The organism is Cupriavidus sp. GW822-FHT03E04 (genome assembly GCF_058801495.1).
On the sequence record NZ_JBXANI010000018.1, the window covers coordinates 1 to 56,309 of the forward strand.

Genomic DNA, 56,309 nt, shown 5'->3' on the forward strand with positions numbered 1-56,309 from the left:
TCTTCCGCATCCGCTATCAAGCGCCCACACTTATCGGTTGTTTGTTTGTTAAAGAACTGGCCGCGGTTCGCTTTGCTCACCGCGTCGCTGCGTTTTCTGCAGCAGAGAAACGAGATTATGAAGCGTGATCATCGTTTCGTCAACAGGTTTTTTTCCTTCAGCTCGCTGCGCCGTGCGCGCCGCCAACCACCCCTGCCAACCCCGCAACCCTTGTCCCGTCTGCTTTGCAGCGGTGTTTCGTGTTGCGAGGGGGCGAATCATAGGGGACCCCCTCGGCCTTGGCAAGCGTTTTCTGAAATGATTCTGGCACCAACAGAAAAGTGCTGCAAAAGACTAATGAAGGCCCGTTGGCATCGCCGAGCCACGGCGCTAGCCGGCGGCCACCTGGCTGCGGCAAACTATGGCCGCAGGACAGGCCCGGGCGGCACACGACGAAGTCCGCTACACCCGCGGGGCACTCTATATAGAAGGAGGAACTTGCATGACCATTCGCATCGTGAAGCTCGGCTCGCCCCGACAGCCCGACGAGGGAATCCGCATCGGCACCGTACGCAGGCCGCCCCGGGGCGTGCCGAAAGCCGAGTTCGCCAAGCGGGACTACTACGATGTGTGGTTTCCGAACCTGTCGCCCTCCGCCGAACTGGTTGCACAAGCCTTGGACATACAGAGCGGAGCGGATGAAAAGGCATGGCGGGCATTCGAGCGGCATTTTCGTGCGGAAATGGCGCGCCCGGAAGCCAGCAGGACATTGGATCTGCTGGCCGCGATGTCACAGCAAACGAACTTCTCGATTGGCTGTTATTGCGAACACGAGGAAAGATGCCACCGTTCCATATTGCGCGCCCTGCTGGCGGCGCGCGGGGCCGCGCTATCTTAGGCGGTGCGCTCAAACCGCCTTTTGGTCGCGCACGCACTGGCGGCGGAACAAGGGACGCAGGCTTGGCCAGCGGATAGGCAGGAGCGGGGTGCGATGGCGCACAGCGTTGCGCTCGGCATAGTGGGCCAGCAGTTGCTCGCCAACCGACTGCCGGAAATAGGCGGGCGTCGGGTAGTCCATGGTCAATCCCTATTGTGGTTCATCAGGATTGACAGTATACCGATTTTTGGTGCACTGCGTCATGCTGAGGCTTGCAAACGCCCCATTCCGGGGCATTGGGTTGCCGCCGGAACGCCCAGAAATACCAATGAAATCAACGAAAAGCAGCGCCCTGGTGGCGGCGGGTGCTGACTTGACCTGGTGCGGGATCTCTTCCGTATATCGAATACTATCTACCAGCGCTCAGGAACCTGTGGCGGCGGCCTCGGCCACATCTTCGGCTGCCTTGGCGGCGCTATAGACGTGCCGCGTCGCCAACAGCGCCGCCAGATCCGCATCGCCGGCGATGACGGCCTGCAGGATCTGCGCATGCTCTTCCCAGTTCTGCCGGGCACGCGTCACGTTGGCCGGTGCGAACAGCAGGCCTGTGCGCTCCCTGAGCGTACGCACCATATCCTGCAGCACGCTATTGGCCGCGATATTGCCCAGCACCTCATGGAAGCGGGTGTTCAATTCGATGAAACGCTCCGAGCGTCCGCTCGCGGCGGCCTCGGTGCCCTGGCGCAGCACTTCGCTGAGTTCGGCGATCAGGGCAGGATCACGGCGCTGGGCAGCCAGCTTGGCGTTAAGCCCCTCCAGGGTGGCCCGCACTTCAACCATTTCCTTGGCGATGTTCGGCGACAGCGTCGCCACCGAGGCGCCCCGCCGGGGCTCGATGCGCACCAGGCCTTCGGCGGCAAGCGCGCGCAGCGCTTCCCGCACGGGGATGCGCGACACGCCAAGTTCAGTGGAAAGCTTGTTCTCGACCAGGCGCTCGCCTTGGTTGTACTGCCCGCCGAGGATGCGCTCACGCAACGTATCGGTCACCAGGGCAAACAATGGGGAGTGCTGGGCGCCAAGACTGGCGCCGGCGGAATCCGAACCAGGAAGTGCGTGTTCGGTACCATGGGCGTCGGACATAGATTCTGGCTTGGGTCGGCGAGACACTGTCCTCGGGTGTGGCGCACGGGCGAGCCATCGCGAACGAGTGTCAAAGGGATCAGGGACCGCGGCGCTGGCCCGGAAGGCTGAGGGACAATGCGACCGCGGCGGCATTGTCCGCATTGTATACCGGCGCACTACGGTTTTTGCGCAACACACATTGCCAATGCCAAGGCTCACATCAGGGCGCGCCGCGCCCTGGCACAACGCGCCGCCCATGTGCCGTGGGCACGGGTCCGGCAGGCTATGATGCGTAGCCTCTCCCAAACCCCGCCCGCGATTCGCCGATGGCTCTTAACCTGGTCTGGCTCTCCTTCTTCCTGCTCGCCTTCATCGTCGCCTGCATTCGTGTGGCGACAGGCGATACCGCGGTGTTTCCGGCGATGCTCGCGAGCCTGTTCGACAACGCACGCACCGCGTTCGAGATTTCGCTTGGCCTGGCGGGCGTCATGAGCTTGTGGCTGGGCATCATGCGCATTGGCGAACGCGCCGGCGTAGTCGACGTCTTTGCGCGGGCGGTCAATCCGCTTTTGCGCCACTTCTTCCCCGGCGTTCCGCAGGGCCACCCGGCCCAGGGCGCGATGATGATGAATGTGTCGGCCAATATGCTGGGGCTCGACAATGCGGCGACGCCGCTCGGCCTCAATGCCATGCGGGAGCTGCAGTCGCTCAATCCGCGCGCTGACACAGCCAGCAACGCGCAGATCATGTTCATCGTGCTGAACACGGCTGGCTTGACGCTGATCCCGACTTCGGTGATCGCCATGCGGCAAGCGATCGCGGTCAAGCAAGGCCTGGTCGGGTTCAATGCCGCAGATATCTTCCTTCCGACCCTGCTTGCCACCTGCGTGTCCTGCGTTGCCGGCTTGCTGGCAGTGGCTTGGGCGCAGCGGCTCAACGTGCTCAAGCCAGCCGTGCTGGCCGCCTTCGGGCTGCTGGCGGCGGCTGTCGGCGGAGTCTTCCTCTGGCTGCGGCACGCGCCCCCGGAACAGGTGAGCACCGCCACCGCCCTGGCTGGCAGCGGCTTCATCCTGACGTTGATCGTGGTCTTCCTGATTTGCGGCGCCGTACGCGGCATAAACGTCTACGAGGCCTTCATCGACGGCGCCAAGGAAGGCTTCGGCGTCGCTGTGCAGATCATCCCCTATCTAGTGGCAATCCTGGTGGCGATCGGGCTGTTTCGGGTGACCGGCTGCATGGATGTCCTGATGCGGGGCCTGAGCGCCGCTTTTGCTTGGCTGGGCCTGGACACCGCCTTCGTCCCCGCGCTGCCGGTCGGGTTGATGAAAATCCTGTCTGGCGCGGGCGCCCGCGGGCTGATGATCGACGTCATGAGCACCTATGGCGTCGACTCCTTCCAGGGTAAGCTCGCCGCGATCATCCAGGGCTCGACCGAAACCACCTTCTATGTGCTTGCCGTGTACTTCGGCAGCGTCAACATCCGCAACACACGGCACGCGCTTGCCTGTGCCTTGTTCGCCGATCTTGTGGGATTGTGCGCCGCGATCGGCATCGCCTACCTGTTCTTCCGCTGAAACTGGCACGCCGTGCCGCGATAAAACCGACGAATTGCCGACAAACACTCGACGAAAACAGGGCGAAAGATGATAGAAGACGAGCTTTCGATGTATTAAGCCGCTACTTTGTTGCTCACATACAACATGTTTGTGAAGCCAGACACGCTTGGCCTACATGCCGCTTGGTGCGACGCAACAAATCATATATAGTGGAGTCTGTCTCCTCCACCACCTCGGTGGATTCCAGCCCGCGCACGAAACTGCGCGGGTTTTTTTTGCCCGCGTTTTGCCAATCGCCATGGTTTGCCATTGCTGTGGCGGCTCACGGCATCGGCCGCAGCCGATCCTGCCCAGCGCACCAAAGAAGCTCAGCCGCTGCACCATGAGAAGGCCAGGCCGCACCGCTCCGGGGTGAAACCTCGAATTTCGCGCAAAATGTTGCGACGCAACATTCGATCCCGTAGAGTCAACCTGTCTCTTGCGCCTGGCAGGGCGAATCTCCGCCTCGCAGCGCCCACCCTTCTTGCCGACATGATCTCCGCGCTGCGCCTGCCCCGCCCCGATGCCTCGATGTTGCAAAGAGGCCTGGTCTACGCCTTCTCGTTCCTGGTCCTGGCCGGCACGGGATGGCTCACCGGGGAAGCGGGCTATCTGTGGGCGGCAACGGCTTCGATCTGGACCTGCCTGGCCGACCGCCGCGGCACCGCCGCCGAACGGCTGGCGGCACTGGGCTCCGTCGGCATTGGCGGTGCCGCCGCATGTGCCCTGGGCACCGCTGCAGCGGTGACGCCATGGACGGCGCTCGCCGTGGTGCTTTTCGCCGGGCTGGCCGCCGGGCTGGCCGAGACCCGCGGCCCCGTGCCCGCGCTGTCGGCCAAGCTGCTCTATGTGGTGCTGATCGCCTCCTGCCTGCAACCAGCGGGCGAGGCCGAACTGGCCATGCGTGTGTTGGCCCGCAGCCAGGAATTCCTGCTCGGCGGCATCTTCGCCTGCGTCGTCAGCCTGGCCCTCATCCGATCCGCGCGCGACACGCGGCCGCGCGCCGAGATACTGGCGGTGTTCGATGCGTTGCTGCGTTTTGCCTCCGATCTGGCGGCCGATGCGCCCGTGGGCGATGCGACGGCCACCAAGCGCGACATCCGCGAGCGTATCGAGGCTGCGCATCAGGCGATCAACATGCGGCGCAGCCTGCGGGACCCGCTTGGGCTGATGCACTATGCCTATGTGGTGAGCCTGGCCGATGCCATGTTCGCCCTGTTGATCGTTGCCGCCGAACTGCGCAGCCGGGCCGATGACGCGGGCCCCAAAGCCGGTGACACGGGCAGTGCGGAGCACCTGCCGCTGCGCCACTTGCTGCGCTGCGTCACCGATGTCCGGGAGCAGGTCTGCGAAGGTCTGGCCCATCACGCGCCTGACTTGCCGTCGCTATGCGCGGCGCTGGCCGGCGAACTGCGCCGGCTGCATGCACCGCTGGCCAATGCCGGGGCGCCGCCGTTGTACCAGGCTGCGCTGAGCGCACTGGCCCGCTATCCGGCCTTCGGCGACTGGCGCCGCGAGTACCGTTGGCCGCGGCGCGCCATGCGCCGGACATGGCAACGCTGGCGCGCCGTGGTTGCGGAGCACACCGCCCGCGATGCCCGCGTGGCCCGCCATGCGGTGCGGCTGGCGCTGGCTGGCGGCCTGAGCCTGATGCCGGCGCAGTTCTGGAGAGTCGATCACGGATACTGGGTAGCGGTCACCGTCATCATGGTGCTTAGCCCCCAGTTGCAAACCACGCGCAGGATCTCGTTCCTGCGCTTCGCGGGTTCCCTGGCCGGCGCGCTGCTGGCCTGTGCCATCGGCCTGGCCCACCCGCCGGCGCCGCTGGCCCTGGCAATCAGCGCGGCCTGCCTGGCTGCCGCCTATACGTGCCGGCTCGCCGGCAGTCCCGGGGCCTTCGCAATGTGCCTGACGCCCGCAGTGATCCTGTTCTCGTGGGTCGGGGCTCCAGCGGCGGACAGCAGCCACTTTGCCGCACTGCGAGGCATCGACACGGCGCTGGGCTGCCTGATCGCCCTGGCTAGCTACTATGTGCTGGCGCCGCGGGCCGAGCTGTCGCGGGTGTATCGCCATAGCCTCGACGCGCTGGTGGCAAACACAACGTACCTGCGGGCCGCATTTGCCGGCGCCAGCGCGTTCACTGCCTCGCCCACCCGCTCGCCCGCGCCGACGCAGACACGGCTGGAAGCCTTGCGCATGGCGGCCGGGCGTACCTCCAGCCGGGCGGATCAAACCTTGCAGCAGGGTGTGGCAGAGCTCGCTCCAGAGTTGGCCCGCGAGTACGCCCAGCTGCACCTGGCCTTGCGGCGCATGGCAGCGCTGGCTGGCTTGGTGCGCGCCGGGCTAGAGGCCCAAGCAGGCAAGAGCCAGCCGGAACCGGCCACGCAGGCCGTCCTGCAAGGCCTCGCCGCACGGCTGTCCGACCTGGCAGCCAACCCCGGCGCAGGCGTGACTTCGCTTGCAAGCGGGTTCCTGCCGGATTCCGCGGCACCGCTGGACCGGTTTCTGGTTGAACAGGCCGGCTTCGCCTCGGCCCAGATCAACACCGCCCACGCAGCCGTGGCCGCCGTGCACCGGCTGGCCGGCGGCCAGCCCAGGCCCAACGGCCCGCATTTGCCCTATCCGGGTTGATGACGGTCAAAGCCCAGCACTCTGCGTTCATCGCGGATCGGAACCATCTCCTAGAATGGTTCCATTCCTCAGTGACCGGTGTGAGGCACGCCATGCCCGAAATTTCCTTTCCCCGCAGCGTCCCCACCTACTGTGCGGCTAGCCTGACCCTCTCCTGCCCCGCCACTGTCAACGGGCAACCCACCTTGTATTCGATCACGGCCGAGGCGCTCGAGACCCATTTCGGCGCCCGCTCCCCACGCGAGGAGGATCTGGTGCGGGCGTTTACCAGCCACCGGCAGCGCATCGAACGCATTGCCGAAGGCCTGTTCGAACTCACCCAGGCGCGGGAAATCCTGTTACGTAGCGGGCACATCCGATTCGCAGGCTGAAGGCTCAGCCTTCCGCCGCCTGGCCGCGCACCAGGAGCACCGGCACGCTGGCCTGCCGGATCACGGACTCGGCCACGCTGCCCAGGACCAGCCTGCGCACGCCACGCCGGCCGTGGGTGCCGATCACGATGAGGTCTGCGCCCCATTCAGCTGCGGCATCGTTTACCGCGCTGGCAATGTCGCCCCCCACGGTCTGCTGGGTGACCAGCCGCGTTTCATGGCGCACGCCCTGCGCGCTCAGGCGTTGCGCGGCAGCCGCCAGCGCGCGTTCGCCGCTGTCGGCCAGCGCTTGCTGCACGGGCGTTGGGTCGTAATACGCAACGTCGAACATAAGCTGGCCGTTGTCCACGACATACAAGGCGAGGACTTGCGCGCCCCCGGTGCCCGCGATCCGGATTGCCTCGGCAAGCGCCAGGTCGGAGGTTGCACTGCCATCCACTGCCACCACAATCTTCTTATAAGCCGCATTCGTCATTGCCATTTTCTCCAGTAGAACAACGGATAGTGGCGGAAGCGGCATCGCATTCCGCCGGATTCGATACTACTCGCCCCCGCGCGACGCGGACGTTCCGTGCGCGCCCGAGTCCACAATCACGAGGTAGCGCCCGGGCCGGGCCACCGGCGCCCGGCCCGGCGCCAGGACCCAAAGCGAGTCACCGCGCTGCGCAGCGGCCAGGTAGTCGGCATCCAGCAGACCATAGTGGTCAAGGAGGCGATTCAGGGTGGCGGGGATCCGCACGCATCCCTTGGAAGCCGGGTGGCCCAGCCGAGACTCAAGCCGGTCCGGATCGGTGGCATGCATCTGCAAGCGCATCTGGCTCTCCCCGCCCTTGCCCCAGCCACGTTGGGCATCGACCCAGCCGAAGTCATAGATGCGCATCCCGCTGACGCCGTAGCCGTGGATGCCGTTTTCGTTGTAGGTACCCTCGGCACGGAAATCCATGTTGTCCATGCTGTGGCTGAATACACCGGTCGGGGTGATGAAATGATCGAAAGTGCCTGGCTTGCCTGTCGAGACGGGCGCGGCGCCCACCCACTGCCAGGGCGCATCGTCGGCGGGCCGCGCGAACAGCATGGCGGCCTGGACGCGCGGGTTGCGATCGACCAGCACAGCCCAGTCACCCGCATCGGCCTCCCGCCCGTCTGCCTGTAGCGCGGACGCCAGCAAGCCGGCATACCGCACGGCGACGGCCGCCGGGAGGCTGAGATGGCGGGACACTTGTTGCGCGAATGCTTGCCGGACCATGCTGAGCTCATTGGCGGCGGCAAGTGGTGGCTGGAACGCCACCAGCGCGGCTAGCGCCAATGGCGCCAGACGTCGTCTGAAGCGAGCGAGCCAGCGCCGAAAACCTTTGACGCGGGCCCGCCCGAGGCGAGCGCACGACATGATTGCCTCCTTTAGACAGGCGTTGCGGCTAAACGCCATGGTTGACGTTTACGCGGCGCGGCGCCTTGTGCAGGATCAAGCTCCACGCACGGAAGCGCTCCGACGCCACCGTCCCGAAACGGTGGACGGTCTACTTATATAGACCGCGAAGGCACGGACTATTTCCGTTGTGTATGTCGGACGCCGCTTCCCCGGGGACGAAGGATCGCCAGCGTACCGAGCGTGGCGGCTCAGCCGCCGCGTTTCGTGCCTTACGCAGGTCGCATCCATATACAATCACGCCCATGCAATACATCCATGTCGTCAATGGCGACGTAGCGGGCAACACGCTACGGCAAGCCCTCGCCCAGGCCGCCAGGCCCGACCCGGTCGTCGTGCTTCGCGACGACCTCGCCGTCGGGCCGCTGGCCGATGTCGATAGCAGCGGGCTGATCCGCTCCGGTTTCTGGCAGCGCGTGGCGCCGCACAGCGACATCGACTTCGCCGCCGAAATGCATCAAGCGCTCGACCAGCTGCATGGCCTGCGCAAGGACGAGCTGGAAGTTGCCATCTGGCATGGCCAGAGCGCTTCCGACCAGCTGATGCTGCGCCGGGTGGTGTTTCACCTCTACCAGTCGCCCCAGCGCATCAATGAAGTGGCCATGGACATGCGCGAGCTGGAAGCGCCCGCGCGCGGCAACCTGGCCGCTATCGGCATGTATCCCGCGGCCCGGCTGGCGCGGCGCTTCTCCACCATCGCCCCGGTCTCGGTCCTGCGCCTGGGCCGCCTGGGCTATGAGTGGCAGCAGAACGTCAAGGAAAACGCCGACGTGCGCCTGTGGAAGGGCAATACGCTGGTGCCAGCGGCCTACCACACGGTCGACGAAGTCATCCTGGAGCGCGCCCCGCTGGAATGGGCGCCGGCCGCGCAAGTGGTGGGCGGCGTGATGGGCGCCATCGAAGGCCTGCTGGCCAGCGACTGGTTTGTGTTCTGGCGCTGCCGCGAGCTGATTGGCGCCGGCCAGTTGGTGCTGCGCGGCAATGCCGAATCCCTGCAGACCTGCGAGTTGCGCCGCAACCTGTCCGCCGGCGGCGAGTAAAAAGAGAAAAGGCGAAGGTCTCCATGGCCCGTACCAAGGCACCCGATTTCGAGGCGCAGCGCGAGCAGATCCTGGACCTGGCTGCCGCCGCCTTTGCCGCCAGCAGCTACCCCAGCACCTCGATGGCCGACCTGGCTGCCGCCTGCGGCACCTCCAAGGCCCGGCTGTACCACTATTACGAGAGCAAGGAGGCGATCCTGTTCGACCTGCTCGACCGCTACACGCGCCGGCTGATGCTGATCGTGACCGAGGTCGAGGCGGAGGCGGAACGCCAGGGACGCAGCGAGCTGGATAGCTTCTCCAACCTGATCCGGGCCTTCCTGGCCGAGTACGAGACCTCGCAGACCCGGCATGTCGCCCTGATCAACGACGTCAAGTTCCTCGCCGAGGAGCAGCGCGACCAGATCCTCAAGCGCGAGCGCGACGTGGTGGCCGCCTTCTCCCGCCAGTTGCGCCGGGCCTATCCCGAGCGCGTCACCCGCGACAACCAGGCCGCGCTGACGATGACGGTGTTCGGCATGATCAACTGGACCTTCACCTGGCTCAAGCCAGGCGGCAAGCTGTCGTACGCGGAGTTCGCCGAGATGGTGATCGACCTGCTGGCGGGCGGGTTGCCCGGTGCGCGCGCAGAACCCGCAGCGCGGCTGCGTGGTGTCGAGTAACACAAATTCATAGGCAGTGCCGGCGCCATTGCAGCGCCGGCGCGGCACCTCAGGACCAGTCTTCCTCTTCCCGCTGGCGGCGCTGATCGCGGTCCTGGCGGAACATTTCCTCCAGTTCGTCGCGCGCCTGGCGCGCCAGCGAGACCAGCTTCTTCTGGTCCGTGTAATGCGGATAGAAGCGCTCGATCGCCGCGATGTTATGCCGGCGAAAGCGCAGCGCGACCGAGCGGGCCTGCACGGGATCGTAGCCCAGCCCCTCCAGCACGCGACGGCCCAGCAACAGCGAGCCCTCGAACACTTCGCGCTCGAACAAATGCACGCCGCGGTCCTTGAGCTGGTAGACGTGCGACACATGGCGCGCCCGCGCGTAGATCTGCAGGTGCGGGAAACGCGCTCGCACGCTGTCGATCAGCGCGAGGCTGTCCTCCATGCCATCGATCGCCACCACCAGGATGCGGGCCCGCTCAGCGCCCGCGGATTCAAGCAGGTCCATGCGCGTGGCGTCCCCGTAGAACACCTTGAAGTCGTACTGGCGCAGAAACTCGATCTGGTCGGGATCGTGGTCCAGCACGGTCACGCCGATCCCTTGCGCATAGAGCAGGCGGCCGATGATCTGGCCAAAGCGGCCGAAGCCGGCGATCAGCACGGGGTTGTCCTGCGGCGCGATCACGTCGTCCGGGCGCCGCGCCAGGCGGGCCAGCCGTGGCGCCACCAGCCGGTCGAAGGCCAGCAGGAGCAGCGGCGTGGCCACCATCGACAGCGCCACCACCAGCACCAGCAGCGCCTCGGTGCGCGCCGGCAGCAAGCCGGCACCGCCCGCCACGCCAAACACCACGAAGGCGAACTCGCCGCCCTGTGAAATCAGCAGCGCAAACAATAACCACTGGCCGCGCGCAATGCCAAAGCGCGGCGCCAGCAGGGCCAGCACCAGCGTCTTGAGCAGCACGAAGCCAACCACCAGGGCTGCCACCTGCACCGGCGCGCGCATCAGTACGCCGAAGTCGATCGACATGCCTACCGCCATGAAGAACAAGCCCAGCAACAGGCCCTTGAAGGGCTCAAGGTCGGCTTCCAGCGCATGGCGGTACTCCGAGTCCGCCAGTAGCACGCCAGCCAGGAAGGTGCCCAGCGCCATCGACAATCCCACCGCGTCCATCATCAGCGCGATGCCCACCACGAGCAGCAGCGCGAAGGCGGTGAACATCTCGCGCATGTCGGTGCGCGCGATAAAGCGCAGCGCGGGGCGGACCAGATAGCGCCCGCCCACCACCACGGCGCCGATCACCCCGACCGCCTTTGCCGCCCCGAGCCAGCCCCCCGCGCCGGACGCGCCGGCGTCTGCGCCACCGGCAGCCAGCAGCGGCAACAGCGCGATCATCGGGATCGCGGCGATGTCCTGGAAGAGCAGGATGCCGAAGCTAGCGGCGCCCGCCGGCGTGCCAAAGAGATTGCGCTCGGTCAGCGTGGCCAGCGCGATCGCGGTGGACGACAGCGCCAGCCCCAGGCCCGCCACCAGCGCGACCTGCCACGATGCCCCGACCAGCGCAGCGACGCCGCCGAGCAGGATCGCGCAGGCCGCCATCTGGGCGCCGCCATAGCCGAAGATCACGCGGCGCAGCGCCCACAGCTTCTTGGGCTCGAGCTCCAGGCCGATCACGAACATCATCAGCACCACGCCGAACTCGGAAAAATGCAGGATGGACTCGACGTTGGTCACCAGCCGCAGGGCCCACGGGCCGATCGCCACGCCGGCCAGCAGGTAGCCGAGCACCGCGCCCAGGCCAAAGCGGCGCGCCACCGGCACCGCCACTACCGCGGCAACCAGGAAGACCACCAGGGCCACCAGGAAATCGTGTTGTTCCATGGCGTGCTCCTCAGCTTGCGGCGGCGTTGGAGGCAACGCCACGGGCGCCCTCGGCAATGCCGCCCAGCACACCGGTGACCCGGCCGATATGGTCGGCCAGCGCCTGGGCATCGGCCTGGTTGGCATCGTGCAGCACCAGTGGCGACAGCCAGCTCATGCCGCACAGCACGGCGGTCTGCTCAAGCGGCAGCATGTATTCCTCGATGCTGTGGCCATGCGTGCCGTCGGGCCCGTAGGAGTCGGCGTGGCCACCGGTGCTGGCCACCACAAGCATGGACTTGCCACGCAGCGCCGTACCGCCGGGGCCGTAAGCCCAGCCACTCTCCAGCACATCGTCCACCCACAGCTTGAGCAGCGCCGGCATGCTGTACCACTGCACCGGGAACTGCAGCACCAGCGTGCCGGCCCGCGCGAGCGCGCGCTGCTCGGCGACCACGTCGATGTCGTAGTCGGTATAGCTGGTGTAGAGATCGTGCACGGTCACGCCGGGCAGGCTTTCCAGTGCCGCCGCCAGCGGACGATTGACGCGCGACAGTTGCGGCCTGGGGTGGGCGTAGATAACGAGAATCGGGGGCTCGGCCTTGGGGTCCACGAAAAATCCTGAGAAATCAGCTGCGCAACAGTAGTCGCGAGGCCAAAAAAGATGTGCATAAAGCACTTACATCTGTGAATAACCGGGGCTGTGCCACCGCGAAGCAGGGCCAATCCCGTGCCCCGGCCCGGCGAAAGCCGGTATGCGGCGTTGCAGCAAACCCACACCATCGGGCGGAAAGCGCCCTTCAAGCACCACACAACTGATTGATTTATATAGATTTAGTTGGAATTTACAAAATCGAACAAGGTAGATGCGATGCTCACCTTACGTGGAACTGACAAATCCACTACAATACTTTTTGCATTGCAGCAAGATAGTGTTTGCCCTTGTAGCCCGACCAATTTGTCGAAAGTGCATGGACGAACACCCGCTGAGTGCTATTTTTATACCTGATTACGTCGCAAGGAAAACAAAGTGAATCCGCTCGAACTGAGCAAGGCCGTCGGGGCCGTATCCGACGAAGATCTCCGCCGTGCAGCCGCAGCAGCGCAAGCCTCGCATCGCCCCACCACCCTGGTGCGCGAACTGGCTGCGCATCATCGCTCGCGCCTGCTCAAGCATTTCCTCGCCCTGGGCGAGGAGGATCGCCTGCTCCGTTTTGGCCAGTCGGTTGGCGATCATGTGATCGAAGCCTACGTCGACAGCATCGATTTCGACCACGACACCGTGTTCGGCGTGTACGACGAGCACCTGGAACTGATCGGCGTGGGCCACTTTGCCAACCTGCGCGACAACACGCAGGGCCGCGTCGCCGAGTTCGGCGTCTCCGTGTCGCAGAGCGCACGTGGCCGCGGCATTGGCAGCGCGCTGTTCGAGCGTGCGGCCATGCACGGCCGCAACAGCAATGTGCGCACCCTGTACATGCACTGCCTGTCGCGCAATGCCGCCATGATGCACATTGCCAAAAAGGCCGGCATGAAGGTGCAGTATGCCTACGGCGAGGCCGATGCCTACCTTGAGCTGCCGCCTGCCGATACCGTCAGCCGCCTGACCGAGGCGCTCGACGAGCAGGTTGCCGACCTCGACTACATGCTGCGCCGCAACTTGCGCGATGCGCGCCGTTTCGGCCTGCGCTTCTGGCGCTCGATGGTGCCGCAAAAGCACACCGCCTGAGCGAAGCCTGCCGGCATCGTACCGATGGCGCGCCCGCCCGGCGCGCCATTTTCTTTGGTGCCGGCGATAACCGCGAGGCTCTCAGCCTCCTGGTACCGGCAAGGCCGTGGTGTCCTTGATGCATTCGAGGGCGAAGCTCGATCGTACGTCGATGACCGCGGGATGGGCCAGCAAGTGGTCCTTCATGAAGCGTGCGAAATGCTCCATGTCTTCCACGTAGACCTTGAGCAGCAGGTCCATCTCCCCGGTCATGGCGTGGCAGGCGGCCACTTCCGGCCAGATCTCGATGGCAGCGCGGAACAAGTCCAGCGGCGCCTTGCCTTTGGGCGCGCCCCCGTGCTTCTCGAGCCGTACGTTGATATAGGCCAGCAGCCCCAGCCCGATCCGGCCGGGTTCCAGCAGCGCCGCGTACTGGCGAATCACGCCAACCTCCTCCAGCCGGCGGATGCGTCGCAGGCACGGGCTGGGCGACAGGTTCACGCGCTCGGCCACTTCCAGGTTGGTCAGCCTCCCGTTGGTCTGCAGCACCTCCAGGATCTTCCTGTCGATCTTGTCCAGCTCCACCTTGCTCACGATATTGTTGCTCCGCAATATGTTTGTCGGCAATTTTTTTGCGCAAATTTAGCAAACCGTGCACAAGTACGCAATTTTTTATGGCGACCTGTCTCTTCCGGCGTCCTTTCGCCCTGCGCGATCGCCTTCCAGGTGCAAGATGCCGCCGCGGCGTACGGCCCATGCACAGGAACAGGGCGTCAGAGACTGCCATGGCAAATGCGGCCGGATCGCCCCGGACGTTCCGGCCTTCAGGAGCGTGGACTATTCGCTGATCCGGCAGGTCGAGCGTTCGGAAGGCAAGGATGGTGCCAACACTGGCCAGAGCCGCCAGCCACGAAGCAAAAAAAAGCGCGGCCGGCAACGGTCGCGCTTCTTTTCATCTGCCCACGGCGCGGCGCGCCGTGGATCCTGCCTCAATCAGCCACCGCTGCTCGACGGCGCTGCCGGGTTGGACTGGCTACCGCGGGGCATCCGCTGCATCCGCTGCTCGTGCATCTTCTGCATGCCAGCGTGGATCTCGTCCAGCGTCAGCTTGCCGTCGTGGTTGGTGTCGAGCTGGTCGAAGTACTTGGCCAGGTGAGGCATCCCGGCTTGCACCTCTGCCTTGGTCAGCGCACCGTCGCCATTCTTGTCGGCCGCCTTGAAGCGGGCATCGAGCTCGGCCCGCATCTCGGCACGGCGCTGCTCCATCATCGTCTTGTGATAGGCAGCCAGTTCGCTCTTGTCGAGCTTGCCGTCGTGATTGGTGTCGATCTTGTTGAAGAGCGTGTCGGCCTCCGCTTTGGAGATCGTGCCATCGCCGTCGGTATCGATCGATTTGAACCACATGCCGCCGCCATGCTCCATATGGTGGCGCATACCCGCCTGAGGTCCCGGGCCCGGCGCGGCGGGGGCAGTGGTCTGGGCGAAAGCTGCGCCGCCCATCGCCAGGAACACCGCCGAAGCGGCCATGAAATTCCGGATCGAACGTGCCTTGAGATTGCCTTGCATGTCTTTGCTCCTTTTTCGTCTCGGTGGACTGGTAAGGATTAGAGCGCACGCCAGGCTGGAAAGTTGGTCCGCCTAATACGTTGTTACGCGGCTCACAGTTAAGCACCGCCGGCGTAAGCCGCTGAAAGTAACGTAAACAAGTTGGCGCAGCGCCGTTACAAATCAGTCTTTAGCAGAGATAGGTTCGTTACCGCCCTGGGACGGCTGCTGCGGCAAGGACTGCAGCGGCGGTGCGGGGATGGGCGTGGCGGGCACCGGCATCGGCGTGGATAGCGGCGCCGCCGCGCCTGCCGGCAAAGCCGGCTGCGGGGCCGCCGCGGGGCCGCGCGTGACGATGGCCGGGACCGGCAGCGCGATTTCCTGGCGCACGCCATTGCGCTCGATCACAACCCCACGATCACGGACTTCCGTCAGCCGGATCTGCGGGGACAGCGCGGCGCCCGCGCGCACCGCCTTGGCCGGGCCGCCATCCAGCGAGACAATGGCCGCCCCGGCACCGCTGCCAATGTCGGCTACCACCCCGATCAACTGCACATCGCGCACGCCGGACTGCGCGTTGCCGCCAAACAGCGTGCCGGCCGCGCCGGTCTCCACCGCCTCGGTCTGCGCCACGCGGGCCGCGTTCGGCACGGCAATGGTCTGCATCGCGCTGAAGGTCAGCGCCCAGCGGGTAGCCAGGGCGCATAGCGCAACGAACAGCACGAGCGCGGCCAGTCGCGGCAGCCAGAGGCTGGAGGGGTTGAAGCGAAGGGCGGGCCGCAAGGAGAGTTGCACGGAAGTGGGCTGGTGGGCATCAAAACACCAAGCCTACCAGAGCCGCATGACAGCTGTCTGCCTCCGTCAGGCCCGCAACGCATCGGCACGCCAAGGCAGGACGGTGCGTTTCGCGCATCCCGCGCCGTTTTGCCGCGGGTGAACATGCAAGCACTCGCTCGCAAAGTCGTCATGAAGTGGCGGTTATACTGTTTGACCACTGGATCGCCGCCACGCGGATGCAACGCGGATGTAAGCAGGCGCTCCGCCAGATATTCCATAAGGCTAACCATGATGCGCAGGAACGTTGCCACCCTTCCCGACTCTTCCCCCCGCCTCGGCCGCCGCCGTGTCCGCGGCTTTACCCTGATCGAAATCATGGTCGTGATCGTGATCCTCGGCGTGCTGGCCGCGCTGGTGGTCCCGAAGATCATGAGCCGCCCCGACGAAGCCCGCATCGTCGCCGCGCGCCAGGACATTTCCTCGATCATGCAGGCGCTCAAGCTGTACCGCCTGGACAACAGCCGCTATCCCACCACCGAGCAAGGCCTTGCGGCACTGGTGGCCAAGCCCACCACCGAGCCCGTGCCCAACAACTGGAAGGGTGGCGGCTATCTGGAAAAGCTGCCCAAGGATCCCTGGGGCCATCCGTACCAGTACCTGAACCCGGGCGTGCGCGGCGAGATCGACGTGTTCAGCTTCGGCGCCGACGGCCAGGCTGGCGGCAGTGGCAACGACGCCGATATCGGCAATTGGGAATAAGGAACCAATGCCATGATCCGGGCCAGGCGCGCAGCCATGAGCACCTGGCCACAGGCAGGGCGGCTTCACGGCCATCGCGGCCGCGGCTTCACCTTGCTGGAACTGCTGGTGGTGATGGTGATCGCCGGCATCGTGATCTCGCTGGTCGCCGTCAATGCCGCGCCCAATGAGCGCGGCCGCGTGCTCGACGACGGGCAGCGCATTGCGCGGCTGTTCGAGCTCGCCCAGGAAGAAGCCCAGCTGCGCGCCCGGCCGATTGCCTGGGAGGCCGATACGGTCGGCTGGCGTTTCCTGCAAGCCACGCCGGCCGGCTGGGCCCCGCTCGCCGGGGACGTGTTCGCGCCGACCAAATGGCGCCTGCAGCTCGACGGCGTGGCCGTCACCGAAGGCGGGCGCGGCAACGGCGGCGCGCGCCTGGTGTTCGGGCGCGAGCTGATCGAAGGTCCCCAGCATGTCGTGCTGGTGCGCGGCGGCATTCGCATCGATGTGGCCAGCGACGGCGCCGGCCGCTACTTCGCCAGCACGCCATGACGCGCCACCCCAACTCCCCCCCCTGTGCGCGCAGCGCCCGGTGCTTGCCGGTGCGCGGCTTCACCCTGATCGAAGTGCTGGTCGCCCTGACCATCCTGGCCGTGGCGCTGACCGCCGCCATGCGCGCGATGGGGTCGATGATCGAGGCGGGCTCCGCCTTGCAGACCCGCATGCTGGCCGAGTGGAGCGCCGAGAACCACCTCGCCACCCTGCGCCTGTCCAAGACCTGGCCCGAGCCCGGCACGCGCGGCTACGCCTGCCCGCAAGGCGGTGTGGAGCTGTACTGCGAAGAAACCATCTCGGGCACGCCCAACCCCTCTTTCCGCCGCGTCGAGATCGCGGTCTACCCGTCCGGCGCCGACAAATCCGTGCGCCTGGCCTGGCTGGTCACCATCGTTCCCAATGAAACGCGCAACCTGCTCTGAACGCGTTAAGCGCTTTAAGTGCCTTGGGCGGCCGCGCCCGGCCGTGGCCATGCGCGGCTTCACACTGCTGGAAATGCTGGTGGCGATCACCTTGCTGGCAGTGATCGCCGTGATCGCCTGGCGCGGCCTGGACGCGATGACGCGCGGCCGCGAACGCCTGACCGACCACGACAACCGCCTCAATACGCTCAAGCTGCTATACGGACAGTTCCAGTCCGACTGCGAGCACCTGACCAGCCCGACCCTGCTGCAGGGCAGCCCGGTAGAGCTCGGCAACGGCCTGTTGCTGATGGTGCGCGACCGCCGGGACGAGGGTCGCCCCAGCCAGTGGCAAGTCGTCGCCTATCGCCTCAACGGCAACACCGTGGTGCGCGCTGCCAGCCCGCCGGCGGACAACCGCAGCGCGGTGCAGGCCGCGATGATCACGCTGCGCCAGGCTGGCGGCGGCGCAAACCTGGCGCGGCCGCTGGTCGGCGATGCCGACAGCCTGTCGGCGCGCGTCTGGGTCGAACCCGGTGGCTGGCAGGCCGAAAACGGCCGCATCGCCGCCGCGCTGCTCAGCGGCAACGCCAGCGCCAGCGCGGTGGCCGCCTCCGGCGTGAGCGCCAGCCTGGGCATAGCCACCACGGCGGTGCGTGCGATCGAGCTCAACCTCACGGCGCGCATGGGCGACGGCGACACGCCGCGGCGCTTCCAGAAAATCTGCATGACCGGCCTATGAGCAAGCGCATCGCTCCCCTTGTGCCGGCCGGCCGCCGCCAGCGCGGCGCCGCCGTGGTCACGGCCCTGCTGGTGGTCACGCTGGCGGTCGTGGTGGTATCCGGCATGCTCTGGCGCCAGCAGGTGCAGATCCGCTCCATCGAGAACCAGCGCCTGCTGGCCCAGGCCAGCTGGATCGAGCGCGCGGCCGTCGACTGGGCCCGCCTGATCCTGCGTGACGACCAGCGCCGCACCAGCGTGGACCAGCTCGGTGAGCCCTGGGCAGTGCCGATCGCCGAGACCCGCCTGTCGGACTTCCTCGGCGCCGGCCTGCGCACCGACCAGGAAGGCGAAACCTCCTTCCTGTCGGGCCGCATCCTCGACGCGCAGGCCCGCTTCAACCTATCCAACCTCGTGCTGTGGACCGCCAGCGAGTCCCAAGGCCGGATCGCCACCATCGACGCCCCCAGCCTGGCGATCTATCGCCGCCTGCTGCAGACGCTGGGCCTGAACGCCTCGCTGGCCGAGCCGACCGCCCGCTACCTGGTAAGCGCCGCCGGCGCCAGCAACGGCGGCAGCAGTGACAGCCAGCGCGGGCTGCGCGCGCCCGACGACGTCAACGACCTGCTCGCCATTCCGGGCTACACGCCGGAGATCGTGGCCGCGCTGGCGCCCTTCGTCGACGTGCTGCCCGAGCGCACGCTCGTCAATGCCAATACCGCCGAGGCCGAAGTGCTCGCCGCCGTGATCGACAAGCTGCCGCTGGACCGCGCCCGCGAAGTGGTGCGCCAGCGCGACCGCGCCTATTTCAACAACATTGGCGACCTGCAAACGCAATTGCGCACGCTGGCGCCGCAGGCCGACCCCAACGCCGCCACCAGCACGCTCGACGTACGCACCCACTATTTCCTGATCTACGGGCTGATCCGCCACGAGCGCGCCAGCCGCATGCAGGTCTCGCTGGTCTACCGCGGCGAAGTGCTCGGCAATGCCAATACCACCCGGGTGGTCTGGGTGCGCGATATCGACCGGATGCCGGAGCAGCGCTGATGCGTGCAACCCCTCGTCCGTGTGGCCGTCGTGGCTGGCGGATTTTGGGATCATGCTGTCGGATCGCGCGGGACGAAAAGGGTTACCGTAGGTGGCCACAAGGGGCAGGCCCGGGCCTCCCAGGCGCGCCGCGAAACACCTGCCGGCGCCCTTCCCGGGTGTTTGGCCAGCAGTATCAGACAGATACGTATTGACGCCAATTCGTCACACAGGCAAGGTATGCTCCGGCCCGGCGGAAGCGGTAGTCCATGGCTCCGGGCGCCCGCCTGCCCTGTGCCGCCGGCAGTATCGCAGCCGGCATCCGCCATGCAAGCAGCGCCGTCCGCTGCATGGGCCGCATGCCCCCGCTATCGTTCATTGACGCCACGATCGGCGCTGTAGCAAGGAAATCTTGAGCACCACCCTGTACGTCCGCCTGCCGCATCGGCCGCACGACCAGCCGCAACCCTGGCACTTCGGTGCCTTGCCGTTTGCCCTGGTCCGCACGGCCGTCGCCGACCGTAGCCACCGGCAAGGCCCCCAGGCGGCGGGGCAGTTGTTGCGCGAAGGCCACGCCGCCATCGCCGAACTGCCTCCCGCCGAACGCCTGGTCCTGATCATGGCGGCCAGCGATGTGCTGCTTACCGGAGCCACGGTGCCGCCGCTCGCGCCGGCGCGGCTCAAGCTGGCGCTGCCGAACCTGGTCGAGGAGGTGCTGGCCACCGACGCCCAGCCTTGCCATATCGCCGTGGGCCCGCCCCTCGACGCGCTGCCGGGCAAGGGCAAGGCGGCCAGCGGCTCGCGCCGGCGCTTGCTGATGGTGACGGACCGCGCCTGGCTGCGCGCCGTGCTGGACGCATTTGCCGAGCATCGCCACCGCCGCCGCCACGTGTTGCCGGCGCAGTTGTGCCTGCCCCAGCAGCCTGTGGCGCATCCCGCCGAGCCCGGCGCGGATTCTGTCGGCCACCCCTCCGCGGCCAGCGCGGCCCCGGCCACGCTGGCGCTCGAAGCCGCCTCGCTGACCAGCGCGTCGCCCTTGTTTGAAACGGAGGGCGTGCCCGCGCCAGCCGAGCTTTCGCGCTACTGGCAACTGACCGTGCGCAGCAGTGAGTACGCCGGCTACGGCCTGCTGCTAGGCTCCGAGGCGCTCGCCGCCTGGCAGGGACTCGCCCCCGCCGGTGACTGGTACGCATCAAAGGACGCCTTGGCGCGGGTGGCGCCGCCGGGCGCGCAAGCGCTGGACTGGCGGGTATGGATCGAAGGGGCACAGGCCAGCCTGCGCGAGCCCGCGCTCGACCTGGCCCAGTTCGAATTCGCCCAGGGCCGTGCCGACCGCTGGAACCTCAAGGCCTGGCGCCTGCCGCTGGCGCTGGCTGCCGGCCTGGTGCTGGTCCAGTTGATTGGCATGAACGTGCATTGGCTGCTGCTGCGCCAGGAGGCGCAGCGCCTCGCGGCCGGCCAGGAACAGACGCTGCGCAGCGCCTTTCCGCAGATCCCCGTGGTCATCGATCCGCCGCTGCAGATGCGCCGCCAGGTCGACCAGCTGCGCCTGGCGAGCGGGCGCAGCACGCCCGACGATTTCCTGCCGCTGGCCGACCGCTTCGGCCAGGCCGCGCGCCAGCTTGCGCCGGACGCGCTGCTGGCGCTCGAATACCGCGGGCACACTTTGTTCGCCACGCTCAAGCCTGGCACCGACACCAATGCGCTGCGCAGCGCGGCGCGCCAGTCCGGCCTGGCCATGGAAGCTGACAACAGCCCGCCCGACGCCGCGCGCGCCAACGCACCGGCCGGCACCCGCTGGTCAATCAAGCCCAGCCTGTGAGCGCGGACCGCCAAGTGACCCCGATGAAAGACACCGCATCCAAGCCCGGCCCCCGCGCCACCCAGCGCAGCCCGGCTGGCCGCGCGCGCGTCGCGGACCGGCTGGCGCGCCTGCGCCCGCGCGTGCCGCAGCGCTGGCAGGAACGTTTCGACGCCTTCTGGTCGGCGCGCAACCCGCGTGAGCAGGCCATCCTGGCCGGCGGCAGCGCCGTGCTGGCGCTCGTGATCGGCTACACCGTCCTCTGGGAACCCGCCGCCGACGGTCGTGACAAGCTGCTGCGCAGCCTGCCGCAACTGCGCAGCGACGCGGCGGAGATGGAAACGCTGGCGCAGGAAGCGCGCGGCCTGGCAGCCAGCCCGGCCCCGTCGCTGCGCGGCGAGGCGCTCAACCAGGCCTTGCAGGAGAGCCTTGCCCAGCACGGCCTCAAGGCCACCCGCCTCAATGGCACCGGCGACAACAGCGTGCAGGTGCAGCTCGACAAGGTGCCCTTCGGCTCCGTGGCGAGCTGGCTGCAGGATGTGCGCCAGCAACAGCGCCTCAAGGTGATCGATACCCGCATCGTCTACGTGGGCGCCACCGCCTTGGTGAACGTCACCGCCACCTTGCAAGGCCCCGCGGCAAATCCGGGCGGGCGCGGCTGATGGCGCGCCTGGAAGCCCTGAGGCTCGCCCGCCGCCGCGTTGCCAGCCCCCGTGGCTGGCAACGCGCGGGCTGGCTGGCGCTTGGCTGCGTCACCGTGGCGCTAACCGTGCTGGCGGCATTTCCCGCGGCATGGATCGCCGATGGCATCGCCAGCCAGAGCCAGCGCCGCGTGCTGCTGGCCGATGCCGATGGCTCGCTGTGGAACGGCAGCGCCACCCTGGCCCTGTCGGCCGGCACAGGCAGCGAGACCGCCACGGTGCTGCCCGGGCGGCTGCAATGGTCAGTGGCCTTCTGGCCGTTGCTGACCGGCACGCTGCGCATGGTGGTCAACCATACCGAGGCCATGAGCGGCCCGGTCGCCGTGGCGGTGACCCCGCTCGGCTGGACCGCCCAGGCCGGCGCCATCCGCATGCCGGCGGCGCTGCTCGAAGGCGTCGGCGCCCCGTTCAATACCCTGCGCCCCGACGGGCTGATGCGCATTGACTGGTCCGGCCTGCAAGGCCGGTTCTTTGCGCGTGCCAGCGAGCCGGGCAGCGCAGGCGGCGCGGGCGGCATGACCGGCCACCTGACCGTACGCCTTGACCAAGTATCATCGGCCGTCAGCCGGGTGCGCCCGCTTGGCAGCTACCGCGCCGAGATCGACTGGTCGGGCGCCGACGGCAAGCTGCAACTGACTACCCTCGCCGGGCCACTGCACCTGCAGGGCAGCGGCACCCTGGGCCGCCAGGCGCGCTTCGAGGGCACGGCCGACGCCGACCCCGACGCCGCTACGCAATTGGTGGGCCTGTTGAGCCTGCTGGGACGACGTGAGGACAATGTGACACGGCTGCGCTTCTGACCCCGGCATCGGCGCGAAACCTTCGCGCCGATGCCCGCAGCCCGGAACCGAATATGAAAACCCAAGCCCTTCGACCTTCGCTCAAGACCCGCTGCGCCCGCGCCACCGCGCTGCTATGCGGCCTCTCCCTGCTGGCACCCGCGCCGCTGTGGGCCCAGCAACCGAGCCAGCCGGCGGCCCAGCCAGGCCAGCCGCCCGACCTGACTCCGCGCAGCCGCGACCAGGTCGTGCTCAACTTCGTCAATGCCGACCTGGAATCGGTGGTGAAGGCGGTGGGGCAGGCGACCGGCAAGAACTTCGTCATCGACCCGCGCGTGAAAGGCTCGGTGAACCTGGTGACCGAGCAGCCGGTGTCGCGCTCGCAGGCGCTGGAAACGCTGGGCTCGGTGCTGCGCATGCAAGGCTATGCGATGGTCGAGAGCAACGGCTTCACCAAGGTGGTGCCGGAAGCCGACGCCAAGCTGCAGGGCTCGCCCATCGTGGTCGGCAGCGGCAGGTCCCGCGGCGACCAGGTGGTGACCCAGGTGTTCCGCCTCAACTATGAGTCGGCCAACAACCTGGTGCCGGTGCTGCGCCCGATGATCGCGCCGAACAACACCATCACCGCCTACCCGGCCAACAACACGCTGGTCATTACCGACTACGCCGAGAACCTGCAGCGCCTGGGCCGCATCATCGCCGCCATCGACGCGCCGGCCTCGGGCGAGGTCGAGCTCGTGCCGCTCAAGAATGCCATCGCCAGCGATACCGCGCTGGTGCTGCAAAAACTGCTGGACCCGGGTTCCGCCGGCGCTGCTGGCGGGGCCGTGGCAGGCGCCGACGCCAGCCTGCGCACCTCGGTGGTGGCGGAGCCGCGCAGCAATTCGCTGATGATCCGTGCCTCCAGCCGGGCACGGCTGCAGCAGGCGCGCCAGTTGATCGAGAAGCTCGACCAGCCCTATGCGCGCCCCGGCAATATCTGGGTGGTGCCCCTGAAAAACGCGGAAGCCACCAAGCTGGCACAGACGCTGCGCGCCATCGTCGCGGCCGACAGCTCCTTCAACACCAGCCAGTCCGGCACGCAGGGCGCGACCGGCGCGGCGGGCGTCGCCGGCGGCACCGGCCTGCTCAACACCTCGACGCCCAACACCGGCCAATACACGGGCGGCAGCACCGGCAGCTCCCGCAGCGGATCGGGATCCGGCGGCGGCAGCTCGGCCTTCGCGAACTCATTCGCCACCAACACGTTGCCGACCACCGGCGGCATCATCCAGGCCGACCCGGCCACCAACTCGCTGATCATCACGGCCAGCGAGCCCGTCTACCGCAACCTGCGCGCGGTGATCGAAGACCTCGACATGCGCCGCGCGCAGGTCTATATCGAGTCGATGATCGTGGAAGTCTCTTCCACCCAGACCGGCCAGCTGGGCATCCAGTGGCAGGGCCTGCTCAACTCGCGCAATAGCAACACCAACGTCTTTGCCGGCACCAACTTCGGCACGGGCGGCCAGAACATCATCAACCTGACGGGTGCCGCCGCCGCGATCAACGCGAACGGCGCCGCCGCCATTCCGAGCGTCTCGGGCCTGGTGCCCGATCTGGCCGGTCTGAACCTCGGCATCGTCAACCGGGCGATGGGCCTGGGCGCGCTGCTGCACGCGCTTGGTGCCGACGGCAGCGTCAACCTGCTGTCCACGCCCAACCTGATCACGCTGGAGAACGAGGAAGCCAAGATCCTGATCGGGCAGAACATCCCGGTCACCACCGGCTCCTACGCGCAGACCGGCAGTTCGGCGTCAGTCACGCCATTCCAGACCTTCGACCGCAAGGACGTCGGCATCACGCTGCGGGTCAAGCCGCAGATCACCGATGGCGGCCTGGTGAAGATGCAGATCTACCAGGAATCATCGTCCGTGGTACAGGGCACCGCCGCCCTCACCCAGGGCCCGACCACCAATGTGCGCTCGATCGAGACCAACGTGCTGGTGGACGACGGCCAGATCATCGTGCTGGGCGGCCTGATCGAGGACACCTACGGCGACGGCGTGCAGAAGGTGCCGGGACTGGGCGACCTGCCGTGGATCGGCGGGCTGTTCCGCTACGAAAACAAGAACCGCGGCAAGACCAACCTGCTGGTGTTCCTGCGCCCGTACGTGATGCGCACCGCCGGCGCCACCGACCGCCTGACGCAGGACCGCTACGACTATATGCGCGGCCTGCAGCAGGGCTTCGCCTCACCCAACATCATGGTGCGCGACGGCAATACGCCGATCCTGCCGCCGGCGGACGCGCCCATGGCACCGTTCGTCGACCCGCGCTCGCGCGGGCCGGTGCCGGGTCCGCTGCCGCTGGAGCAGACGCTGCCGCAATCGCAGCAGCAACAGCAGCAAAGGCAGCCGCAAGCCCAGGCGCCCGCGGCCAACGGCACGCCGCTGCCGCCGGGCGTCAATCTCGGCAACGCCACGGTGGACGCCGTGCGCCCGGTGAACTGAGACTCGCCATGGCCACAAGCATCGCCCCCGCCGCCATGTCCGACGAGCCGCTGGAGCCGCCGTCGACCATCGCCGCGCGCCTGGTCACCTACGGCTTCGCGCGCGAGGCCCGCCTGCTGATCGCGCACCAGCGTGCCGACGGCCTGGAGGTGTGGGTCAGCCGCGCCACCTCGCCCGCAGCGCTGGCCGAAGTGGCACGCGTGCACGGGCCGCTGCGCCTGCGCGTGCTGGAGCCCGATGCGCTGGAGCTCGCCATGTCCGAGGCCTACAACCGCCAGGACAGCGGCAGCGCCGCCCAGGTGGTTGGCGAGGTGGAGGGCGAAGTCGACCTGTCGCGGCTGATGCAGGACATTCCCGCCGTGGAAGACCTGCTGGAGTCCGAGGACGACGCCCCCATCATCCGCATGATCAACGCGCTGCTCACCCAGGCCGCGCGCGAAGGTGCCTCCGATATCCACATCGAGCCGTTCGAGTCCTCCTCGGTGGTGCGCTTTCGCGTGGACGGCACGCTGCGCGACGTGGTGCGCCCGAAGAAGGCGCTGCACGGCGCGCTGATCTCGCGCATCAAGATCATGGCGCAGCTCGACATCGCGGAAAAACGCCTGCCGCAGGACGGCCGCATCACGCTGCGCGTGGGCGGGCGTCCCGTGGACGTGCGCGTCTCCACGCTGCCCACCGGCCACGGCGAGCGCGCGGTGCTGCGTCTGCTCGACAAGGAGGCCGGCCGCCTCGATCTCGCCAAGCTCGGCATGGCGCCGGGCACGCTGGGCGGCTTCGATCACCTGATCCACCAGCCGCACGGCATCGTGCTGGTGACCGGGCCGACCGGCTCGGGCAAGACCACCACGCTGTACGCCGCGCTGTCGCGGCTCGATGCGCGCACCACCAACATCATGACGGTGGAAGACCCGATCGAGTACGACCTCGACGGCATCGGCCAGACCCAGGTCAACCCGCGCATCGACATGACCTTCGGCAAGGCGCTGCGGGCCATCCTGCGCCAGGATCCGGACGTGGTGATGATCGGCGAAATCCGCGACCTGGAAACCGCGCAGATCGCGGTGCAAGCCTCGCTGACGGGCCACCTGGTGCTGGCCACGCTGCACACCAACGACTCGGCTTCGGCGGTGACGCGGCTGGTCGACATGGGCATCGAGCCCTTCCTGCTGTCGTCGTCGCTGCTCGGCGTGCTGGCGCAGCGGCTGGTACGCCGGCTGTGCCAGCACTGCAAGCGCGAGGAAGTGATCGAAGTCACACCCGACGAAGCCGACGTGCTGCTGGCGCAAGGCAAACCGCTGCAACGCGTGTGGCATGCGGTGGGCTGCGACAAATGCGGCCACTCGGGCTACCAGGGGCGCATGGGCGTGTACGAGCTGCTCAGCGTGGATGACGAGATCCGCACCATGATCCACCGCCAGTCGGCCGAATCCGAGATCAAGAAGGTGGCCCTGGCGCGCGGCATGCACACCATGCGTCGCGATGCGCAGCGCTGGATCGACTCGGGCGCAACCGCGCTGGAAGAAGTCTTGCGCGTCACGCGCGACTAAGGGCGAGCCCAGAGACATGCCAGCCTATCGTTACGAGGCCGTCGATGCCGCCGGCAAGACCGATCGCGGCGTCATCGAAGCCGACAGCCCCAAGCAGGCCCGCGGCCAGTTGCGCGCGCGCGGCCTGACACCGCTCAATGTGGATCCGCTGGCAGGCGTCGGCGGCGTGCAGAAAAGCAGCACCGCTGCCTTCGTGCGCCGGCTCTCCACGCAAGAGCAAGCGCTGTTCACGCGCCAGCTCGCCAGCCTGATCGTGGCTGGCCTGCCGCTGGACGAAGCACTGGCGGCGCTGGCTGACCAGGCCGAGCGCAGCTATGTGCACGAGCTGCTGGCCGGCATCCGCGCGGACGTGGTCGGCGGCAGTTCGCTCTCGGTGGCGCTGTTGCACCATCCGCGCGATTTTCCGGATATCTACCGCGCGCTGGTTTCCGCCGGCGAGCACTCGGGCCACCTCGGCCTGGTGCTGGAAAAGCTGGCGGACTATATCGAGACGCGCAACTCGCTCACCGCCAAGATCCGGCTGGCCTTTACCTACCCCGCCATCGTCACCGTGGTGGCGTTCGCCATCGTGATCTTCCTGCTGTCCTATGTGGTGCCGCAGGTGGTGAGCGTCTTCGCCAACACCAAGCAGAAGCTGCCGATGCTGACCATCATCATGCTGGCGCTGTCGGATTTCGTGCGCAACTGGTGGTGGGCCGCCCTGGCGTTCATCGTGGCGGTGAGCCTGGGCATACGCAGCCTGCTGCGCCAGCCCGGTGTGCGCCTGGAGTGGCACCGCTGGCTGCTGACCGCGCCGCTGGTCGGCAAGCTGATCCGCGGCTATAACACCGCACGCTTCGCCAGCACGCTCGCCATCCTGGTATCCGCTGGCGTGCCCATCCTGCGCAGCCTGCAGGCAGCCGGGGAAACGCTGACCAACGAGGCGCTCAAGGCCAACGTGGATGACGCCACCACGCGGGTGCGCGAAGGCGCCTCGCTGGCACGCGCGCTGGCGGCGCAGAACCAGTTTCCTTCCGTGCTGGTGCATTTGATCCGCTCTGGCGAAGCCACCGGCAACCTGCCGATCATGCTGGAGCGCGCGGCGCAGGGCGAAGGCGCAGAGCTGGAGCGCCGCACGCTGTTCCTCACCAGCCTGCTCGAGCCGCTGCTGATCCTCAGCATGGGCGTGGTGGTGCTGCTGATCGTGCTGGCGGTGCTGATGCCGATCATCGAGATCAACCAGTTGGTACGGTAGTCATGCGGCTGGCGGCGCAAGCTGCCGAAATGCAAAACGGCGCCTTGCGGCGCCGTTTTGCGTTCTGACGAGTGTGGCTTATTCAGCAGCCTTCGCCGTCTTCTTCGGTGCGCGCTTGGCCGGCGCGGCGGCGGCCGCCTTCTTGGCTGCAGGCGCAGCCTTTTTGGCGGGAGCGGCGGCCTTCTTGGCCGGCGCAGCAGCCTTCTTGGCGGCTACAGCGGTCTTTTTGGCTGGTGCTTCCGCTTTCTTGGCGGGTGCGTCTGCCTTTTTGGCCGGTGCGGCAGCCTTCTTGGCGGGTGCAGCCGTCTTCTTCGCGCGGGCCGGGGCCTTGGCTTTCGCCTTGACCTCAACCACGGGCTCGACCGGCTCGACCAGCTCGGCAACCTCGACCACCTCGGCCATTTCCACAACCGGAGCGACTTCGACGACCTCGGCAACCTCGACCGCTTCCACGACCGGCGCCACCTCGACAATCTCGATGACTTCAGCGGCTTCGACGACCGCCGCCACCACGGTGGACGACGGTGCCACAAAGATCGAGCTGTCGATCGGCCACGGGATCTCGCTCAGCGTGACCTCGGGCTTGGGCGGCTTGCGGCGGCGGCCACCGTTCGATTCGCCGTTTTCGCCAGCATCGGCGTCGTCCTGCTCGTCCTCGGACTCGGCGCCGTTGTAAGCCTGCTCCACGCGCTCCAGCACGTCCATCGGATCGACCACGAACGACGGGGCGGTTTCGCTAACGGGAGCGGGGGCCGGCGCTGCAAATTCGGGCACCGGCGCGGGCTGCACAGGCAGTGCGGCCTGCTGCGCACGCTCCGGCCGTGAGCCTTGTTGCTGCGGGAAAGGCTGGCGATCGCCACCACGCCGCTTGTTGCGGCGATTCTCGCGCCGCTCGCGGTTGTCACGGTTCTCAGCCTGAGGGCTTTCTGCCTGGGCATTCTCACCCTGACGGTTCTCGCCCTGACGGTTCTCGCCCTGACGGTTCTCGCCCTGGCGGTTCTCGCCCTGACGGTTCTCGCCCTGACGGTTCTCGCCCTGACGGTTCTCGCCCTGGCGGTTCTCGCCCTGGCGGTTCTCGCCCTGACGGTTCTCGCCCTGACGGTTCTCGCCCTGGCGGTTCTCGCTCTGACGGCTCTCGGGCTGGCGGTTCTCGGGCTGGCGCTCGTCGCCCTGGCGGGGCTCGGCTTCGCCGGTCTTGGAACGGCGCTTCAGGCGCACCCACAGCGTCTTGTTGTTGTTGCCGTTGCGGGTCTCGACTTCGAACAGGCCCGTGGCAGCGACCAGCTCGGAGAGCTTGCCGTAGCCGTAGTTGCGCGAGTCGAACTCGGGTGCCTGCTTGGCGATGTGGTTGCCCATGCCGCCGAGCGTGGCCCAGCCTTCTTCGTCCGAGACCGCTTGCGAGGCGCTTTGCAGCAGGCGCACCAGGCGCGAATCCTGGCGCAGCTCGCCGCTGTTGCGCTTGCGCGCGGGCGCGGCGGCGCCGTCGGCTTCCGTATCGGTGTCGGTGTCGGCGTCGCTGCGCAGCACGTCGGCAAAAATGAACTTGTCGCAGGCCGTGACGAAGGGCTTGGGTGTCTTGCGTTCGCCAAAGCCGTACACGGTCAGGCCCTGCTCACGGATGCGCGAGGCCAGGCGGGTGAAATCGCTGTCGCTGGAGACGATGCAGAAGCCGTCGAAGCGGCCCGTGTAAAGCAGGTCCATCGCGTCGATGATCATCGCGCTGTCGGTGGCGTTCTTGCCGACCGTGTAGCGGAACTGCTGGATCGGCTGGATGGAGTGCGACAGAAGGCGCTCCTTCCAGCCGGCCAGGTTGGGCTTGGTCCAGTCGCCGTAGATCCGCTTGACGGCGGCTACGCCGTACTTGGCGACTTCGGCCAGCAGGCCTTCGACGATGGCGGGCGCCGCATTGTCGGCGTCGATCAGCACAGCCAGGGTCGCAGTGCCCTGGCGGGAGGAAATAGTCATGTTGGGTCCTGGAGGCCGGTCGGCCTCGGATGGGGCGGGTTGCACCGGGGCACAATCCCTGAAGATATGGCGCACGGTCCGCATCTGCCCGTTTGTTGCGTAAACCTGTTTGCAACGCAGTGTACACGCGAAGCGTGTCCATTCGGGAAAGCACGCCTGTGTCGGGCGCGCTTTTTGCTGCGTCGCAAGGTGCCGCCCCCTTGGGGGCGGTGCTACCATGCTGCAACGAGACACGGTCGTTTTCCGCCTTCACAAGAGGCGGCGCACGGTCGCCCACAACTGAAGTGAGTCGGTGATCCCGACTGCATGCCCCATAGAGGAGCACCTATGAATGCCCCCCTGACCCCTCCGGTCAGCGACGCCATCCGCCGCGCGCTCGCAAACGTTTCCCTGGAAGACAAATACACGCTGGAGCGTGGCCGCGTATATATCAGCGGCACGCAGGCGCTGGTGCGCCTGCCGATGCTGCAGCGCGAGCGCGACCGCGCCGCCGGCCTGAACACGGCCGGCTTTATCTCTGGTTACCGCGGCTCGCCGCTAGGCGCGCTGGACCAGTCGCTATGGAAGGCCAAGCAGCATCTGGCTGCGCACGACATCGTGTTCCAGGCGGGATTGAATGAAGACCTGGCTGCCACCTCGGTATGGGGCTCGCAGCAGGTGAATATGTATCCGGACGCCAAGTTCGAGGGCGTGTTTGGCATGTGGTACGGCAAGGGCCCGGGCGTGGACCGCACGAGCGACGTCTTCAAGCACGCCAACTCGGCCGGCTCCTCCAGGCACGGCGGCGTGTTGGTGCTGGCGGGCGACGACCACGCCGCCAAATCGTCCACGCTGGCGCACCAGTCCGAGCACATCTTCAAGGCCTGCGGCCTGCCGGTGCTCTATCCCTCGAACGTGCAGGAGTATCTCGACTACGGCCTGCATGCCTGGGCCATGAGCCGCTACTCCGGCCTGTGGGTGTCGATGAAATGCGTGACCGATGTGGTGGAGTCATCGGCATCGGTGGAGCTGGATCCGCATCGCGTGGAAATCGTGCTGCCGCAGGATTTCGTCCTGCCGCCGGGCGGCCTGAATATCCGCTGGCCCGATCCGCCGCTGGAACAGGAAGCGCGCCTGCTCGACTACAAGTGGTACGCCGGCCTGGCCTATGTGCGCGCCAACAAGATCGACCGTATCGAGATCGATTCGCCGCATGCGCGCTTCGGCATCATGACCGGCGGCAAGGCTTATCTCGACACGCGCCAGGCGCTGGCCAACCTGGGCCTGGACGATGAGACCTGCGCACGCATCGGCATCCGCCTGTACAAGGTGGGCTGCGTGTGGCCGCTGGAAGCGCACGGCGCGCGTGCCTTTGCCGAAGGCCTGCAGGAAATCCTGGTGGTCGAGGAAAAGCGCCAGATCATGGAGTACGCGCTCAAGGAAGAGCTCTACAACTGGCGCGACGACGTGCGCCCCAAGGTCTACGGCAAGTTCGACGAAAAAGACAACGCAGGCGGCGAATGGTCGATCCCGCAGAGCAACTGGCTGCTGCCAGCGCACTATGAACTGTCGCCCGCCATCATTGCGCGCGCCATCGCCACGCGGCTCGACAAGTTCGAGCTGCCCTCCGACGTGCGCGCGCGCATTGCCGCGCGCATCGCGGTGATCGAGGCCAAGGAAAAAGCCATGGCCGTGCCGCGCGTGGCGGCCGAGCGCAAGCCCTGGTTCTGTTCGGGCTGCCCGCACAACACCTCCACCAACGTGCCCGAAGGCTCGCGCGCGCTGGCCGGCATCGGCTGCCACTACATGACGGTGTGGATGGACCGCAGCACCAGCACCTTCAGCCAGATGGGCGGCGAAGGCGTGGCATGGATCGGGCAAGCGCCCTTCGCCGGCGACAAGCATGTGTTCGCCAACCTGGGCGACGGCACCTATTTCCACTCCGGCCTGCTGGCGATTCGCGCATCGATCGCGGCAGGCGTCAACATCACCTACAAGATCCTCTACAACGACGCCGTCGCCATGACCGGCGGCCAGCCGATCGACGGCAAGCTGTCGGTGCAGGATGTGGCCTTCCAGGTGGCGGCCGAGGGCGCGAAGAAGATCGTCGTCGTCACCGACGAGCCTGAAAAATACAGCGCCGCCATCAAGCTGCCGCAAGGCGTGGAAGTGCACCACCGCGACGAGCTCGACAAGATCCAGCGCGAGCTGCGCGAGGTGCCCGGCGCCACCATCCTGATCTACGACCAGACCTGCGCCACCGAAAAGCGCCGGCGCCGCAAGCGCGGCACCTACCCTGATCCGGCCAAGCGCGCCTTCATCAACGACGCGGTCTGCGAAGGCTGCGGCGATTGCTCGGTGAAGTCGAACTGCCTGTCGGTGGAGCCGCTGGAAACGGAGCTTGGTACCAAGCGGCAGATCAACCAGTCGTCCTGCAACAAGGACTTCTCGTGCGTCAACGGCTTCTGCCCGAGCTTCGTCACGGCCGAAGGCGCACAGGTGAAGAAGCCCGAGCGCCACGGCGTGTCGATGGACAACCTGCCGGCCTTGCCGCAACCGGCGCTGCCCGGCCTTGAGCATCCCTACGGCGTACTGGTCACGGGCGTGGGCGGCACTGGCGTGGTCACCATCGGCGGCCTGCTCGGCATGGCCGCGCACCTGGAAAACAAGGGCGTAACCGTGCTCGACATGGCCGGCCTGGCGCAAAAGGGCGGCGCGGTGCTCTCGCACGTGCAGATTGCCGCGCACCCGGACCAGCTCCACGCCACCCGCATCGCCATGGGCGAAGCGGACCTGGTGATTGGCTGCGACGCCATCGTCAGCGCCACCGACGATGTCATCTCCAAGACCCAGGTAGGACGCACGCGCGCCATCGTCAACACGGCACAGACGCCCACCGCCGAGTTCATCAAGAATCCCAAGTGGCAGTTCCCCGGCCTGTCGGCGGAACAGGATGTGCGCAACGCAGTGGGCGAGGCTTGCGACTTCATCAACGCCAGCGGCCTGGCCGTGGCGCTGATCGGCGACGCCATCTTCACCAACCCGCTGGTGCTGGGCTACGCCTGGCAAAAGGGCTGGCTGCCGCTATCGCTGGACGCGCTGGTGCGCGCCATCGAGCTCAACGGCACGGCGGTGGAAAAGAACAAGGCCGCCTTCGACTGGGGCCGCCACATGGCGCACGACCCGGAGCACGTGCTGTCGCTCACCGGCAAGCTGCGCAACACCGCCGAAGGCGCGGAAGTGGTCAAGCTGCCCACCTCCTCCGGCGCCCTGCTGGAAAAGCTGATCGCGCACCGCGCCGAGCACCTGACTGCCTATCAGGATGCCGCTTACGCGCAGGCCTTCCGCGACGCGGTGAACCGTGTGCGCACGGCGGAAATCGCACTGGTTGGCAGCGGCAAGCCGCTGCCGCTGACCGAAGCGGCGGCACGCAACTTGTCCAAGCTGATGGCCTACAAGGACGAGTACGAAGTCGCACGCCTTTATACCGATCCCGTCTTCCTCGACAAGCTGCGCAATCAGTTCGAAGGCGAGCCCGGGCGCGACTACCAGCTCAATTTCTGGCTGGCGCCGCCGCTGATGGCCAAGCGCGACGAGAAGGGGCATCTTGTAAAGCGCCGCTTCGGTCCCTCCACCATGAAGCTCTTCGGCGTGCTGGCCAAGCTCAAAGGCCTGCGCGGTGGCATGTTCGATGTGTTCGGCAAGACCGCCGAGCGCCGCACCGAACGCGCCCTGATCGGCGAGTATCATGCGTTGCTGGAGGAGCTGACGCGTGGTTTGAGCGCAGCCAATCACGCGACCGCGATCACGCTGGCCAGCCTGCCCGACGACATTCGCGGCTTCGGGCACGTCAAGGACGACAACCTGGCGAAGGTGCGTACGCGCTGGACGGCGCTGCTTGACCAGTTCCGGCATCCGGAGACGGCGCAGCAGGTGGCTTGAGTTTCAGCTTGAACGGAGCGCCGCCGCGAAGGGGCGCTCCGGTTGCGGACAGACCCCACATTTTCGGAAATGTGGGGTCTTTTTGTTTCTGTCGCGATATGCCCGGCATCACGATTTCGCCCGGGCCGGCGGTTGAGTCCGACGAAATGGAGGCAGAGGACCTGTGTTCCGCTTACTTCTCCAGTGGCTGCGGCCCGGGGCAGCAGGCGTGCGGACAGCGCGGGATGATTGAAATCTCCGCAACATTGGTGAGGTGGCGCAGTTCCGGACCTGGCCCCAGGCCGTCGCTAAATCTACGGACTGCTGATTCCTCGATGTCCACCTTGTCGATACCCATATTCGAAAGCGTAGACAACAGGTTCTTTCGCCTCTGCTCCGCCAGCTTGGCTGACACACCTACGCGCGCATTCTGGCGAACATAGACCAGATACTTCCCTCCACTCGGGAGCCATAGTCTAAGTTGTGCCCGCCAATTTGCCAGACGCATGACCTCACTTGCCGATAGATCAGATCGACCATTTGAAAACACGGGCTCGTAGTCAACATACCCCAAGGTGCACCCCATTGTGGGAAGTGAGAACAAGAATACAGTCGCAACAAGTAGCTGTTTCACTATGGCCTCCACACCGGCGTCAATCCATCCCAATTTGGAATGTTTGCAACGTAGGCAGCGATACTATCCGCATTATTCAGGCAGAACTTATCACGAGCAGCCTGCTTTTGTGCCCACTTGATATTGCTCCATGAATCCTCCGTATTCATTGCAGATGGGAAATGCGACACCTCATGAATCAAAGTCGTTAGTTTGGAATCATTGGCCGATGGAGTAGCATTATTTCGATTAGCCTCATCCGGCATCGTGCAGAAAAGGTGTCCAATAAAAATTGAATACGTCCCGTCCGGCTTGCAGATGGAGGCGGCCGCTGGAATCTCCTCACCCTTCGCACGCGGCACACACCCAACCCGCGCAAGCCCTTCTACCGTATAACGCTCATAGTTCCTGTCAGTCAGCCCACGCATGATCTCCCGCATCCGCGCCAACCCATCACGCAATGTCTCGCGCGTATCCTCCCTCGCATTGCCAAACCAAAGCCTGACCTTGTCCTGATCCGCTCGATTCCACCGGTCCAGTTCGACCAGACGGTCAGCCAGCAGCCGCACAGCCTTGTCGCGCAACCGGTTCATCGTGGCGTAGAACTCCGCGTTGCTCATGTTCTGACAGATCAGCGTGGGATCGTTTTCAGACGTTTCCCTGGGCACCCCCGCCACCAGTTTGTTCGATGCCTCCACCGGCGCGGCGGCAGCGCTATCCGCCCGCAAATGCGTGTGACCACCACGGTTCACCTGAATGGTGAAGGTGTTCTGCGAGGCAATGACAATCGGCTTGACGGCACATTTGCAGTTGACGCGGGCGCCTTCCACCAGGATCTGCTTGTCCATCAGGCTGAACGCGGGGTAGCAGTCATTGGTGACGGTGCCGCCGCTCTTGCACACCGGGCAGGTGGCAAAATCCCCTTCGACGCCAACCCGCGCGCCGTGGTGCGTCATCTCTCCGGTGCCCATCAGCATGCCGTTGTTACTGGTGCGATCCCCGTCGCGAAGCGCACATCGCAAATTCATCATAAGAAGACCTCTCTGATAGCGTGTTCTTGCTGAAACTCGATAGCCGGCCTGAAGCCGACCGTTCAGGCATTCGCGTTGCGATCCGGCTCGGCGAAGAAAACCTCGATGGGCACGAAGTGCCATTGCGCGGCTTCGGGGTCGTAGAGGGCAACCTGGTTGATCTGCGCGCCCACGCAGACCGTTCCCGGCATGCGCTGTATGGCCAGCGCCACGGCCTGATGCCGTTGCTGTTCCGTCCACGTTTCGATCAGGCTATGCGAATCCGCGTGCGCGAACAGCCCGGCGTGTTCGCGCACGCGTTCGTACCTGGCAATGCCTTGCTGGTCGATCTCGAGCTCGATGGCATCGTGCGCCGATGGCGGGATCTCGTCGGTCTGCACCATGCAAACGCTGGCGAGCCCCCCTTTGCGCCTGACCACGATCCGGCCGTCGCTCGCAGCCCAGCCGCAGTGCAGGTTGATATGGAGCTTTCCGCCGCTATCCCGGATCAAGGTCCGGGGATCGAAAGCCGCCGCATGCGCGACGTGATACGGCTTGCCCGGGCTAGACACGAACGCCGCGTTCAGCAGTGCGTCAAAGGGCGAGATATGGACGGCCAGTGCCGAGCCGGCATCGGCATTGCCCTCCTCCACGAATTCGCATGAGGCGTTGCACCAGTCCGGCTGGCCCTCGCATGGCGCGTAGTTGATCAGCACGAACAGCGCTGGCCGGGTGTGCAGAACGTGCCCGCATGGGCGAAAGGGCGTGTTGGGCAGCGCCATAAAAGTGCACCTCCTATAGGTTACATTCGGGGTGCCTCAATCTATACCCAACACGGTGCGATAAAAGAGTAGGAAATTTCTGCTTTTGCTTGGGGATTGCGCGAAGGCAGGGGGTAAAGACACTGCTGACGCAGCGATATCAGCGGTCCCGGTGCTTCAACGCGAACAGCGTCATCCCCCAGAACGGCACCCACCAGATCAGGTCGCTGCACAGCACGAACAGGCCACTGCGCCATGCGAACACACCGGTCAGCGCGCCATGCAAGAAGCCCAGCGGCCCCAGGGTCTTGCCCACCAGTCCCACCACCACCAGCGGCCAGTAGCGCAGCATGTCCTGCGCCGCGATCCAGTAGCCCAGCGCGTAGACGCCCACCATCATGCCAATGCAGCGGATCATGGCATCGGGCGTGGCCGGCATGCCCAGCCAGTCGAAGATCTGCGACGGCCACAGGCTCAGCGCAATCGCATAGAGCAGGTTGTAGAGGGCTGCCAGCCGCAGTACGGCAGGCATCCACCCCGGTACGCGGGGCAGGCTGATGGACGCATTGCGCCCGATGGTTGGATTGGACTTCATGCCATATTCTCCAGGTAAGTCTCGGGTTCAGATTCAGGTTCGCGGATGGTCAGCACGCCGTCATAGCGCAGCAGGTAGCCCAGGCGTGGCGCCCATATGCGCACATCGCAGCGATAGCTGTGCGCATCCCGTGCGCGTTCGCTGGCCAGCACGTGCAGCCACGGCACGGTCAGGCCGAACAGGCTGACGCCGCGGCTGGCCTGCCACAACCGGCCGGTGCCATCGACACGCGTTGCCAGCACGATTGCCAGCGGCCCCATGCGTTCCGTCACCTGCCCGGCTCGCGCGAGCCGCATGCGGCTCGCCACGATGTGCCCGCCGATGCTGCGGTGCCAGCGCTCGCCAGCTGGCTCCGGTGAGATGGTCACAAGGGTCGCCGCCGCCGCCGTGGGCCGGGGCAGCGCCGACAGCCGCATCAGCGCGCGCAGCCAGCGCCGCGCGCTCCAGCGCACGCGCAGCGTGCCGCGCAGGTGCACGCCCTCGGCACGATGCACGCGCTGCAGCACCGGCGGCAGGCTGGCAAGAGCGGCACCCAGCATGGTCCCGTACAGGCTTTGCGGGCCAGCGTCCGTGCCATGCGCGGCTAACGTGTTCATCGACGTGCCCGCCCGTTGCCGAGCAGGTCCTCCAGCGCCAGTTGCAGGGTCGGGAAGCGGAAGGCATAGCCTTCCCGCTGCAGGCGCGCCGGCGCCACGCGCAGCCCGTCGAGCAGCAGCGTGGCCTGCTCGCCCAATGCCAGCCGCATCGGCCATGCGGGCGTGGGCATGAAGGCGGGCCGGTGCAGCAGCGCAGCCGCCGCGCGCACAAACCCGGCCTGGCTCGGGGTATCCGGCGCAACCAGGTTATAGGTGGCAACAGCCGCCGGGGCGGCTTGCGCGGCGTCGCCCCGGCAGAGCCAGGCGATCACGCCGAGCACGTCGTGGATATGTACCCAGCTCTGCGCTTGCCGGCCGCTACCCATCGGGCCGCCAAAGCCGAGCCACACCGGCATCAGCATGGCGGGCAGCGCGCCTTGATGGCCATAGACCACGCCGAGGCGCAGGATGGCTAGCGGGATACCCAGCGGCGTCACGGCGCGGGCCGCGTCCTCCCACTGCTGGCACAACTGCGAGGCAAAGATGTCCTGCGGCGCGCTGGCCTCCGTACGCTGGCTCAGGTCGTCGTCACCCTGGATGCCGTAGAAACCCACCGCCGAGCCATTGATCATCAGGCGCGGCCGGTACGCTGCGGCGGCCAGCCACGCTGCCAGCGCGCGCGTGGTGCCCACCCGGCTTTCCACCAGGCTGCGCTTGCGTGCGGCGCTCCAGCGCGGGCCGAGGATGGGCGCGCCGGCAAGGTTGATCACCACATCGAAGCGCACGGCCGGATCGATCTGCGCCAGCGAACCGACGCATGCGGCGCGGCCGTCGAACAACTGTGCAGCCACGCGCGGGTTGCGCGCCCAGATCGTCACGCGATGGCCATCGGCCAGCAGCGAGCGCACCAGCGCCTGCCCAATAAAGCCGGTGCCGCCGGTCAGCAGGAACGATTGCGCGCGCCGGGAGGGATCGGCGCCGGTGAAATCGAACGACGGCGTAGCACCGGCGCGGGCCGCCAGCGAGCGGCTTGCGAACGCATCGCGCACGCCAGAGGCGGCCACGCCGAGCGCGAACACGCTCAGCACCCAGCTTTGCCAGCCTTGCGGATGGAAGTGCAGGCCCGATCGCAGTTCCCACCAGGCTTGCGAATGCCAGGCCAGCAGGCCAAAGATCACGCCACCGTTGATGGCCAGCACGGTATGCGTCACCCGCTCGCTCGGCGGCAGGCTGCGGGTCTGGTCTTCCACCACGAAGTCGCGCAGCGTGAGCAGGATCTCGATGGCAACGATGGCCCATAGCGGCACCACCCAGGCGCCGCCCCAGGCAAACCAGGCCAGGCCGCCAAACAGCACGCCGTACAGCACCGCCCGGATCGCGTGCAGGCGCAGCTCCGGCGCGGCGTTGTGCTGCTGCGGCAAGGCGCAGCGCAGTTCGTGATGCCAGACGGTATCGAAGGCACCCATCAATCCCTGCATGATCAGCAGGTTGAGGATGACGGTGTAGAGCGTGCCGCTGGTGGGGTCCATCTCAAGCATCCTTATTTACATTAATTTCTGTCTTAAGAGAAATATCTGGTCAAAAAAAGCGGCCACCGCGGTGGCCTGCTTTTCATGCCTGTGCTACTTGCCGGCTTCGCGGGCACGCTGGTCGCCACGCACCAGCTTCTGGATACGCGCGCCGAGCTTCATCACCTTGACCAGGGTATCGGGCGAGAGGCGCAGCATTTCGTCGCCCCAGCTGCCCAGCGTTTCCATCAGCTGCAAGGTGGCGATGATGCGCTTTTGCACTTCCTTGCTCTCCTTGGCGAACGCGGGATTGTTCACGCATTCGTGCAAGGCGTCGATGGTGGGATCGAACTCGCGCTGCTTGCGCTCGCGCACCACGGTGCGGAACAGGTCCCACACATCGGTGATGGTCTCGAAGTGATCGCGCCGGTCGCCCATCATGTGCACGGTGCGGATCAGCTTCCAGTTCTGCAACTCCTTGAGGCTGTTGCTGACGTTGGAGCGTGCGACGTTGAGCGTGTCGGCGATTTCCTCGGCCGGCAGCGGATGCTCGGCAAGGAACAGCAGGGCGTGAATCTGCGCGACGGTGCGATTGACGCCCCACTTAGAGCCCATTTCGCCCCAGTGCAGGACGAAGCGTTGTGCGACCGGTTGAAGTTCCATGCCTGACAGTTTATCTGTTCGGAAATTTCCGTCAAGACAGAAATTCAACTTCCTGCAGTCAACCCATGGCGGCCAGGTTCAGGCCGGCTGCGCCAGCGTACTCTCGTTCTCCTTCACGTACATCGAGTTGCGCGGACGCGCGAACACGCGCCGCACCATCGGCTCGAAGAAGGACAGCGGCAGCGTGTCGTAGTCCTGCATGAAGGCCGCGCCGTCGTACTTGGCGCAGAACTCCGCGGTGCGCTCGAACAGCGCGGGCTGGTCGCGGAATTGCTCGCGCAGGTTGCGGTCCAGACCCAGGTGATGGAAGAAGTAGTAGCCCTGGAACACGCCGTGCTTCTCTACCATCCACAGATTCTCCGGGCTGACGAAGGGCTTGAGGATGGCGGCGGCGATGTCGGGATGGTTGAAGCTGCCGAGTGTGTCGCCGATATCGTGCAGCAGCGCGCATACCACGTACTCCTCGTCGCGCCCGTCGCGGTGGGCCAGCGTGGCGGTCTGCAGGCAGTGGGTCAGGCGGTCGATGGGAAAGCCGCCGCAGTCGCCGTCGAGCAGCCGCAGGTGATCGAGCACGCGGTCGGCCAGCGCCTGCGCAAAGGGCATGAACTCGGCGGATATCGCCGCCCAGTCCTCGCGCGTGCCTTGTTCCATGTGGCTGAAGGTGGCGCGGGCGTGCGTGGTCGTTTCGCTCATTGTGGGGTCTCCGTGCAGGGTGATCCTGCTTGTTTTGCTTGTGATGAACAACGATTGAACAAACATTGAGCAACGATTCTGGCACAGGTTTGGCGGCTACACTGTCAAGGACTTAACATTGCCGCCGCATGCCGCGGCGCATCAATCCGCATGCAGATCCGCCCTTACCTGGCCGCCGACGAAGCCGCCATCATCGACCTCTGGCAAGCCTGCGGCCTGACCCGGCCGTGGAACGACCCGAAGAAGGACATTGCCCGCAAGCTGACCGAGCAGCCCGAGCTGTTCCTGGTGGGCGAAGTGGAGGGCCGCCCGGTGGCATCGGCCATGATCGGCTTTGACGGCCATCGCGGCTGGGTCTACTACCTGGCGGTGCACCCGGATCACCAGCGCCGCGACTACGGCCGCCGCCTGATGGCGCACGCCGAGCAGTTGCTGATCGAGCGCGGCTGCCCCAAGATCAACCTGCTGGTGCGCACTGGCAACAGCAAGGTCATCGACTTCTACCGCAGCCTCGGGTACGCGCAGGACGAGGCGGTGAGCCTGGGCAAGCGGCTGATTCCGGATATCTGAGCGCTGGGAGCGCAGGGAGTTTTGGCCATGTTCCGCATCCTCGGCATCGATCACCTTGTCCTGCGTACCGGCAACGTGACGGCGCTCATGCGCTTCTATGTGGACGTGCTTGGCTGCAGCGTCGAACGTGTGCAGGCGGAATTCGGCCTGATCCAGTTACGCGCGGGCGGCGGGCTGATCGACCTGGTAGCGTTGGACGGCCCGCTGGGCCGTGCCGGCGGCGCTGGGCCGGGCAGGGAAGGCCGCAACCTCGACCACTTCTGCCTGCGCCTCGATCCGTTCGATGCCGATACGATCGGCACCCACTTGCGTGCGCACGGCGTGGAACCGGGTCCCGTGGAGATGCGCTTCGGCGCCGAAGGCAAAGGCCCGTCGATCTACGTGCACGACCCGGACGGCAATATGGTGGAGCTCAAAGGGCCGCCCACGAGTAAGCAATAGCCGCTAGCCCATGTGACGCAAGGTGGGCATTCCGCCTGGATGCCCGCTACAATGCCCGCTCACCCCCCTCGCCGCCCAGCGCGCCATCCCCCTCCTCACGGCGGCCATTGCGCGGCGGTACATACCGCGTCCAGGCGCGCCATGACACGACAAGACGCCCCACCCGGCCCACGCGCCATCTCGCCACGCCAGCTGGTCTGGACCCTTGGCATTACCGAAACGATTTCCTGGGGCACGCTGTATTTCGCCTTCACCGTGTTCATCGGGCCGATGAGCGCGACACTGGGCTACTCCAAGCCCTTCCTTGCCGGCGGCTATTCGCTCGGGCTGCTGGTCTGGGCGATGTGCTCGTTCGCGGTGGGCCGCCTGCTAGACCGCGTGCCGGCGCGCGCCGTGATGTGCACGGGCTCCGTGCTGGCCGGCACCGGCCTGCTGCTGTGGGCGTGGAGCCCGAACCAGGCGACCTTCCTGCTGATGTGGATACCGATCGGGCTGGCCATGGCGACCACGCTGTACGAGCCCGCCTTCGTCGTGCTGCGCCAGGCCTTTGGCGATGGCTACCAGAAGTCCATCGTCACCGTGACGCTGATGGCGGGCTTTGCCAGCACCATCTTCGTGCCGCTGGCGCAATGGCTGGTGCTGCACCTGGGCTGGCGCGAGACGCTGCTGTGCTTCGCCGGGCTCAACCTCTTCGTCTGCGCGCCCTTGCACGCCCGCCTGCGCTACGCGGCACATGCCACCTACGCGGCCGCGCCGGCGCCGGCGCCGGCCCCGCTGGCGGATGCCGCGCAACCGGGCATCGCCGGGATCGCGCTGCGCCAGCCGGTGTTCTGGGCGGTGGTGCTGGCCTTCACCGCGCTGGCGGTGATTGCCTCGCTGCTGGGTGCCCACCTGATCCCGATGCTGACCGAAAAGGGCTTGCCGCTGGGCGAGCAACTGGTGGTGGCGGCGCTGATCGGCCCGGCGCAGGTGGTCGGCCGCCTGGTGATGATGCGTTTTCCCGTGCGCCACCCGCTGCGGCTGTCGCTGCCGGTCTATCTGGTGATGTGCCTGGGCCTGCTGTGCTTTGCGCTCGGCTATGGCAAATGGTTGATGCTGGCGGCGGTGCTGTACGGCTGCGCCAACGGCATCAACACCATGCTGCGCGCCATGGCCATGCCGGAACTGATCTCGCGCCACCATTACGCCACGCTCAACGGCCTGATGATGACGCCGGTGCTGCTGATGCAAGCCGCCGCGCCCTGGTTGGGCGCATTGCTGTGGCGCGCCGCGGGCGGCTATTGGCTGATGCTGTGGGTGATGGTGGCGCTGGCGCTGATGGCGCTGGCGGCTTTCGGCTTTGCCCTGCACCGGCGCGGGCTGCTGCGCACGGCCAGCCACACGGCGGCGGCGTAGCCGGCCACGCCGGCCGGCTACGCCGCCGGTCATGCGCCCGACGCACCGATGTGCGACGATGCAGGGCTCGATTACCCTGCAGCGCCCGCCAGGGCACCTCCCGCGCCGCCAGGCGCGGTTGGCCGTGCCCGCCGCCAATATGCCCGATTCCGCTTCCCCCAACCTGACCCAGCCGCCCTCCCCCTCCTGCGCAACACCCGCCGCCGCGCCAGTCAGCGCGCGGCGAGTGGAGCATGCCGCGCGCGCCACCATGGCGCTGTTTTTTGTCAACGGCGCCACCTTTGCCACCTGGGGCGTGCACATCCCGACCATCAAGGCGCGCTTCGGCTTGTCGGATGCGGTGCTGTCGCTGGCCATGCTGGCCGTGGCCGGGGGCGCCATCGCGGCGATGGGGCCGGTGGGACGCTGGGTGGGGCGCGTGGGCAGCGCGGCCGCTTGCCGGCGCAGCGGGCTGGTCTACGCCGTGGCTACCGTGGCCATCCTGGCCATGCCGGAGTTTGCCTTGCTGATCCTGGCACTGATCGCCTTCGGCATGGCCAACGCGGCCTTCGACGTGGGCATGAACGCGCAGGCCGCCACCGTGGAGGCCAGCCGCGCGCGGCCCATCATGTCCGCGCTGCACGGCATGTTCAGTCTGGGCGGCATGGCGGGCGCGGCGGTTGGCGGCGTGCTGCTGGGCCTGGGCGTGCCGCCGCTGGCGCACGCCCTCGGCATGGCGGTGCTGACCGCGGCGGTCACGGCGGGCGTGGCACCCTGGCTGCTGGACGACCATCCCGTGCCGCCACCTTCCGCGCATCACCGCGCGCATGCGGTGCGCGCGCTCTGGCTGCTGGGCCTGATGGCGTTCCTGGGCCTGGTTGGCGAGGGTGCGATGTATGACTGGTCCAGCGTCTACATGCGCGAGGTGGCGCTGGCGCCGGACGCCTGGATCAGCGCCGGCTATGCCGCTTTCTCCGGTGGCATGGCCTGCGGCCGCTTTGGCGGCGACCGCCTGCGCGCGCGCTGGTCGGATGCGCGCACGCTCGGCGCCAGCGCCTGGGTGGCGTTCGCGGGAATCTTGCTGGCGCTGTTGTGGCCCGCGCCGGCGGCGACCCTGGTCGGCTTCGCGCTGATGGGCCTGGGCGCGGCGAACATGGTGCCGATCTTCTTCGTGGCGGCTTCGCGCCTGCCGGGTGTGACGCCGGCCGAAGCCATCTCGCGCGTGGCGCGTTTTGCCTATATCGGCTTGCTGATGGGGCCGGTGATGATTGGCGGCGTGGCCCATGTCACCAGCCTGCGATACGGCCTGGGGGTGGTTGCCCTCACCATGGGCTGGATCGCCGTGGCGGGCGCGCGCCTGGCGCGCCCTTACCTTTTGGCCCGCAAGGCGTGATGCCCAGGCAGGCTCAGGCAGCCTCGCTCCATGCCGGGGCATGGTGCGTGCCGGCCCCTTCGAACACGAAGGTATCCATCGCCAGCACGCCATAAGTGACCTCATCGGCCACGCGTGCCACGCCGGCCGGCGCCTGCTCGGCGGGCACGCCTTCGTGCGGGCCCAGCGCAGCGCCCAGCGCCACGAAGAATGGCAGCAAATGCTCGTCGGCGGGATGGGCGCGGCGCGCATACGGCGCCTGCGCGCGATAGTCCGCGATGCGCGTGGTGTCGCCGGTGGCGAGCGCATCGTCCAGCGCCTGGATCATCCAGCCGCGGAATGCCTCCACATAGGGCTCGACGGGCGAGCCGTGCTGCTCGCGCCGGCCCCCGGCACCGAAGACTTCCTGCAGGTTGTGGGTAAAGCTGCCCGAGCCCAGCACCAGCACGCCCTCGTCGCGCAGCGGCGCCAGCGCCCGGCCGATCTCGATCTGGGCTGCCGGGGGGAGATAGGGGTTCAGGGCCAGTTGCACCACCGGGATGTCGGCATCCGGGAAGAAATGCCGCATCGGCATCCAGGCGCCGTGATCCAGCGGGCGCTCATCGTCCTGCAGCACTACCGCGGCGCCGGGGACCTGCGCGGCCTCGACCAGCGCCTTGACGCGAGCGGCCAGCGCCGGCGAGCCCGGGGCGTCGTAGCGCAGTTCGTATAGCGCGCGCGGAAAGCCGCCGAAGTCGTGCCAAGCCTCCTGCCGCTCGCGGGTGCCGACCACCAGGGTGCTGTAGATCCAGTGCGCCGAGATCACCAGCACGGCGCGCGGCTTGCGCGCCCTCAGCACTTGGCCAAGGGCGTCGAAGGCGGCGCCGCTCGGGCCCGGATCAAGGGCGAGCATGGGCGAACCGTGGGAGATGTAGATGGCGGGAAGCATGATGGCGGCCTTCAAATCCTTTTGATAGCGGTGTTCAGTTTGACAAAACTGCCCAGCCCCTGCGCCACCTATTTGCGGACACCTCCATCAAAAAACTTGAATTCACGCGGCGCTACCGCACTTCCCACCACCGCATGCGCACCCGGCCCACCCTGCGAGCGTGGGGTGCACCACACAACGCTTTAAAGATTCGGACACGCAGCGGGCAATCGGCTTATGATTCCAGCACGGAGTCCGGCCCAGCTTTGCGCGGCGCAATGCGTCGTCCGCGCGGGCCCTGGCAAACCCCGCATGACTGGATACGACGCGCCCTGAAGCGTGTCAGGTTGGAGAACACCGTGGTCAAGCGCACAGCCCACAGGCCCTTGCTGCCCCATGCGAACTGGTGGCAGCCAGGCGTGTATGCAAGCGGACCGGCTGTGCTCCTATGGATCGCCGCCCGCCTTCCCGCCCCCTTGCTGGTCGATGTATTCAATGCGCCTGGCGCCCCGGCGCTGCTCAACCATGTGGGCGATTCCGTCTTCGTGGCCGGGTGGGTCGGCAGCGCCCTCTGGCTCTGGCTCACGCGCCAGCGCCCGGATACGCCGGAGCCGCAACAAGAAGCCGGCCCGGGCGAGGCGCCCGACGCCCGCAGCGCGCACCAGCATCACGCCAGCCAGCCCTGAATCCCGGCCGTCGCGCGCCCTGGACGCCGGGCACGCGCATGCTTGCTTCACGTGGAACATTCCATGGGGCGCTGGCCGCGCAGCCGGCCATGCGGATCTGACTCCACACGCTGCCATCCTGCTGGCTAATTAAAGAATCGCTTACTATTCTGCCTTTCCGAGTGCATGTCCGGTTTCGGGGCAGGCCTCCCGTCGATTTCTCACCGCATCAAACGCCACATGCAAGCCAACGCTGCAATACCTCAAGTCCACGAAATATCCAAAGCCCAACGACGAAAGGCCATCCTCGCCGCCACCATCGGCAACGGCCTGGAGTGGTTCGACTTCACTGTCTACAGCTTCTTTGCGCTGATCATTGCCAAGCTGTTCTTCCCCACCGGCAATGACCTCACGTCTTTCCTGCTGACCGTCGCCACCTTCGGCGTGGGCTTTTTCATGCGCCCGGTCGGCGCCATCGTGCTCGGCGTCTACGCCGACCGCGTCGGCCGCAAGGCAGCGCTGACCCTGACCATCCTGATGATGGCGCTCGGCACCGCCATCATCGGCCTGGCGCCCACTTATTCGTCGATCGGCCTGTGGGCACCGGCGCTGATCGTGGTGGCCCGGCTGATCCAGGGCTTCTCGGCCGGCGGCGAGGTTGGCGGCGCCACCGCCTTCCTGATCGAGCACGCCCCTGACGAGGAGCGCGGCGCCTACGCGAGCTGGCAGCAGGCCAGCCAGGGCATTTCCTTCATGCTGGGCGCTGCCATGGGCGCGCTGGTGATCAACGGCCTGGAGCCGGAGCAGATCGATGCCTGGGGCTGGCGTATCCCGTTCCTGTTCGGCCTGCTGATCGGCCCGGTCGGGATGTATATCCGCTCGCACCTGGAAGAGCCGCCCGCCTTTGAGGCCCGCCGCGCCGAGCGCGCTGCCAGCAAGGTCAAGTTCTCGCCGCTCACGCAGGTGCTGCGCGACCATCCGCGCGAAGTGCTGGCCGGCCTGGGCGTGACCATCCTGTGGACGGTCTGCACCTATGTGCTGGTGTTCTACATGCCGTCGTACGCCAAGCAGCAGCTCGGCCTGCCGCTGGGCGCCACCTTCCAGTCGACCGCACTGTGCGGCGCCATCATCCTGGTGCTGTGCCCGCTGATGGGCATGCTGTCCGACCGCGTGGGCCGCAAGCGCATGCTGGGCACCGTGGCGCTGATCATCGGCGTGCTGGCCTATCCGCTGTTCCACTGGCTCAACGTCTCGCCGACCACCCAGACGCTGCTGATGGTCCAGGTGATCCTGGGCATCCTGCTGGCGGCCTTCACCGGCCCGGCACCGGCCGTGCTGGCCGAGCAGTTCCCCACCGAGGTCCGCTCCACCGGCCTGTCGCTGGCCTACAACTTCGCCGTGACCATCTTCGGCGGCTTTGCCCCGCTGATCGTGACCTGGCTGATCGCATCGAGCGGCAGCAAGCTGGCGCCGGCCTACTACGTGATTGCCGCGGCCGCGATCAGCTTTGTCGCGCTGCTGTTCATGCACGACCGTACCGGCAAGCCCCTGCAGTAGTACCGCCGGACGTCGCTTTGAAATGAAAAAGGCCAGCCGCAAGGTTGGCCTTTTTCTTTGCGCTCAGTCCGGCGGCGCCTGCGCCGCGCCCAGCACCCGCAGCAGCCGCCAGGCCATCAAGCCCAGCACGCCGACCGCCAGCAGCAGCGCACCCCACAGGATGAAGCGTCGGCTGCGCTGGGTGTCCGAAGGCACGGCCGCCGGCGGCGATGCCGTCATGCCTGCAATCCGGGCGTCGGCGATCACCGGTGCCGGCCCGGCGAGCAACTCGGCCCGCGCGACCGCCCCGGGTTCTTGCACCGCGCCCGCCGGCTCCCCAACCGCTAGCGAGAACGGCCGCGCGCCGCGCGCGACAAAGGTCACCACGGCAGGGCGCCAGCCAAGCGCCAGCACCGGCATGCCGGCGCCAAGCCCACCAGCGCGGGCATCCACGCTCAGGCGCCACAGGCGATCCGTGTTGCGCCCGATCGCCAGCTGCGCGCTTTCCTGCTCGGTGCCCGCCGCGCCGGAAAGACGGTAGAGCTGTGCGCTGCTGACCATGCGCCAGGATGCCTGCGCATCGGGCCGCGACCACAGCGTGGCTTGCACCACCGTGTTGGTCTGCGGCAGGCGAATGCGCACGCGCTCGGCCGGGAAGCGTCCGCCGCTGTCGAACAGGTAATCGCCCCCAGGCTGGGCCTGCGTGGCGACGATGCCGTCGCGCCATTGCAGCGCCAGCGGCGAGGGCAGGCTGGCCGCCACGGTCTCCACCTGCACGCGCGCCGGCACGGGCGGCGCGCCCTGCCACTGCAGCCGCAGGTAACGCGCCCTCAGGCGCCCCAACGCAATGCGGTCCTGGCTCAGCGTGCTGCCCTCGCGGCTCAGCCGCAGCAGCTGCGCGCCGCCCGCGGCTTGCCAGTGCTGCAGGTCGTCGCTGCTGGCAACGTCCACCCTGCCCTGGTAATCGCCATCCGGCAGGCCGATCACCACCGCGCCGGCGTCGTCGCGCAACTGGCTCAGGTCGAGCAGCCATGCCCCGGCAGTGCCGGCTGCGGGCGGGGCGGTGGCGGCGCGCAGCGCGCCGTCGGTCCCGATCACCACGCCCAGGGGCGCGGACTGCCGCGACTGCGCGGCCGGCAGCGCGAACCACGGCACATCGCGCAGCGAGCGTACCTCGGCCGCCGGCTCGGGCGGCAGATCCAGCGCGTAAGGCAGCAATTCGCCTGTGCCGTTGCGCACGCGCAGGTCAGCCAGCCCGGGGCGCGCGCTATGGGTGTAGACATCGGCGTCCAGGGTCACGGCGTAGTACGCTGCGTCGCGTTCGGTCGCCAGCGCGAACCGCTCAGCCCGCGCGGGCAGCGGCAGCAATAGCGATGACAGCACCGATGACAGCAGCGATGGCAACAGCGCGGCCATCAGCATCGGCAGCGCCCGCCCGGCCGCGGTTCGGAAAGCCGCCATCACGTCGCCTCCTCTTGCTTTGGCGGCAGGGGCGAGAAGTAGCCGATCAACAGCAGCAGCACGCCCACGCCGATAAACGAGATGATCCGCTCGATGCCCTTGACGAAGGACAGGTCGAACAGGAACAGCTTGACCACCGTCACCCCAAGCAGCGCGCCCCCCACAAACCACAGCGCGCGCGCCGCGGCGGGTGGCTGCCACCATGGTGATCAGCGCCAGCACGGTCCAGAACATCGACAGCGACGCCTGTACCAGGGTGGAGCCGCCCAGGCCCTCCAGCGTGTAGGGCACGCCGGCCCAGTGGTGCAGGGTGCGCAGGAGCACGGCGTTTAGCCACAGCAACACCGTGGCGATCGCGGCGTACCCGAGCACGCGCGGCCGCGTGGCCAGGCCCGCGGCGGCAAGCCGGTGCTGCCACAGCGCCACCGCCAGCATGGCAAGCAGCTGGGCAACATCGAGCGGGTTGAGCAGCGGCAGGTAGGAAAGCGGCGCGGCGTCGCCGTCGCTGGACACGCTGGCAATGCTCCACAGCCACAGCAACGCCACCAGCGGCAGCGCGCCATACAACAGGTAAGCACGCTGGAAACGCCCCACCGGCCAACGCAGGCGCCAGCCCCAGGCCGAGAGCAGCGCCAGCAGCCCGCCATAGCCATAGGCCCAGGCGCTCCAGCTCCAGGCGCCCTCCGGCACATAGGCACGCAGCCGCCAGTAAGCTTCGGTGGACAGCAGCACGCACACGGTCCAGAACAACAAAGCATGCATGGGCGCCAGCAAGGCATCGCGTTCATCGTCCTGCTGCCGCCACAGCAGCAGCCAGGCGGCGCCAAACACGATCAGCCAGGCGAGCGCGCCAAAGCCGAGCAAGGGCGACGCCGACGGCACAATGCAGCTAAGCACGGCAAGGACCGCCAGCAGCGGCGCCATGCCCTGCGCCGGCACGCTGGCCAGCGGCCACGCCAGGACGCGCCGCGCCAGGTGCGCCAACCACGCGCTCAGCACCATGAACATCGCCAGCATGTCGAGCAGCGCGCGCACTTGCCAGCCCCGCACGCCATACCAGTGCTGGATTTCGATCACGCCGCCGCCCAGCCACCACAGCAGTCCCCACAACGCCGCCCCCAGGCCTAGCGGCGCGCATGGCGCGGACCAGGCACGCGCCTCGGGCTGCCCGTGCAGGCGCCAGCCGCTGAAAACACCGGCCACCGCCAGCAGCAGCGTGCCCACGTAGCGGCTGTTCAGCACCGGCCACGCCAGTTGCGTGGCCTCGAACAAGCTGCCCGCGGCAAACGCCGCGCCGGCCGCCAGCTGCAGCAGCAGCCCGCTGGCCAGCGCAAGGCGCCGCTGCTGGCGCACCCCCACCCACACCACGGCAGCGCCTTCCACGGCCCATACAGCGCTTGTGGTGCGCCCGTCGAACGCCAGCGGCACCGCCAGCGACGCAAAGATGACGCCCAGCGCCAGCACGGCTTCAAACAGCAGCCCCAGGCGATCGCGGCGCGCCGCCAGCCACGCCGCCAGGCCGAGATAGAACGCCGCGAGCGCCACCGCGCTCCATGCCATGGCAAAAGGAATATTGCGCACCAGCGCGGCCTGCAGCCCCATGGCCAGCAGCGGCGTGCCGAACACCAGCGTGCCGTCCACGTAGTCCTTCAGGCTGACCCGCCGGCGCAGCGCATAGCGCAACGCGATGCCCGTATACATCAGGAAAAACAGGATCAGGAAGGGCTCCGTGGTGGCGAGCAGTTCGGGCCGGTAGTTCAGCGCGCCCCAGGCCGTGCCGATGCCAAAGGTAAACGCAAAGCCGAGCAGGTTGAGCGGGCGCCAGGCCCGGAACCAGGCAATGGCAAAGACGCCGGCATTGAGCAGCGCGTAGTAGCTGAACAGCATCACATGGCTGCCGCCGCCCGTTGCGATCAGCACCGGGGCAAGGAAGCCGCCGGCGCTGCCGGTGAACGCCAGCGCCGGGGCGTTCTGCAGCACCGCGAGGCCGCCGGCGAGCGCGCAGATGACCACCATCAGCGCGAACGCGGCCGCGGCCGGCAGCAGGCCATAGAGCTTGGTGGCGGCGAAGACGGTGAGATACAGCACGCCCACGCCACCGCCCTGCAACACCAGCGCATAGGCGGCGCGCCGCTCGCGCAGGCGCCAGCCCGCCAGCAGCAGCAGCACCGCGCCGGCCGCCACGCCAGCCAGCCGGAACTCGACCGGCAGCATGGCGTTGTCGGAGGCGTACTTGAGCAGGAACGCCACGCCGAAGAACAGGATCAGGATGCCCACCCGCACCACGCTGTTGCCGCCAAGCAGCCAGCCGCGCGCGGCGGATATCGCGCGCTCGACGAAATCGGGTTCGCCCGGCCCGAGCGTGGACGAAAGCGGTGGTTCGATGTGGCGCGCGCTTACAGGTGCGGGAGCGGGTGCCAGCGGCGGAGCTGGCGTGGAGTTCGGCACGGGTGCCGCCTCAACCGGGATCGGGATCGCCGCCGGGATGGACGGCACTGGCACGGCGACGCTGGCAGCCGGCTCGAAGGACGGGACATCGCTGGCGGCAACCGTACCCGGCGCTGCGCCAAGGGTCGATGTGGCCGATGGGGTGCCCATGCTCTCGCCGCGCAGGCTCGCCAGCTCGCGCTTGAGCGTGGACAGCTCCTGCTCGAGCCGCAGCACGCGGGCTTCGAGCGGAGCCGCCGCCGCGCCCTGCGCTTCGCCCTCACCAGGAGGCCGGGTGGGCCGGTCGCTGACCATCCAGCCAAAACCGAAGCCCAGGACCGCGCCCGTCAGCGCACCGCCAAACCCGGCCGCCACCATGCCGAGCACCAAGCCAATCACCCCGAATATCCAGCGCATCAGATGAGGTTTCGCCTAAGAAGGTTGGGGAAGGCGGCGGCCGTTGGTGCGGATACTGCGTTTGCCGGCACCCATCACCGCCTGCATCATGCATGTCCAGTGTAACGCCAGACCGACATTTCCAGGCGATTCCGGGCGATTCCAGTCGATATGCGCCGGCTGGGCGCTTAACCGGGGCGGGTTATTCTTCTTCGCCCTCTTTATGGATATTGATCACATGCCGCGCCTCGAACCAGAGCGGCATGCCGGGCGCCATTTCCTCTGTGCAATAAGGCTGGTTGTCCAGCTCGCCACTGTAGAGATCGCCCTCACGGCCGGTCACGACCACCCACATGCGTTCCACGTGCTGCTCCTCGCGGTCCTGCTCGTCAGCAGTGACGATGCGAAAGATCAGCTTCACCAGCTGGCCGGCCTGCAGGGCCTGGCGCTCCGCCAGTGCCGGCACCCAGAACGTCTCGGGGTGCGCCTCGCCGATGACCTCGCCGTCGTCGAGCTGCCAGCCGTCTTCTTCGATGGTCGCCAGTCGTTTTTCCATGTCAGTCCTCTTAATCAATTCGTCCTTTACGGGCGGCATCGTAGCAAATGCGCCCCGAGGCCGCGTGGGCGCGACATGCCGCGCGAGTCGCTTTAAGATGACAGATCGAAGGAGACCGCACCCATGGCAACAGATAGCAACGTAACAAAAAAGGTGACAACAAAGGGGCCGAAGAAGGTGCCGACGACGGCGCCGAAGAACGTGGCACCGAAAGCAGCGAAGAAAGCGGCGCTACCGGCTACTAACACCGTGGCGGACACGGAGCGCCAGCGCTGCAGCTGGTGCGGCACGCTGGAAGACTACTGCCACTACCACGATAACGAATGGGGCTTTCCCGTTGACGACGACCGGCGCCTGTTCGAGAAGCTATGCCTGGAAGGTTTCCAGGCCGGCCTGAGCTGGCTCACCATCCTGCGCAAGCGCGAGGCGTTTCGCCGCGCCTTCGCCAACTTCGAGATTGAAAAGGTGGCCCGTTTCGGCGAAGGCGATATCCAGCGGCTGCTGGGCGACGCCGGCATCGTGCGGCACCGCGGCAAGATCGAGGCGGCGATCAACAACGCGCAGCGCGCCCTGGAACTGCTGGAGACAGAGCCGTCGCTGGCCGCGTACTTCTGGCGCTTCGAGCCCGATCCGGCCAGCCGCCCCAAGCTGCTGACGCCGGAAGTGCTGCGCACCATGGCCATCTCGCCGGAATCCACCGCGCTGTCCAAGGACCTGAAAAAACGCGGCTGGCGCTTTGTCGGCCCCACCACGATGTACGCGCTGATGCAGGCGATGGGCCTGGTCAACGATCACCGGGAAGGCTGTGCGACGCGAGAGGAGGCCTTGCGCGCAAGGCAAGCGTTCAAGGTGCCGCGAAGGTGAGGTAAACGTCGGGCAGGCGACGGTAGCACGCGACGGCGGCACGTATACCTGCTGGCGAGGATGCCCGTGCAGGTATACGTGCGAAGCGCTGCAACAAAGGCGGGCAACGTATACGCCCCGCGCAATGGTTGCCCTATGTCTTTCTTTATTGTTTACGTATACCAATATAGTAGTAGTAGGTAAACGGCCCGTTTTCCCGTGGATAAGCCGGTTTTTCCCTTTCTGCTCAATGACTTGCGAATAGGATAAACCCTAGGGAATACCCTGATCTCGCGGGATATCTACCGGACGTATACGTGGCGAGAGAAAATCGCCTCGAAGTTGTTCGTATACACCCCACAACCCACCCCCAGCCCGGGCACAGCTTTCCTGCCCGCTTATCCCCAGGGTTTTGCCAGGTTATCCACAGCCCGGCCGGGATAGTCGCCTCTCGCTTTCATCGATCGCATGTTGTGTCCTGCCCAACCGCGGCCAGCCTGCGTGTCTGTCGTTCTCCAACAGGTTTACCCGGAAAAGTGGCGACGCCTGCGCTATTGGCGCCGCCAGGCGGATGGCATGGTCCATGCGGTTAAGGGTTCAGAGCGCGGCGCCGATGCTCGTTTCCTTCCACGTTCCCACCGTCCCACCCGGAGCCATCGCTCCTTTGGAGAACCGTCATGAAGATCAACCGCAATGCACCACGAGAGAGCCTGCCCTGCTCGCGCATGCAGGCAGGGATGCGAACGCTGCGCCGAGGTGTCCTGTTGATGCGCGTGCTCGCGCTATGCGCGAACAGCATCGCCTATGCCCAGCCCCCCGCACCAGCCCAGTCATTGGTCACGCCCGAGCAGACGTTTGCGCAGGGTTACCTCGAAGCCGTCTCCACCGGCTATGACAACGGCCAGGCGCTGCTGGGATCCGAGGGCATCGCACCCGTGCGGTTGCCGCATTCGCCTAGCCCGCAGATCAGGCCGTCCCCGGCGCCGTCCGCACCGGCACCCACGGCCGCAAATCCGTCGGTGGTCCCGGTTTCGCAAAAGACGCGCCGCGAGTAACCGCGGTGAGCCGTGAGAACGACGTGTGCCCTGCGGGCGCATCAGGGAATGCCGTACCCCCAAAACAAAAAACGCACTACGTCGTTAAACGTAGTGCGTTGTCTTGTACTGCGAATCCTGGTGGACCGAAGGAGGATCGAACTCCCGACCTCTGCATTGCGAACGCAGCGCTCTCCCAGCTGAGCTATCGGCCCGTGACGAACGATTGTAGCTCAGTTTTTCGCGGCTGTTCAATCACGTTGCCATGCCTGCGTTGCCGGTCATGCCGCGCACGGTGGGCAGGTTCAACGGGCGGGCGGTGACCTCGCCGGAGGCGCGCAGCCACTGGGCCATCAGGTCCCAGATCGGCGGGCTGCCGCTCTGGCGGGCGTCCTCCGAGACGGGTGCCCAGCCGGCTACCTTGTAGGTCTTGGCGGCGTCGATGGGCTGGCCCTTGAGGCGCATCTCGGTGATGCGTTTTCCCATCGACGCGGTGGGGTCGATGGTGTATTGCAGGCCACCCACGCGCACCATGTCGCCGCCTTGCTGGTAGTAGGGATCGGGGTTGAACAGGTTGTCGGCCACGTCTTCGAGGATGGTCTTGATGGTCTCGCCGCTCATCGCGGTGACGGTGGTGTGGGGATACGTGATGGCGGTCTGGTCCATCAGGTGTTCCATGGTGATGGCCTGCCCGGGCAGCAGCGTGGTGCCCCAGCGAAAGCCCGGCGAGAAGGCGATCTCGGCGCCCTGCACGTCCATCAGGCCGTCCAGGATCAACTGGTCGAACGTGCCGTTGAAGTTGCCGCGTCGATATAGCAGGCCGCTGTTGCGCGCCAGCACTTCGCCGAGTTGCTTCTCATACGGCGCGCGCACCTTGGCGATGAGCGCGTCCATGGCGGGATCGGCTGCGAGATAGTTGGCGAAGACCGGCAGCAGGCGGTAGCGCAAGCCGCTGACCTTGCCGCCCTTGACGTCGAAGTCGAGCACGCCGAGGAACTTGCCGTTGGAGCCGGCGTTGGTCACCAGCGTGGTGCCCCCGGCGTTGCTGACTGGCACCGGCGCCGGCATGCCGTCGTGCGTGTGGCCGCCGAGGATAGCGTCGAGCCCGCGCACGCGCGAGGCGAGCTTGAGGTCCACGTCCATGCCGTTGTGCGACAGCAGCACGACCACCTGCGCGCCCTTGCCGCGCGCCTGGTCGATGACCTGCTGCAGGTTTTCTTCCTGGATGCCAAAGGTCCAGTCTGGCGTGAAGTAGCGCGGGTTGGCGATCGGTGTGTAGGGGAACGCCTGGCCAATGATGGCCACCGGCACGCCGTTCATCTCGCGGATCACGTAGGGGTCGAAGACGGGATCGCCGAAATCGTTGGTCTTGATGTTCTGCGCCAGGAAGGCGACCTTGCCCTTGAAGTCGCGCTCAACGATCTCGGTGACGCGCTCGGCGCCGAGCGTCATCTCCCAGTGCGGGGTCATCACGTCCACGCCCAGCGCCAGCGCGGCGTCGACCATGTCTTGCCCGCGCGTCCACAGTGCGGTGGCGGAACCCTGCCAGGTGTCGCCGCCGTCGAGCAGCAGCGCGCCGGGCCGCCCGGCCTTGAGCTGCTTGACCAGCGTGGCGAGGTGGGCGAAGCCGCCAACCTTGCCGTAGCGGCGCGCGGCTTCGGTGAAATCGAGATAGGTGAAGGCGTGGGCCTGCGCGCTGCCGGGGGCGATGCCGTAGTGGCGCAGGAAGGCCTGCCCGACGAGGTGCGGCGGCTTGCCCGCGTAGTCGCCCACGCCGAGGTTGACGTTGGGCTCGCGGAAATGCAGCGGGCGCAGTTGTGCGTGGCAATCGGTGAAATGCAGCAGGTGCACATTGCCGAAGCGCGGCACGTCATAGAGCTTGCCGGCGGCCTGCGCGGCTTGCGCGTCGGTGGCGGGAAAGGTCATGCCGCCGGCGCCGGCGATAGCCAGCACCTGCAGGAACTCGCGTCGGTTCATTGTCTCGTCCTGTGCATGTCATGCGCCGGTGTCTGGCTCTTGCGACCTGCGACCCGGCATCTTGTGGCCGATGTGGCCGATATAGCCAATGCGGCTACTTCTGCGTTGGCGTGGCGTACCTGGCCAGCGCCGCGACTTCCTCTTCCAGCATCTCGCCGACCTCCTTCTGCACGACCTTGCCGTGGGCGTCGATCACGTACAGCTCGGGCAGGCCGCGGCGCTTGCCGAGCGCGGCGCGCAGCGCGGGGGTGTCCATCGCGGCCGGGAAGGTGTAGCCGTGTTTCGCCATGTAGGTAGTGGCGTCGCGAGGGTCCTTGTCGATGCTGACCGCCAGCACCTGCAGCCCGCCGCGCGCGCCGCCGGTGCTCTCAAAGAGCTTTTGCAGGCGCGGGTTCTGCAGTGCGCAGAAGGGGCACCACGATGCCCAGACTTCCACCACCAGCGGCCTGCCGGCCAGGTCGGCGGGCGTCACGACCCGGCCGTCGAGCAACTGCACCGGCGGCAGGCGCACGGTGTCGCCCACCTCCAGCGCGGCGGCCGCGCCGCTCCAGGCCAGTGCGGCAAGCAGCAGCACGCGCGCGCGCCGGAGGGAGCCTGCCATGCGGCTGGGTGTCATTGCGCAGCCTTACTGGTTGACCGGCGAGGCGGGGTCCAGCAGCAGTGCCATCACGTCGCGGATCTGCTGCTCGGTGAGGATGCCCTTGTGCCCGAAGCGCGGCATGTTGGAGCAGGCCGCGAACGCGCTGGAATCCCAGATCTTGCCCCAGGTGTACTTGATCACCGCCTCGGAGTCGCCGCGCAGCTTGCCGTACTGGTACAGCGACGGGCCGATATTGCCAAACGAGATCTCGGCCTTGGTCATCTGGTGGCAGGCGTAGCAGTTGGCGCCGTTGG

Annotated in this window: 49 protein-coding genes, 1 tRNA gene and 2 pseudogenes (1 of these 52 running past the window's edge); 27 read left to right on the top strand and 25 right to left on the bottom strand. The window is 66.9% G+C overall.

From position 1 onward, the window contains the following. The first annotated feature begins 481 nt into the window (after positions 1-481). Positions 482-877 (top strand): DUF488 domain-containing protein, encoded by a 396-nt coding sequence (locus AC1RQC_RS24960; RefSeq protein ID WP_492884972.1) that lies wholly within the window; start codon positions 482-484, stop codon positions 875-877. Between the two features lie 9 nt (positions 878-886). Here the strand turns inward: AC1RQC_RS24960 and AC1RQC_RS24965 are convergent, their stop codons facing one another. Further along, positions 887-1,057 carry a hypothetical protein gene (locus tag AC1RQC_RS24965; RefSeq protein ID WP_492375215.1) on the bottom strand — a complete coding sequence of 57 codons (171 nt, stop codon included), beginning with the start codon at positions 1,055-1,057 and terminating at the stop codon, positions 887-889. 222 nt (positions 1,058-1,279) lie between these two features. Then, positions 1,280-1,996 carry a GntR family transcriptional regulator gene (locus AC1RQC_RS24970; RefSeq protein WP_492375216.1) on the bottom strand — a complete coding sequence of 239 codons (717 nt, stop codon included), beginning with the start codon at positions 1,994-1,996 and terminating at the stop codon, positions 1,280-1,282. 308 nt (positions 1,997-2,304) lie between these two features. On the opposite strand from AC1RQC_RS24970, the gene AC1RQC_RS24975 reads away from it, so the two are divergent. The 3 genes from AC1RQC_RS24975 (at position 2,305) to AC1RQC_RS24985 (ending at position 6,575) form a co-directional block, all read left to right on the top strand. After that, complete coding sequence (locus AC1RQC_RS24975) at positions 2,305-3,552, top strand: nucleoside recognition domain-containing protein (RefSeq protein ID WP_492375217.1); 1,248 nt, start codon at positions 2,305-2,307, stop codon at positions 3,550-3,552. Between the two features lie 552 nt (positions 3,553-4,104). Next, positions 4,105-6,204, top strand: a complete 2,100-nt coding sequence (locus AC1RQC_RS24980) for an FUSC family protein (protein WP_492375218.1) — start codon at positions 4,105-4,107, stop codon at positions 6,202-6,204. 92 nt (positions 6,205-6,296) lie between these two features. Next, the gene (locus AC1RQC_RS24985; RefSeq protein ID WP_183032748.1) at positions 6,297-6,575 is read left to right on the top strand and encodes a DUF1488 family protein; all 279 of its coding nucleotides are present in this window, start codon (positions 6,297-6,299) and stop codon (positions 6,573-6,575) included. A 4-nt stretch (positions 6,576-6,579) separates the two neighbouring features. Here the strand turns inward: AC1RQC_RS24985 and AC1RQC_RS24990 are convergent, their stop codons facing one another. Together AC1RQC_RS24990 and AC1RQC_RS24995 are read right to left on the bottom strand one after the other, a co-directional pair. Beyond that, the gene (locus AC1RQC_RS24990) at positions 6,580-7,050 is read right to left on the bottom strand and encodes a universal stress protein (protein ID WP_492375219.1); all 471 of its coding nucleotides are present in this window, start codon (positions 7,048-7,050) and stop codon (positions 6,580-6,582) included. Positions 7,051-7,116: 66 nt separating this feature from the next. Next, positions 7,117-7,962 carry a L,D-transpeptidase gene (locus AC1RQC_RS24995; RefSeq protein ID WP_492884974.1) on the bottom strand — a complete coding sequence of 282 codons (846 nt, stop codon included), beginning with the start codon at positions 7,960-7,962 and terminating at the stop codon, positions 7,117-7,119. A gap of 284 nt (positions 7,963-8,246) precedes the next feature. Here AC1RQC_RS24995 and AC1RQC_RS25000 point away from each other — a divergent pair, with 284 nt between their 5' ends. Both AC1RQC_RS25000 and AC1RQC_RS25005 read left to right on the top strand, forming a co-directional pair. Beyond that, the gene (locus AC1RQC_RS25000; RefSeq protein ID WP_492375221.1) at positions 8,247-9,041 is read left to right on the top strand and encodes a DUF1835 domain-containing protein; all 795 of its coding nucleotides are present in this window, start codon (positions 8,247-8,249) and stop codon (positions 9,039-9,041) included. Positions 9,042-9,064: 23 nt separating this feature from the next. Continuing rightward, positions 9,065-9,703 (top strand): TetR/AcrR family transcriptional regulator, encoded by a 639-nt coding sequence (locus AC1RQC_RS25005; RefSeq protein ID WP_043350405.1) that lies wholly within the window; start codon positions 9,065-9,067, stop codon positions 9,701-9,703. Between the two features lie 49 nt (positions 9,704-9,752). Here the strand turns inward: AC1RQC_RS25005 and kefC are convergent, their stop codons facing one another. Both kefC and kefF read right to left on the bottom strand, forming a co-directional pair. Next, positions 9,753-11,567: a glutathione-regulated potassium-efflux system protein KefC gene (gene kefC, locus AC1RQC_RS25010; protein ID WP_492375222.1), complete on the bottom strand. Its 1,815-nt coding sequence runs from the start codon at positions 11,565-11,567 to the stop codon at positions 9,753-9,755. A gap of 10 nt (positions 11,568-11,577) precedes the next feature. Continuing rightward, entirely contained in the window at positions 11,578-12,159 is a 582-nt protein-coding gene (kefF, locus tag AC1RQC_RS25015) for a glutathione-regulated potassium-efflux system oxidoreductase KefF (RefSeq protein ID WP_492828731.1), read from the bottom strand. Between the two features lie 417 nt (positions 12,160-12,576). On the opposite strand from kefF, the gene AC1RQC_RS25020 reads away from it, so the two are divergent. Beyond that, entirely contained in the window at positions 12,577-13,275 is a 699-nt protein-coding gene (locus tag AC1RQC_RS25020; protein WP_441637517.1) for a GNAT family N-acetyltransferase, read from the top strand. Between the two features lie 81 nt (positions 13,276-13,356). Here AC1RQC_RS25020 and AC1RQC_RS25025 read toward each other — a convergent pair whose 3' ends face one another. From AC1RQC_RS25025 to AC1RQC_RS25035, 3 genes are all read right to left on the bottom strand, one after another. Then, on the bottom strand, positions 13,357-13,848 hold the full coding sequence (locus AC1RQC_RS25025; protein WP_043352404.1) for an Lrp/AsnC family transcriptional regulator: 492 nt from the start codon (positions 13,846-13,848) through the stop codon (positions 13,357-13,359). 399 nt (positions 13,849-14,247) lie between these two features. Then, the gene (locus AC1RQC_RS25030) at positions 14,248-14,820 is read right to left on the bottom strand and encodes an EF-hand domain-containing protein (protein ID WP_492811543.1); all 573 of its coding nucleotides are present in this window, start codon (positions 14,818-14,820) and stop codon (positions 14,248-14,250) included. A 162-nt stretch (positions 14,821-14,982) separates the two neighbouring features. Next, entirely contained in the window at positions 14,983-15,594 is a 612-nt protein-coding gene (locus tag AC1RQC_RS25035; protein WP_492884976.1) for a type II secretion system protein N, read from the bottom strand. 273 nt (positions 15,595-15,867) lie between these two features. Between AC1RQC_RS25035 and gspG the strand changes: the two genes are divergently transcribed. From gspG to gspF, 11 genes are all read left to right on the top strand, one after another. Next, positions 15,868-16,335, top strand: a complete 468-nt coding sequence (gspG, locus tag AC1RQC_RS25040) for a type II secretion system major pseudopilin GspG (RefSeq protein ID WP_441637549.1) — start codon at positions 15,868-15,870, stop codon at positions 16,333-16,335. A 36-nt stretch (positions 16,336-16,371) separates the two neighbouring features. Next, positions 16,372-16,866, top strand: a complete 495-nt coding sequence (locus tag AC1RQC_RS25045) for a GspH/FimT family pseudopilin (protein ID WP_492375226.1) — start codon at positions 16,372-16,374, stop codon at positions 16,864-16,866. After that, on the top strand, positions 16,863-17,291 hold the full coding sequence (gene gspI, locus AC1RQC_RS25050; RefSeq protein ID WP_492375227.1) for a type II secretion system minor pseudopilin GspI: 429 nt from the start codon (positions 16,863-16,865) through the stop codon (positions 17,289-17,291). The genes AC1RQC_RS25045 and gspI overlap by 4 nt, the downstream gene beginning before the upstream one ends. Before the next feature lie 49 nt (positions 17,292-17,340). Then, a complete protein-coding gene (locus AC1RQC_RS25055) occupies positions 17,341-18,012 on the top strand; it encodes a PulJ/GspJ family protein (protein ID WP_253931814.1) in 672 nt (223 codons plus the stop codon). Next, complete coding sequence (gene gspK / locus AC1RQC_RS25060; RefSeq protein WP_492375229.1) at positions 18,009-19,040, top strand: type II secretion system minor pseudopilin GspK; 1,032 nt, start codon at positions 18,009-18,011, stop codon at positions 19,038-19,040. The genes AC1RQC_RS25055 and gspK overlap by 4 nt, the downstream gene beginning before the upstream one ends. A gap of 391 nt (positions 19,041-19,431) precedes the next feature. Beyond that, positions 19,432-20,841, top strand: a complete 1,410-nt coding sequence (gspL, locus tag AC1RQC_RS25065; protein ID WP_492828726.1) for a type II secretion system protein GspL — start codon at positions 19,432-19,434, stop codon at positions 20,839-20,841. A 23-nt stretch (positions 20,842-20,864) separates the two neighbouring features. Continuing rightward, entirely contained in the window at positions 20,865-21,482 is a 618-nt protein-coding gene (locus AC1RQC_RS25070; RefSeq protein WP_492375231.1) for a type II secretion system protein M, read from the top strand. After that, a complete protein-coding gene (locus AC1RQC_RS25075; protein WP_492811536.1) occupies positions 21,482-22,321 on the top strand; it encodes a type II secretion system protein N in 840 nt (279 codons plus the stop codon). The genes AC1RQC_RS25070 and AC1RQC_RS25075 overlap by 1 nt, the downstream gene beginning before the upstream one ends. 53 nt (positions 22,322-22,374) lie before the next feature. Beyond that, the gene (gene gspD / locus AC1RQC_RS25080) at positions 22,375-24,792 is read left to right on the top strand and encodes a type II secretion system secretin GspD (protein WP_492811534.1); all 2,418 of its coding nucleotides are present in this window, start codon (positions 22,375-22,377) and stop codon (positions 24,790-24,792) included. Between the two features lie 8 nt (positions 24,793-24,800). Continuing rightward, on the top strand, positions 24,801-26,339 hold the full coding sequence (gene gspE, locus AC1RQC_RS25085) for a type II secretion system ATPase GspE (RefSeq protein ID WP_492884979.1): 1,539 nt from the start codon (positions 24,801-24,803) through the stop codon (positions 26,337-26,339). Positions 26,340-26,355: 16 nt separating this feature from the next. After that, on the top strand, positions 26,356-27,573 hold the full coding sequence (gene gspF, locus AC1RQC_RS25090; protein WP_492375235.1) for a type II secretion system inner membrane protein GspF: 1,218 nt from the start codon (positions 26,356-26,358) through the stop codon (positions 27,571-27,573). 1,193 nt (positions 27,574-28,766) lie between these two features. Here the strand turns inward: gspF and AC1RQC_RS25095 are convergent. Continuing rightward, a pseudogene (locus AC1RQC_RS25095) lies at positions 28,767-29,538 on the bottom strand (NYN domain-containing protein); the annotation flags it as partial. Positions 29,539-29,865: 327 nt separating this feature from the next. Here AC1RQC_RS25095 and AC1RQC_RS25100 point away from each other — a divergent pair. After that, positions 29,866-33,459 (top strand): indolepyruvate ferredoxin oxidoreductase family protein, encoded by a 3,594-nt coding sequence (locus AC1RQC_RS25100; RefSeq protein ID WP_492884981.1) that lies wholly within the window; start codon positions 29,866-29,868, stop codon positions 33,457-33,459. A 612-nt stretch (positions 33,460-34,071) separates the two neighbouring features. Here AC1RQC_RS25100 and AC1RQC_RS25105 read toward each other — a convergent pair. From AC1RQC_RS25105 to AC1RQC_RS25135, 7 genes are all read right to left on the bottom strand, one after another. Then, on the bottom strand, positions 34,072-35,082 hold the full coding sequence (locus tag AC1RQC_RS25105; protein WP_492884983.1) for a M35 family metalloendopeptidase: 1,011 nt from the start codon (positions 35,080-35,082) through the stop codon (positions 34,072-34,074). Between the two features lie 62 nt (positions 35,083-35,144). Continuing rightward, a complete protein-coding gene (locus tag AC1RQC_RS25110; RefSeq protein ID WP_492811525.1) occupies positions 35,145-35,843 on the bottom strand; it encodes a hypothetical protein in 699 nt (232 codons plus the stop codon). A 139-nt stretch (positions 35,844-35,982) separates the two neighbouring features. After that, complete coding sequence (locus AC1RQC_RS25115; RefSeq protein ID WP_492811523.1) at positions 35,983-36,417, bottom strand: hypothetical protein; 435 nt, start codon at positions 36,415-36,417, stop codon at positions 35,983-35,985. Beyond that, complete coding sequence (locus AC1RQC_RS25120) at positions 36,414-37,013, bottom strand: DUF4166 domain-containing protein (RefSeq protein WP_492884985.1); 600 nt, start codon at positions 37,011-37,013, stop codon at positions 36,414-36,416. Before AC1RQC_RS25120 ends, AC1RQC_RS25115 begins: the two co-directional genes overlap by 4 nt. Then, on the bottom strand, positions 37,010-38,521 hold the full coding sequence (locus AC1RQC_RS25125) for a TIGR01777 family oxidoreductase (protein WP_492884987.1): 1,512 nt from the start codon (positions 38,519-38,521) through the stop codon (positions 37,010-37,012). Before AC1RQC_RS25125 ends, AC1RQC_RS25120 begins: the two co-directional genes overlap by 4 nt. 93 nt (positions 38,522-38,614) lie before the next feature. Then, a complete protein-coding gene (locus tag AC1RQC_RS25130) occupies positions 38,615-39,163 on the bottom strand; it encodes a GbsR/MarR family transcriptional regulator (protein ID WP_150991189.1) in 549 nt (182 codons plus the stop codon). A 78-nt stretch (positions 39,164-39,241) separates the two neighbouring features. Continuing rightward, entirely contained in the window at positions 39,242-39,856 is a 615-nt protein-coding gene (locus AC1RQC_RS25135; protein ID WP_043350459.1) for an HD domain-containing protein, read from the bottom strand. Between the two features lie 150 nt (positions 39,857-40,006). Here AC1RQC_RS25135 and AC1RQC_RS25140 point away from each other — a divergent pair, with 150 nt between their 5' ends. The 4 genes from AC1RQC_RS25140 to AC1RQC_RS25155 all read left to right on the top strand — a co-directional run bounded on the left by AC1RQC_RS25140 (position 40,007) and on the right by AC1RQC_RS25155 (position 43,634). After that, positions 40,007-40,426, top strand: coding sequence for a GNAT family acetyltransferase (locus tag AC1RQC_RS25140; protein WP_492375243.1), 420 nt, complete (start codon positions 40,007-40,009; stop codon positions 40,424-40,426). Positions 40,427-40,453: 27 nt separating this feature from the next. Continuing rightward, a complete protein-coding gene (locus tag AC1RQC_RS25145; protein WP_492884990.1) occupies positions 40,454-40,867 on the top strand; it encodes a VOC family protein in 414 nt (137 codons plus the stop codon). 141 nt (positions 40,868-41,008) lie between these two features. Further along, the gene (locus tag AC1RQC_RS25150) at positions 41,009-42,262 is read left to right on the top strand and encodes an MFS transporter (RefSeq protein ID WP_492884992.1); all 1,254 of its coding nucleotides are present in this window, start codon (positions 41,009-41,011) and stop codon (positions 42,260-42,262) included. Between the two features lie 250 nt (positions 42,263-42,512). Next, complete coding sequence (locus AC1RQC_RS25155; protein WP_492374179.1) at positions 42,513-43,634, top strand: MFS transporter; 1,122 nt, start codon at positions 42,513-42,515, stop codon at positions 43,632-43,634. A gap of 13 nt (positions 43,635-43,647) precedes the next feature. Here the strand turns inward: AC1RQC_RS25155 and AC1RQC_RS25160 are convergent, their stop codons facing one another. Continuing rightward, positions 43,648-44,541 (bottom strand): DODA-type extradiol aromatic ring-opening family dioxygenase, encoded by an 894-nt coding sequence (locus AC1RQC_RS25160; protein WP_492374176.1) that lies wholly within the window; start codon positions 44,539-44,541, stop codon positions 43,648-43,650. A 419-nt stretch (positions 44,542-44,960) separates the two neighbouring features. Here AC1RQC_RS25160 and AC1RQC_RS25165 point away from each other — a divergent pair, with 419 nt between their 5' ends. Further along, the gene (locus AC1RQC_RS25165; protein ID WP_492374175.1) at positions 44,961-45,206 is read left to right on the top strand and encodes a hypothetical protein; all 246 of its coding nucleotides are present in this window, start codon (positions 44,961-44,963) and stop codon (positions 45,204-45,206) included. A gap of 219 nt (positions 45,207-45,425) precedes the next feature. Further along, the gene (locus AC1RQC_RS25170; RefSeq protein WP_416049893.1) at positions 45,426-46,742 is read left to right on the top strand and encodes an MFS transporter; all 1,317 of its coding nucleotides are present in this window, start codon (positions 45,426-45,428) and stop codon (positions 46,740-46,742) included. Positions 46,743-46,805: 63 nt separating this feature from the next. On the opposite strand, the gene AC1RQC_RS25175 is transcribed toward AC1RQC_RS25170, so the two are convergent. From AC1RQC_RS25175 to AC1RQC_RS25185, 3 genes and pseudogenes are all read right to left on the bottom strand, one after another. Then, positions 46,806-48,182 carry a DUF3999 domain-containing protein gene (locus AC1RQC_RS25175; protein ID WP_492884994.1) on the bottom strand — a complete coding sequence of 459 codons (1,377 nt, stop codon included), beginning with the start codon at positions 48,180-48,182 and terminating at the stop codon, positions 46,806-46,808. Further along, positions 48,182-51,026 (bottom strand): annotated as a pseudogene (locus AC1RQC_RS25180) (DUF2339 domain-containing protein). Before AC1RQC_RS25180 ends, AC1RQC_RS25175 begins: the two are co-directional and overlap by 1 nt. A 181-nt stretch (positions 51,027-51,207) precedes the next feature. After that, the gene (locus AC1RQC_RS25185) at positions 51,208-51,561 is read right to left on the bottom strand and encodes a hypothetical protein (protein WP_043350474.1); all 354 of its coding nucleotides are present in this window, start codon (positions 51,559-51,561) and stop codon (positions 51,208-51,210) included. A gap of 123 nt (positions 51,562-51,684) precedes the next feature. On the opposite strand from AC1RQC_RS25185, the gene AC1RQC_RS25190 reads away from it, so the two are divergent. Together AC1RQC_RS25190 and AC1RQC_RS25195 are read left to right on the top strand one after the other, a co-directional pair. Beyond that, positions 51,685-52,425: a DNA-3-methyladenine glycosylase I gene (locus AC1RQC_RS25190; RefSeq protein ID WP_492811506.1), complete on the top strand. Its 741-nt coding sequence runs from the start codon at positions 51,685-51,687 to the stop codon at positions 52,423-52,425. Between the two features lie 656 nt (positions 52,426-53,081). Beyond that, the gene (locus tag AC1RQC_RS25195) at positions 53,082-53,459 is read left to right on the top strand and encodes a hypothetical protein (protein ID WP_492374171.1); all 378 of its coding nucleotides are present in this window, start codon (positions 53,082-53,084) and stop codon (positions 53,457-53,459) included. 118 nt (positions 53,460-53,577) lie between these two features. Here the strand turns inward: AC1RQC_RS25195 and AC1RQC_RS25200 are convergent. The 4 genes from AC1RQC_RS25200 to soxX all read right to left on the bottom strand — a co-directional run. After that, positions 53,578-53,653 (bottom strand) — tRNA-Ala (locus AC1RQC_RS25200). 40 nt (positions 53,654-53,693) lie between these two features. Next, a complete protein-coding gene (soxB, locus tag AC1RQC_RS25205) occupies positions 53,694-55,415 on the bottom strand; it encodes a thiosulfohydrolase SoxB (RefSeq protein ID WP_492811504.1) in 1,722 nt (573 codons plus the stop codon). A 94-nt stretch (positions 55,416-55,509) separates the two neighbouring features. After that, positions 55,510-56,016 (bottom strand): TlpA family protein disulfide reductase, encoded by a 507-nt coding sequence (locus AC1RQC_RS25210; RefSeq protein WP_492374153.1) that lies wholly within the window; start codon positions 56,014-56,016, stop codon positions 55,510-55,512. Between the two features lie 24 nt (positions 56,017-56,040). Beyond that, on the bottom strand, positions 56,041-56,309 hold the final stretch of the coding sequence (gene soxX, locus AC1RQC_RS25215) for a sulfur oxidation c-type cytochrome SoxX (RefSeq protein ID WP_492374178.1). 376 nt of this gene lie beyond the right edge of the window; only the last 269 of its 645 coding nucleotides appear in the window; its start codon lies off the right edge, out of view; it ends in the stop codon at positions 56,041-56,043.

Bases quoted from the DNA above. Each gene is read 5' to 3' on its own strand.
- AC1RQC_RS24985 (WP_183032748.1), top strand. From the start codon at position 6,297: ATGCCCGAAATTTCCTTTCCCCGCAGCGTCCCCACCTACTGTGCGGCT.
- AC1RQC_RS25125 (WP_492884987.1), bottom strand. From the start codon at position 38,521: ATGGACCCCACCAGCGGCACGCTCTACACCGTCATCCTCAACCTGCTG.
- gspG (WP_441637549.1), top strand. From the start codon at position 15,868: ATGCGCAGGAACGTTGCCACCCTTCCCGACTCTTCCCCCCGCCTCGGC.
- AC1RQC_RS25145 (WP_492884990.1), top strand. From the start codon at position 40,454: ATGTTCCGCATCCTCGGCATCGATCACCTTGTCCTGCGTACCGGCAAC.
- AC1RQC_RS25155 (WP_492374179.1), top strand. From the start codon at position 42,513: ATGGCGCTGTTTTTTGTCAACGGCGCCACCTTTGCCACCTGGGGCGTG.
- AC1RQC_RS25135 (WP_043350459.1), bottom strand. From the start codon at position 39,856: ATGAGCGAAACGACCACGCACGCCCGCGCCACCTTCAGCCACATGGAA.
- AC1RQC_RS25105 (WP_492884983.1), bottom strand. From the start codon at position 35,082: ATGATGAATTTGCGATGTGCGCTTCGCGACGGGGATCGCACCAGTAAC.
- AC1RQC_RS24980 (WP_492375218.1), top strand. From the start codon at position 4,105: ATGTTGCAAAGAGGCCTGGTCTACGCCTTCTCGTTCCTGGTCCTGGCC.
- AC1RQC_RS25185 (WP_043350474.1), bottom strand. From the start codon at position 51,561: ATGGAAAAACGACTGGCGACCATCGAAGAAGACGGCTGGCAGCTCGAC.
- gspI (WP_492375227.1), top strand. From the start codon at position 16,863: ATGACGCGCCACCCCAACTCCCCCCCCTGTGCGCGCAGCGCCCGGTGC.
- AC1RQC_RS25150 (WP_492884992.1), top strand. From the start codon at position 41,009: ATGACACGACAAGACGCCCCACCCGGCCCACGCGCCATCTCGCCACGC.
- AC1RQC_RS25045 (WP_492375226.1), top strand. From the start codon at position 16,372: ATGAGCACCTGGCCACAGGCAGGGCGGCTTCACGGCCATCGCGGCCGC.
- AC1RQC_RS25005 (WP_043350405.1), top strand. From the start codon at position 9,065: ATGGCCCGTACCAAGGCACCCGATTTCGAGGCGCAGCGCGAGCAGATC.
- AC1RQC_RS24975 (WP_492375217.1), top strand. From the start codon at position 2,305: ATGGCTCTTAACCTGGTCTGGCTCTCCTTCTTCCTGCTCGCCTTCATC.
- AC1RQC_RS24965 (WP_492375215.1), bottom strand. From the start codon at position 1,057: ATGGACTACCCGACGCCCGCCTATTTCCGGCAGTCGGTTGGCGAGCAA.
- AC1RQC_RS25170 (WP_416049893.1), top strand. From the start codon at position 45,426: ATGCAAGCCAACGCTGCAATACCTCAAGTCCACGAAATATCCAAAGCC.
- AC1RQC_RS24970 (WP_492375216.1), bottom strand. From the start codon at position 1,996: ATGTCCGACGCCCATGGTACCGAACACGCACTTCCTGGTTCGGATTCC.
- kefC (WP_492375222.1), bottom strand. From the start codon at position 11,567: ATGGAACAACACGATTTCCTGGTGGCCCTGGTGGTCTTCCTGGTTGCC.
- AC1RQC_RS25115 (WP_492811523.1), bottom strand. From the start codon at position 36,417: ATGAAGTCCAATCCAACCATCGGGCGCAATGCGTCCATCAGCCTGCCC.
- AC1RQC_RS24960 (WP_492884972.1), top strand. From the start codon at position 482: ATGACCATTCGCATCGTGAAGCTCGGCTCGCCCCGACAGCCCGACGAG.
- gspE (WP_492884979.1), top strand. From the start codon at position 24,801: ATGGCCACAAGCATCGCCCCCGCCGCCATGTCCGACGAGCCGCTGGAG.
- AC1RQC_RS25210 (WP_492374153.1), bottom strand. From the start codon at position 56,016: ATGGCAGGCTCCCTCCGGCGCGCGCGCGTGCTGCTGCTTGCCGCACTG.
- AC1RQC_RS25030 (WP_492811543.1), bottom strand. From the start codon at position 14,820: ATGCAAGGCAATCTCAAGGCACGTTCGATCCGGAATTTCATGGCCGCT.
- AC1RQC_RS25110 (WP_492811525.1), bottom strand. From the start codon at position 35,843: ATGGCGCTGCCCAACACGCCCTTTCGCCCATGCGGGCACGTTCTGCAC.
- AC1RQC_RS25160 (WP_492374176.1), bottom strand. From the start codon at position 44,541: ATGCTTCCCGCCATCTACATCTCCCACGGTTCGCCCATGCTCGCCCTT.
- AC1RQC_RS25195 (WP_492374171.1), top strand. From the start codon at position 53,082: ATGAAGATCAACCGCAATGCACCACGAGAGAGCCTGCCCTGCTCGCGC.
- AC1RQC_RS25120 (WP_492884985.1), bottom strand. From the start codon at position 37,013: ATGAACACGTTAGCCGCGCATGGCACGGACGCTGGCCCGCAAAGCCTG.
- AC1RQC_RS25075 (WP_492811536.1), top strand. From the start codon at position 21,482: ATGGCGCGCCTGGAAGCCCTGAGGCTCGCCCGCCGCCGCGTTGCCAGC.
- gspF (WP_492375235.1), top strand. From the start codon at position 26,356: ATGCCAGCCTATCGTTACGAGGCCGTCGATGCCGCCGGCAAGACCGAT.
- AC1RQC_RS25190 (WP_492811506.1), top strand. From the start codon at position 51,685: ATGGCAACAGATAGCAACGTAACAAAAAAGGTGACAACAAAGGGGCCG.
- soxB (WP_492811504.1), bottom strand. From the start codon at position 55,415: ATGAACCGACGCGAGTTCCTGCAGGTGCTGGCTATCGCCGGCGCCGGC.
- AC1RQC_RS25140 (WP_492375243.1), top strand. From the start codon at position 40,007: ATGCAGATCCGCCCTTACCTGGCCGCCGACGAAGCCGCCATCATCGAC.
- AC1RQC_RS24990 (WP_492375219.1), bottom strand. From the start codon at position 7,050: ATGACGAATGCGGCTTATAAGAAGATTGTGGTGGCAGTGGATGGCAGT.
- gspD (WP_492811534.1), top strand. From the start codon at position 22,375: ATGAAAACCCAAGCCCTTCGACCTTCGCTCAAGACCCGCTGCGCCCGC.
- AC1RQC_RS25055 (WP_253931814.1), top strand. From the start codon at position 17,341: ATGCGCGGCTTCACACTGCTGGAAATGCTGGTGGCGATCACCTTGCTG.
- gspK (WP_492375229.1), top strand. From the start codon at position 18,009: ATGAGCAAGCGCATCGCTCCCCTTGTGCCGGCCGGCCGCCGCCAGCGC.
- AC1RQC_RS25175 (WP_492884994.1), bottom strand. From the start codon at position 48,182: ATGGCGGCTTTCCGAACCGCGGCCGGGCGGGCGCTGCCGATGCTGATG.
- AC1RQC_RS25070 (WP_492375231.1), top strand. From the start codon at position 20,865: ATGAAAGACACCGCATCCAAGCCCGGCCCCCGCGCCACCCAGCGCAGC.
- AC1RQC_RS25130 (WP_150991189.1), bottom strand. From the start codon at position 39,163: ATGGAACTTCAACCGGTCGCACAACGCTTCGTCCTGCACTGGGGCGAA.
- AC1RQC_RS25000 (WP_492375221.1), top strand. From the start codon at position 8,247: ATGCAATACATCCATGTCGTCAATGGCGACGTAGCGGGCAACACGCTA.
- AC1RQC_RS24995 (WP_492884974.1), bottom strand. From the start codon at position 7,962: ATGTCGTGCGCTCGCCTCGGGCGGGCCCGCGTCAAAGGTTTTCGGCGC.
- AC1RQC_RS25100 (WP_492884981.1), top strand. From the start codon at position 29,866: ATGAATGCCCCCCTGACCCCTCCGGTCAGCGACGCCATCCGCCGCGCG.